The 44,054-nt window shown below is 36.0% G+C and carries 31 protein-coding genes; 17 read left to right on the top strand and 14 right to left on the bottom strand.

Annotation, left to right across the window (positions count from 1 at the left end; translation table 11 throughout):
• Positions 1 to 593: 593 nt before the first annotated feature.
• The 3 genes from CQA44_RS07470 to ffh form a co-directional block, all read right to left on the bottom strand.
• Entirely contained in the window at positions 594 to 2,597 is a 2,004-nt protein-coding gene (locus CQA44_RS07470) for a secretin N-terminal domain-containing protein (RefSeq protein WP_181881822.1), read from the bottom strand.
• A 1,065-nt stretch (positions 2,598 to 3,662) separates the two neighbouring features.
• Positions 3,663 to 4,385, bottom strand: coding sequence for a tetratricopeptide repeat protein (locus CQA44_RS07465; RefSeq protein WP_147289765.1), 723 nt, complete (start codon positions 4,383 to 4,385; stop codon positions 3,663 to 3,665).
• Positions 4,386 to 4,439: 54 nt separating this feature from the next.
• Positions 4,440 to 5,771 carry a signal recognition particle protein gene (gene ffh, locus CQA44_RS07460; protein WP_115546645.1) on the bottom strand — a complete coding sequence of 444 codons (1,332 nt, stop codon included), beginning with the start codon at positions 5,769 to 5,771 and terminating at the stop codon, positions 4,440 to 4,442.
• Positions 5,772 to 6,366: 595 nt separating this feature from the next.
• On the opposite strand from ffh, the gene CQA44_RS07455 reads away from it, so the two are divergent.
• Together CQA44_RS07455 and alaS are read left to right on the top strand one after the other, a co-directional pair.
• Complete coding sequence (locus CQA44_RS07455; protein ID WP_258864936.1) at positions 6,367 to 8,235, top strand: AAA family ATPase; 1,869 nt, start codon at positions 6,367 to 6,369, stop codon at positions 8,233 to 8,235.
• 42 nt (positions 8,236 to 8,277) lie between these two features.
• A complete protein-coding gene (gene alaS / locus CQA44_RS07450; protein ID WP_115546644.1) occupies positions 8,278 to 10,965 on the top strand; it encodes an alanine--tRNA ligase in 2,688 nt (895 codons plus the stop codon).
• A gap of 2,536 nt (positions 10,966 to 13,501) precedes the next feature.
• Here alaS and tig read toward each other — a convergent pair.
• Positions 13,502 to 14,794, bottom strand: a complete 1,293-nt coding sequence (tig, locus tag CQA44_RS07445) for a trigger factor (RefSeq protein WP_115546643.1) — start codon at positions 14,792 to 14,794, stop codon at positions 13,502 to 13,504.
• A gap of 81 nt (positions 14,795 to 14,875) precedes the next feature.
• Between tig and fliI the strand changes: the two genes are divergently transcribed.
• Positions 14,876 to 16,276 (top strand): flagellar protein export ATPase FliI, encoded by a 1,401-nt coding sequence (gene fliI, locus CQA44_RS07440; RefSeq protein WP_115546642.1) that lies wholly within the window; start codon positions 14,876 to 14,878, stop codon positions 16,274 to 16,276.
• Positions 16,277 to 16,436: 160 nt separating this feature from the next.
• Positions 16,437 to 16,652 (top strand): hypothetical protein, encoded by a 216-nt coding sequence (locus CQA44_RS12410; protein WP_147289764.1) that lies wholly within the window; start codon positions 16,437 to 16,439, stop codon positions 16,650 to 16,652.
• A 124-nt stretch (positions 16,653 to 16,776) separates the two neighbouring features.
• Here CQA44_RS12410 and pyrE read toward each other — a convergent pair whose 3' ends face one another.
• From pyrE to CQA44_RS07420, 4 genes are all read right to left on the bottom strand, one after another.
• Positions 16,777 to 17,427 carry an orotate phosphoribosyltransferase gene (gene pyrE, locus CQA44_RS07435; RefSeq protein WP_181881821.1) on the bottom strand — a complete coding sequence of 217 codons (651 nt, stop codon included), beginning with the start codon at positions 17,425 to 17,427 and terminating at the stop codon, positions 16,777 to 16,779.
• Positions 17,428 to 18,944: 1,517 nt separating this feature from the next.
• Positions 18,945 to 19,502 carry a ribosome recycling factor gene (gene frr, locus CQA44_RS07430; protein ID WP_115546641.1) on the bottom strand — a complete coding sequence of 186 codons (558 nt, stop codon included), beginning with the start codon at positions 19,500 to 19,502 and terminating at the stop codon, positions 18,945 to 18,947.
• A gap of 57 nt (positions 19,503 to 19,559) precedes the next feature.
• Positions 19,560 to 20,042, bottom strand: a complete 483-nt coding sequence (secG, locus tag CQA44_RS07425) for a preprotein translocase subunit SecG (RefSeq protein ID WP_181881820.1) — start codon at positions 20,040 to 20,042, stop codon at positions 19,560 to 19,562.
• 212 nt (positions 20,043 to 20,254) lie between these two features.
• Entirely contained in the window at positions 20,255 to 21,121 is an 867-nt protein-coding gene (locus tag CQA44_RS07420; protein ID WP_258864935.1) for a plasminogen-binding N-terminal domain-containing protein, read from the bottom strand.
• Between the two features lie 276 nt (positions 21,122 to 21,397).
• Here CQA44_RS07420 and CQA44_RS07415 point away from each other — a divergent pair, with 276 nt between their 5' ends.
• The 9 genes from CQA44_RS07415 to CQA44_RS07375 all read left to right on the top strand — a co-directional run bounded on the left by CQA44_RS07415 (position 21,398) and on the right by CQA44_RS07375 (position 31,868).
• Complete coding sequence (locus tag CQA44_RS07415) at positions 21,398 to 22,294, top strand: GTPase (RefSeq protein WP_181881819.1); 897 nt, start codon at positions 21,398 to 21,400, stop codon at positions 22,292 to 22,294.
• 26 nt (positions 22,295 to 22,320) lie between these two features.
• Positions 22,321 to 22,719, top strand: coding sequence for a hypothetical protein (locus CQA44_RS07410; RefSeq protein WP_115546639.1), 399 nt, complete (start codon positions 22,321 to 22,323; stop codon positions 22,717 to 22,719).
• A 375-nt stretch (positions 22,720 to 23,094) separates the two neighbouring features.
• Positions 23,095 to 24,777 (top strand): GTP-binding protein, encoded by a 1,683-nt coding sequence (locus CQA44_RS07405; RefSeq protein ID WP_115546638.1) that lies wholly within the window; start codon positions 23,095 to 23,097, stop codon positions 24,775 to 24,777.
• Between the two features lie 9 nt (positions 24,778 to 24,786).
• Positions 24,787 to 26,334, top strand: coding sequence for a GTPase (locus CQA44_RS07400; protein ID WP_115546637.1), 1,548 nt, complete (start codon positions 24,787 to 24,789; stop codon positions 26,332 to 26,334).
• A gap of 431 nt (positions 26,335 to 26,765) precedes the next feature.
• On the top strand, positions 26,766 to 27,434 hold the full coding sequence (locus CQA44_RS07395; RefSeq protein ID WP_258864934.1) for a tetratricopeptide repeat protein: 669 nt from the start codon (positions 26,766 to 26,768) through the stop codon (positions 27,432 to 27,434).
• A gap of 356 nt (positions 27,435 to 27,790) precedes the next feature.
• Positions 27,791 to 28,249 (top strand): flagellar basal body rod protein FlgB, encoded by a 459-nt coding sequence (gene flgB / locus CQA44_RS07390; RefSeq protein ID WP_115546636.1) that lies wholly within the window; start codon positions 27,791 to 27,793, stop codon positions 28,247 to 28,249.
• Between the two features lie 44 nt (positions 28,250 to 28,293).
• A complete protein-coding gene (gene flgC, locus CQA44_RS07385) occupies positions 28,294 to 28,785 on the top strand; it encodes a flagellar basal body rod protein FlgC (RefSeq protein ID WP_115546635.1) in 492 nt (163 codons plus the stop codon).
• Between the two features lie 87 nt (positions 28,786 to 28,872).
• On the top strand, positions 28,873 to 29,175 hold the full coding sequence (gene fliE / locus CQA44_RS07380; RefSeq protein ID WP_115546634.1) for a flagellar hook-basal body complex protein FliE: 303 nt from the start codon (positions 28,873 to 28,875) through the stop codon (positions 29,173 to 29,175).
• Positions 29,176 to 29,207: 32 nt separating this feature from the next.
• Complete coding sequence (locus CQA44_RS07375; RefSeq protein ID WP_258864933.1) at positions 29,208 to 31,868, top strand: penicillin-binding protein 2; 2,661 nt, start codon at positions 29,208 to 29,210, stop codon at positions 31,866 to 31,868.
• Between the two features lie 751 nt (positions 31,869 to 32,619).
• Here the strand turns inward: CQA44_RS07375 and CQA44_RS07370 are convergent.
• Positions 32,620 to 33,123, bottom strand: coding sequence for a hypothetical protein (locus CQA44_RS07370; RefSeq protein ID WP_115546633.1), 504 nt, complete (start codon positions 33,121 to 33,123; stop codon positions 32,620 to 32,622).
• Positions 33,124 to 33,654: 531 nt separating this feature from the next.
• Between CQA44_RS07370 and CQA44_RS07365 the strand changes: the two genes are divergently transcribed.
• On the top strand, positions 33,655 to 34,272 hold the full coding sequence (locus tag CQA44_RS07365; RefSeq protein ID WP_115546632.1) for a hypothetical protein: 618 nt from the start codon (positions 33,655 to 33,657) through the stop codon (positions 34,270 to 34,272).
• Between the two features lie 540 nt (positions 34,273 to 34,812).
• On the opposite strand, the gene CQA44_RS07360 is transcribed toward CQA44_RS07365, so the two are convergent.
• Complete coding sequence (locus tag CQA44_RS07360; RefSeq protein WP_115546631.1) at positions 34,813 to 36,162, bottom strand: BspA family leucine-rich repeat surface protein; 1,350 nt, start codon at positions 36,160 to 36,162, stop codon at positions 34,813 to 34,815.
• Between the two features lie 118 nt (positions 36,163 to 36,280).
• On the opposite strand from CQA44_RS07360, the gene galU reads away from it, so the two are divergent.
• Complete coding sequence (galU, locus tag CQA44_RS07355; RefSeq protein ID WP_115546630.1) at positions 36,281 to 37,102, top strand: UTP--glucose-1-phosphate uridylyltransferase GalU; 822 nt, start codon at positions 36,281 to 36,283, stop codon at positions 37,100 to 37,102.
• A 326-nt stretch (positions 37,103 to 37,428) separates the two neighbouring features.
• Here the strand turns inward: galU and CQA44_RS07350 are convergent, their stop codons facing one another.
• From CQA44_RS07350 to ribH, 4 genes are all read right to left on the bottom strand, one after another.
• Complete coding sequence (locus CQA44_RS07350) at positions 37,429 to 37,626, bottom strand: hypothetical protein (protein ID WP_147289763.1); 198 nt, start codon at positions 37,624 to 37,626, stop codon at positions 37,429 to 37,431.
• A gap of 557 nt (positions 37,627 to 38,183) precedes the next feature.
• Positions 38,184 to 38,900, bottom strand: a complete 717-nt coding sequence (gene pyrF / locus CQA44_RS07345) for an orotidine-5'-phosphate decarboxylase (RefSeq protein WP_115546628.1) — start codon at positions 38,898 to 38,900, stop codon at positions 38,184 to 38,186.
• A gap of 387 nt (positions 38,901 to 39,287) precedes the next feature.
• Positions 39,288 to 39,956: a transcription antitermination factor NusB gene (gene nusB / locus CQA44_RS07340; RefSeq protein WP_115546627.1), complete on the bottom strand. Its 669-nt coding sequence runs from the start codon at positions 39,954 to 39,956 to the stop codon at positions 39,288 to 39,290.
• Between the two features lie 26 nt (positions 39,957 to 39,982).
• On the bottom strand, positions 39,983 to 40,450 hold the full coding sequence (ribH, locus tag CQA44_RS07335) for a 6,7-dimethyl-8-ribityllumazine synthase (RefSeq protein ID WP_115546626.1): 468 nt from the start codon (positions 40,448 to 40,450) through the stop codon (positions 39,983 to 39,985).
• A 157-nt stretch (positions 40,451 to 40,607) separates the two neighbouring features.
• On the opposite strand from ribH, the gene CQA44_RS07330 reads away from it, so the two are divergent.
• Together CQA44_RS07330 and CQA44_RS07325 are read left to right on the top strand one after the other, a co-directional pair.
• Positions 40,608 to 42,227, top strand: a complete 1,620-nt coding sequence (locus tag CQA44_RS07330; protein ID WP_115546625.1) for a CTP synthase — start codon at positions 40,608 to 40,610, stop codon at positions 42,225 to 42,227.
• A 12-nt stretch (positions 42,228 to 42,239) separates the two neighbouring features.
• Positions 42,240 to 44,054, top strand: a 1,815-nt coding sequence (locus CQA44_RS07325) for a DHH family phosphoesterase (protein WP_115546624.1), incomplete at its 3' end; no start/stop codon positions are given.

The following is a 44,054-nucleotide window of genomic DNA, read 5'->3' as shown; positions in this document are numbered from 1 at the left end:
GCTGGTTAAGGGACTTGAACCCCCGGCCTGCTGCTTACAAGGCAGCTGCTCTACCAACTGAGCTAAACCAGCAAAATTTATTAAATTCATCATAATTAAAGTTGCGATAGTCAAAAAATAAATAAAGCTAGAATTATACACTAAAAAAGTCAATAAGTCAAGAAAATCACTGAAACCACTTTGTATTTCTTTGGGCAATTATCAAATCTAAAAAACTTAAAAACGAGTCAGCGCTAACACCGACTTCATTGATTGTAAGCAGCAATAAAGAATTGCGCATTTAGAATCCTAACATAGTTCAGAGCTGTAAATCGATGTTCATTCTCTATTGCAAGCATTCTTTATGCAAGAACTTGTAACTCAATTTATAACAGATGTTGATAACAAACATTAAAGAAGCAGATTGCTTGAGAGTGATGTGTGTTTTATGTTCAGTTGGACAAAATGGTATTTGTTTGTGTGATTACAGGAAAGCATATTGCATAACCTCAAGTATTGGTTTTAAAAAATGCAATCCATTAAGCAAACATTACCTTAAACTTCCAATAAAGCTGTATTGACACTTGCTTCTTAACAGGCAATATCACATTGTATTACCTCACAATTTTTGGTGTGATAATAATGATAAGCTCTTCACTTCTGTGTGCCTTTGTCTCTTTACCAAACACTCTTTTTAATCCTTTCATTTCACCAAGTTTTGGAATGCCCTGTGTTGTATTTTGATTGACATTACTAAGAAGTCCGCCGATAATAATCCTTTGCCCGTCCTTTAGCTTGACTATTGAAGAAAGCTGATTAGTGCTTAAATTTGGCGGAGAAGAAAGAGCTTGTGCGGCGTTCTCTAATTCAGGATCTTTTGTTTTGGTAATAGCAGGATTAATACGTAAAATAATATCATCTTGACTAATTGAGGGTGTAATGTCAAGCAAAATTCCTGCAAAAACACTAGGATATTGTGTGCTTGTGTTTTGTATCGTGTTGTTTGCATTGTTAGATTGATAAACAAGCTCCTGCGAATAGCGGAGTACAGAACCTACACTAATAATTGCTGGCTGATTATTTAGTGCCATAATTTTAGGATTACTGAGACTTCTTAGATTGCCATAAGTTCTAAGAAAATTAAAAAGCACGTTAAGATTGTTGTTAGTGTTTTGTAGGGTAAAAATCGCACTGCCTCTACCTGCAATAAGATTATAGCTAGATTGTGTTGGATTAAGGATTCTAAAAATTTCTTGCCAATCAATACCAACACTGCTAGAATTAAAATGTGTAAGACTAAGAATCTCGACATCAATGGCTACTTGCAAATTCATTTTGGATTTTATATAGGCAAGAAATAAAAAGACTTCCTGCATTCTCTTTTTATTAGTCCAAACAGAAATGAGTCCTGTTGCTTTATCTATTATAAATTTATCACCAAGCTTTGTATCAAGCAAGACATTGAGACGTGATTCTATATCTGTCCAAAAATTTGTCTCATCAAGAGAATAAATCTTTGTGCCACTTTTGCCAAATTCTGTAATATTATTATTCATCTGACTGCGGAGTTGTTGTTTTAAAAGATTACCTTCTATAATTCCCTGTATAAATGAAGAATTAAAAGCATTCAGATTTGGATTGGCATTGGGCATATAATAATTACCCGTATTATAGCCACCCATATAGTTATTTCCATAAAGACTGTTGTAACCCTGATAGGGAGTACCATAGGATGAATAATTACTGTTTTGTTCTTGAGAGAACAAAACATCTGTATTGCTCTGTGCCATTCTTGTGCTGGAAACATAATTTAATTCAAATATACGCATATCCGTTTCTTTTAATACAAGGCGATTGGGATAAACTTCATAGAACATATCCTTAAGGAGAAGATCTAGAATAGACTGCAGAGTTTGCTGCTTAACATTAATAACACTTGTATCACTGATTTGTTTAATGCTTGGACTATATTGTATAGAAAAGCTACATTCTTTAGCAAGTTGGCTAAGAATCATTTTAGAATCTAGCGTTTCAGTTTTAGAGAGGTTAAATGTTTTGTCTTTACAGGTAGGCGAAAGCAAGGCTATATCTAAAGGAGGTTCTATGGCTGTAGGAATAATCTTAAGAAAAGGTGTGTCAGCGGTATTTGCTTGATTGTGTTGCACAGAATCTTGAGTTATAGGGTTTATTGCTTGCATAAGAGATTCTGTATGTATATTTGGGTTATGGTTGATAAACTTGCTTTGATTATGCGATAAATCAAAGCTATTGATAGAAAATCTTGCATCTAAATAACTATGATTAAAGAGAGTGGCGTTTGTGGGGTATTCAAAAGAATTGATGAAAGGAGATTCTGTGTCATTCCTCAGAGAATCCTGATTGATTGCTGTCTTGTTTCTTACTTTATTGATTGCAGGATTATGTAGTGTTGAATACACAGAAAAGGCATTTCTTAAATCTTGAATGATAGAGTAATGTTGTATGATTGCAGATTCCGACACATGAGATTCTATAGCTTCAGAATCCATGTCGTTCGCCAAAGAAAAATGGACACATAAAACTAGCAATAAAACACACATTATGCGAAATAAATCCGCACTTATTGTTAATACTGTCATTGCGTTTCCCCCCATTGAAACTATCTGATGTCATTACCCATAAACAAAATCAAATAGGCTTTAACAACTAAGCCTGTTTTATTTTCATCAAATGTTTTATATTTCTTGTGCATAGCCTTTCTTCACAATTATACACAAAAGAATAATGTAAAAATCAAAATTCTTTACCCCCGCTCGCTCTCCACTCCTCTACATACTAAAAACAATATTTTCTCTTTTATGGGGCGTAGGAGAGTTTGATTTATATCTCTTATGTATCAGTTTTTGCCTATCTTATAAAGTAAGGTTTGGTTTGTGGAGAGCTATAAGAATAAAGTGAGTTTCTTAATATATCAAGTGATATATTCTTTAGTTTCTTAATGAGGTGTCATAATACGCTGCTTATGGAATCTTGAATCTATCGCTCTTTACTATGCGGTTAAGTCGGCGGTTAAGTCGTTTGTAGAGCTACAAAGTCTTTGATATTCTACTTAATTGTGTTTTTCCTAAAGAGAAAGAATAAATTGAATAACGAAGAAAGAGAGAGACCACATCGCAGTAAAGAGAAATACTCTCACTTTCTTGACGGGCGAATAGAATCTTTTTGTATGCAAGGCATTCTCAAATTCATGCTGTGTAAGACATAAGACTTGGCTCAAACTGCAAATCTCAAATTCATTCTCCAATTGACACGTCTCGCCTGATAACATGAGTGCGCGCTTTATTTCCGAATGCAAGCATCAACCTTGCACCTTTTATTTTTTTGCTCCTTTAAGCTCTAATCCTCGATTCTTTGGCTAAGCAAACCGTTGTAATACATTAACTATAAATTGACATTGTTGTTGATGAAATTTGAATGTTTTGTTTTGGATTTATAAGAAGGCTTGATATTTTGTACGCGCGTCAATTTTGGGTGGTTTTACCCTACACACATTTTAGCTTTTAAGGTCTCACAATAAAGAAGCATGGTAACACTTAAGAGAAACACACGAAGACACATTGCAGTCCTCATTAAAATCTTAACACTTAAGCCTTGTCTCACATTGAAGATGCTATCTCTAAGATTCAAAATACAATAATCCCTTATTATTTGTTATTGAGCGTCTTAGAATCTTTGGCTAACCTATTCTTCCATTCGCAAGCGTCCTCATGCCCCATAGAGCATGCTTTTTCAAAATAGACTTTTGCTTGTGCAATATTATTATCCATAATGCCTTGTGTGTTTGTTGCTCTTTTCTCGCCTTTGGCATTAAATGACGCATTTACCTGCCCATTAAAATACAAAATTGCAATGTTATAGCACGCAGTATCAATACGATGCTCACAAGAAGTCTCATAGAAACTAAGAGCCCTAGCATAGTCTCTTTTCACACCTAGCGCATTTTCATAAAGCACACCTAGGTTGAAACAGCTTTGCATATAGAGCTTCTCACAACCTAATTCAAACTGTCGCTTCGCATTTGCATAATCCTTATTTTGTTTATAAAAAATTCCTAATTGATTATAGTTTTCCAAATTGCTTATTTCATGAATCTTCTTAAAATAAGGTAATGCCTCTTTATCTCTACCTGCATGATGATAAATCACACCCAAAATCCCGCACTCCTTTTCTACATCACATTCATACACGTTTGATAAGCCATCTGATATAAGCTTTGTGCAAGCTTTTTTATCATTATCAATAATGCAGGCAATTTTAGCTTGTCTGCTTTGAGTATTTGTTGGAATTTTATCCTTTGTTTGATTTGCATTCGCATAAAGCCCCACTAAACAATATAAAAAGAGACAAAATAAAATAAAAAATCGCAAAAGCAACTCCCTTATTTGAGAATCTTAGAATAAATTTTTTGCTTCTTAGAGTATTTATCGCGGAATTTGTTGTTGAGAAAGCATGCCTAAGAAATTCTGCACACCACCTTTTTGGCTAAGTTTTTTGGCAATTTTGCTTGCTTGGTCAAATTGTTTAAGCGTGCGATTTATATCACTTACATGCAATCCGCTACCTAATGCTATACGTTTGCGCCTTGAACCATTAAGAAGGCTTGGATCTTCCCTCTCTTTTGGGGTCATAGAATTCACCATAGCTCGAATAATCTTTACCTCTTCGGAATTATCCAAATCCACATCTTTAAGTGATTTTGCCATATTTCCCATGCCCGGAATCATAGACATAATCGAGCTTACAGAACCCAACTTTTTAACATTCTCAATCTGATTCAGAAAATCCGTGAAAGTAAAATTGCCTTTTTTAATTTTCTTATGTATATCTTTTGCTTCTTTTGCATCAATCACTGTGGCAGTTTTCTCTACTAAAGTTGCAATGTCTCCTGCACCCATAAGTCTTGAGACAATCCTGTCTGGCAGGAACAAATCAATGTCGGCAATTTTTTCGCCTGTACCTATAAAGCGCAGTGGAATCCCTAATTGATAAGCAATAGATAGGGCAATTCCACCTTTTGAATCGCTATCAAATTTACTTAAAATCACCCCACTTAAACCAATCTTTTCGTGGAAACCAGCTGCACTTCGCACACCATCTTGCCCGCTTAATGAATCTGCAACATAAAAAATATCATGAGGATTAATAACTGCTTTAATGTCATGCAATTCCTGCATAAGAGATTCACTAATCGCTAGCCTTCCTGCAGTGTCATAAATAACAACATCAAATTGCGAATCAAGTGCGTGCTGTTTTGCTTCTTTGGCAACTTCTATGGGATTTTGACTATGAGATTCAAAAACTTCTACTTCAATTTGCATGCCCAATGTCTTTAGTTGCGTTACAGCTGCCAATCTTTGCAAATCGCAAGGTACAAGTAAGACTTTTTTATTGCGTAATTTGAGATAATTAGCTAGCTTCGCACTTGTAGTCGTTTTTCCGCTACCCTGTAATCCCGCCATGAGAATATTTGTAGGGGGCTTTTGGGCATAAGTAAAGCCATAATTGCCGCTAACGGCTAGAATCTCAAGCAAGGCATTGCTTAATGCTTGTAAAAAGTTATCCCTGCCTATCCCTTTTTCTTTAGCTTTAATCTTTGTCTTTTGGAGTATTTCTTTTGTCGCTTTATGATAGACATCACTTTTTAGCAAAACTTTCTTCAGCTCATCTAATGCCCTATCCAAAGACCTTTCATCATCACTAAAGCGCATTTTATTTATTGTGCTGCGAAATCCATTGCTTAAATTTTCAAACATTAATTGTCCCTTATAAAATAATAAATGTTAAAAGATATTTATAGAATCTTATTCAAATTTCATTGTTTTAATACTGCATGATTATAACAAAACTTACCTAATACTCATGATGCGTTTAAGCTATCACAGGAAAATGATTAACTCTCAATACATAAATAAGAAATTTTGAATGAAAGTTAATATTGAATACTAAGAAAATTTATGTAATTGTAATGGCAGAGATAGCACAAATGTTGTCTGCATTGACGAATCTTGGTGTTATTGCCCTTTTCAAAACTTTGTAAATAGGCACAAATAGCTACATGATTAAGCTCAATTAACCCAAAATTTGTGGAACGCATTAATTACTTCTCCTAATTGTTCAAACATACTTGCTTCGTTGCGCAAGGTTTGCAAGATTTGGTCGCCCCAACAATTGGTGTCTTGACAATTTGAGAAGTAATCCTCTACATTAAGCTATTAAGGTGGTGCATAGTTGATATTGACCTTTAAGCATTCAACCAAGCGACAAATAGCTTTTTCATTTTTTGGATTATGCTTTTAGGGTATAATGACGTCTTATAAATTTAAGAACTACTCCCTGTTTGGAAATGCGATGACTATTAAAAGGCTAATTTTTTCGTTAGCATTTGCTTGGATTATTCTGATTATGCTTGTGTCTTTGGTTGTTCTACAAGATAAAAGTATTGAGATTTCTAAGGCACAAATGCAAGAGATTCTTAAGACACAAAAGATACAAGACATCTTTCTAGATTCTAAGTCCCTGTATTTTCATGCAATCAATGGTAGTATTTATGCAATTCCCTTACGTTCATTCCTAGAGGAAAACCTTGAATCTGTGCTTATTCCTCAAGCAATGATTTTATCACACAGCACAGAATCTTTGCAGACAGATTCTGAAAGCAAAATATGCAAGCAATTAGATTCCAATAGAGCGGTTTGTGTTAATACGCAATCTCAACTTGCCCCTTTAATTGCGCATCTTAATCTCTCTATTCTTCAAGAAAAAATGAGTTTTAACGAGAAGATTTTTTATTGTGTGCTTGCCCTCTTATTAGGCTTAATCCCCTTTATTATCTGGTATATTTATCTTATCGTTAGACAGAGAAACCTTACAGAGCAATGGGAAATGCAGCAGCATAGAAGAGGATTATGGACACAGCACTCTAGCGGAGAATCTACCTACAAATCCACAAATGAATATAATGATATGTCCCTTACTATTATCCCAATGACGAGTAATGTACGTTTTAAGGATATAGCAGGCATTGGGGAAGCAAAAGATGAATTATTAGAAATCATTGATTATCTGAAAAATCCTAAAAAATACCAAGATTTAGGAATCTATCTCCCCAAAGGTGTTTTGCTTGCAGGTCCCCCGGGAGTTGGTAAAACCATGATAGCTAAAGCAGTTGCTGGGGAATCAGGAGTACCCTTTTTTTATCAAAGTGGCTCTTCGTTTGTGCAAATGTATGTGGGCATTGGCGCACAAAGAGTGCGTGAGCTTTTTGCAAAAGCAAGAGCTAATGCTCCTGCCATTATTTTTATTGATGAAATTGATGCTATAGGTAAAATGCGCGGTATTGATAATCATCAGGAGTGGGAATCTACTCTCAATGAACTTCTAACACAAATGGACGGATTTAGTGAGCAAAGCGGTATTATTGTTATTGGTGCTACCAATCAAGCAGAGAATATTGACAGTGCGCTATTGAGAAGCGGGCGATTTGATAGAAGAATATTTGTGGATTTACCCGATATGAAAGAACGTGAAGAAATCTTAAGAGTCTATCTCAAACAACGTAACCATACCGTGAATATCCCAGAAATTGCAAGATTATGTGTAGGCTTTAGCGGAGCAAATATTGCCTCTTTAATCAATGAAGCAGCCATTAATGCTTTACGTCATAAGAGAGATTTTGTTACCACAGAAGATATTTTAGCAACAAGCGATAAAGTTATTTTCGGTACAAAGAAGCAAAGTACTCTCTCAAGAGAACAAAAACGAATGATTGCGATTTATAATGCAGGTAAAGCAATATCACAATACTGGTTATTGCCAGACTTTGATAAAATCTCTTTGGTTGCTTATAACAATATGCAACAAGAGAGATTTCAAAATTTATCAGAGTGTATTCTTAAAAGTGAGCTTATAACACAGATAAAAATCGCATTAAGCGGGAATATTGCCCTAGAGATAGAGGGGCTAGAATCTGCTAGTCTCGCCAAGAATGATTTAGCATTAGCAAAGAAAATCGCAGCAACCATGTGTAAGGACTATGGTATGGGTTCAACGCTTATTGGCACACAAGAAGATGTAGCAGAAATTTTAGCGCAAGCGCAGAGCGAACATAGAGATTTTATCCAATCACATAAGCAATATATATTTATAATTGCTAACGCACTGCTTGAAAAAGAAAAGCTAGACAAAGAAGATATGCGACAGATTCTTGCGCTTGAATAAGCTATAATCGATGAAGTTGTAATTAATCATGAAAGGAAAATAATGAATATAAGAGAACAATATCTCAATTTCTTCCAAACCCAATCGCACAAGGTTTATGATTCAATGCCTCTTGTGCCTGATGACGCAAGTCTACTTTTCACCAATGCGGGAATGGTGCAGTTTAAGGATATTTTCACGGGTAAAATCCCTCTCCCCACTTCTTCGCGCGCCACTTCTTCGCAGCTATGTATCCGCGCAGGGGGCAAGCATAATGACCTAGAGAATGTCGGCTATACTGCGCGCCACCACACGCTCTTTGAAATGCTAGGTAATTTTAGCTTTGGGGATTATTTCAAAAAGGACGCTATTGCCTATGCGTGGGAGTTTGTAACGCGCATACTTGGCTTTGATAAGTCCCTGTTGTATGTAACGATTCATCAAAGTGATGATGAAGCTTATGCGCTGTGGTGTGAGCATATCGAGCCTAGTCGCATTAAGCGAATGGGCGATAAGGATAATTTCTGGCAAATGGGCGATAGCGGACCCTGCGGACCTTGCAGTGAAATCTATGTTGATCAAGGAGAGAAATATTTTCACTCTGATGAAGATTATTTCGGTGGCGAGGGGGATAGATTCCTAGAAATCTGGAATCTCGTCTTTATGCAGTTTGAACAAAAAGAGGGAATCCGCACGCCCCTACCCAAGCCAAGTATCGACACGGGTATGGGGCTAGAGCGCGTAGTAGCCCTCTTAGAGAAAAAGATAAACAACTTTGATACCTCGCTCTTTGCGCCTCTAATGCGCAAGATTGAGGAAATCACGCACAAGAAATACTACCACGATGATACGGTGCTGGATAATCCAATGGGCTTTAGTGCGCTACAAATCGCAGAGATAAGGAAGATTCAAGCAAGCTTTCGCGTCATAGCCGACCACGCGCGAAGTGTAGCATTCCTCCTCGCACAAGGCGTGCATTTTGACAAAGAAGGGCGCGGCTATGTGTTGCGTAGAATCTTGCGGCGAGCCGTGCGACACGGGTATTTGCTAGGGCTTAAGCAGGCATTTTTGTATCAGGTAGTCGGGGCAGTTTGTGAATCTATGGGCGGACACTATGGCTATTTGCTTGAGCGCAAAGACACGATATTGCAGCAGTGTCAAGAGGAAGAGAGACGGTTTTTTGAAACGATTGAAAGCGGCATGAGTCTTTTCAGCAAAGAATTAGATTCTACAAAGCAAGGTAGGAAGCAGATTTTTGATGGGGCGGTTGCCTTTAAGCTCTATGATACCTATGGCTTTCCGCTTGATTTGACCCAAGATATGCTGCGCGAAGATGGCATTGAGATTGATTTGGCGACATTTGAATCTTATATGAATGCTCAAAGAGATAGAGGAAAAGCTAGCTGGAAAGGGAGTGGTGATAAAATCAAGAGTGGCGATATGGGTTATCTGCTCAAGAACTTTGATAAGAATGAGTTTGTTGGATATGAGCGCGAGTATGAATGGAGCAACATTCAAGCCTTGTTTGATTCTCACCTGAATCAAGTAGAGAGGCTAGAGCAGGGGCAGGAAGGTTGGATAATGCTAGATAAGACACCATTTTATCCTGAATCTGGCGGACCTGTGGGGGATAAGGGTGTCTTATTCGCTCCCCATAAGCACAACATAGCCCTCGATAGGACATCTAGCCCACCAACCAAATTAGCAGAGGTGCTTGATACGCAGAAATTTTTTGATTTCAATCTCTCCAAAGTAAAGTCTTTAGCGGCATTAAGCAGGCACCAAGAGGTGTATGCAAAAGTAGATGCCGCGCGCTTTGAGATTGCTAAACACCATTCGGCTACGCATTTACTGCATTTTGCATTGCGTAAGATTCTAGGCAGTCATATCGCCCAAGCAGGCAGCCTTGTAGAATCTCATCGTTTGCGCTTTGATTTTTCTCACCCCAAAGCCCTATCGCTTGAGGAATTAGAATCTATTGAGAGCGATGTGAATGCGCAGATTCTCGCCGCAAGCCCCCAAGTGTGTGAGACGATGAGTAGAGAATCTGCTAAGGAAAAGGGAGCAATGGCACTCTTTGGTGAGAAATATGGAGAAACGGTGCGCGTGATTACTTTTGGAGATTCTATCGAGTTGTGCGGAGGGATTCATATCCCTAATACAGCGCAGATTGGGAGCTTCTATATCACTAAAGAAAGCGGTGTCTCTAGCGGGGTGCGGCGAATCGAAGCCGTGTGTGGTGCAGCAGCCTATCACTATGGCAAGGCAGCCTTGAGGGAGCTTAACAGCGCGAAAGAAAGTCTTAAGGCGCAGAATCTGATACAGGGTATTGATAAACTCAAAGCCCAACTTAGCGAACTAAAAGACAAAGCCACGCGGGCGCGATTGAGCGTGAAAAACCTTGATTACGAGGAGATTGCGGGGGTGAAACTTATCGTTGTGAAGCTAGATTCTCTCTCATCAAGCGAGGTGAAAGCTATCATTGACAGGGCAAAGAACGAAAATGAGCGCGTGGCGATTTTGCTACTCACAGAGGACAAGGGCAAGATAAACATTGTCGCAGGTGTAAAAAATGCGCCCCTTAAGGCAGGGGAGTGGGTGAAGCAAGTCGCACTTGTGCTAGGGGGCAATGGCGGGGGCAGAGATGATTTTGCCACAGCTGGAGGTAGGGATTTGGATAAAATTGATGAGGCATTAATCAAAGCAAGGGAAATGGCTAGAGAAGTTGTAAGAAACAGTGAGAATAGATAAAGACTTTGAGACTTATGTAGGTTACAGAAGATGGGAACAAAGGTTTTAAGGATAAATAATACCCTGTAAGCTACCTAAAGAAAACAAGGCAGAGAATCTTTTAGCAGATTAATCGCGAATTTATGATAAATGCACTTGCTTTAGAATCTAGATTCTATACACTGTCTTGCTGAAGTTATAGATGACGGCATAAATATATGACTGAATCATGATAAGGTTAAGTAAATGATATATTTTATTGCTTTAGATAATGTCTGTAAATGAGAAATCTGAAATCTTTTAGCATACAAAAATCTCGAGGGAATCAAGTTAGGGATTCAAGCTATAAAATTAAAATGGATTGGTAGGTGGATTCTAAGCTCAATTTATATTACAGAGGATTTCACTCCTATTAGTCGCTCTCAATGATAGAGATTGCGCTTTGTACAAAACTAGCAATTTGTCATTTGCAAGTAGTGAAGTAGCACAACAACAAGCATAGACTGTAGGGTGAGACATTCATTGCTATGAATTGCCGCTCTAAAGTTTCTGTAATGACAGAGTGAAAAATGTCTTTTGTTTCTTTCTTGACATTTGCTTTAATTTTCATAATTCTTACCTAAAGCTGAAGTTTAATACGTCAAATCTTAAAACCTATCTTTTAGAAACTATCTTACTCAATATGTTTGTGATTCAGAATTCAATCAAAGCAAGAACACCTTGCCCTCGCTATAAATCCCTATATCATGATAAATTTTTAAGCAAATCAATTATGTGTATCGCTAAATCTTAGGGTTGAGATTCCTAATCTTTTGAAAGATTGTTGAATAATCACTCTCTATGCTTGGCATGCTCTCTTATGATAAAGAGTATTCTGCCTTAATCTCTTATAGACTTAAACCTTGCTTGCTGCAGTGTTGTGAATCTTTTGCATGTTTTATGCTTTTTCATCTCTCATAAGAGACATGGAGCGTTGCTATAATTTTAAGCAAAGGATTAGAAAATAAGTCTGTTTCCATAAATCTGGGATAAAAAATGTATAAGTTCTGCAAGGATTCAAACAAAATGAGATGAAGCGACAATCTCTCAACAAAGAAAATCTCAATAGAGTGTTAGAGAATTTTAAATTCCAGATTTAAAGATTATTAAAGCAAAATATCAAGTAGAAGATTCAAGAGAGGGTAAAACAAGAGGTAAGCACGCTGCTCTATCATGCTCAATCCGATTTATCAAACACTATCCCCCAAGCAATAGAGAGATACTGCTTATTCAAGATTCAATACAACAAAAGTAATACACAGAGCATTGCCTATTGCTCTTTTGATACACATTAGATATTTTAGCCAAAAAATAAAAGGATTTTAGGTTATCACGGGACGCGAATGCGCAACACTTTTTTACTTCAGAATCTATTACGCAAGATGATTATGGTGTCCTTTTCACTTCAGGTTTTCTCGTTATTATGCACATTCCTAAGATAAAATAGGTCGAATAAGCAAAGTGGCTAACTTGATACCAATTCTTATGTATGTAGAAAGTCATAAGATTCTAAATGATAAAGTATGGAACAGATTCTAAGCTTTATCTCTACTCATTTCTACAAGTTAAGCTATCGCAATAAATGACGCATAGCTAATTGGCTTCTCATAGTTGATTATGAGCCAGAGCCATAAAGTTAAAAGTTAGAATCTATCGGGCAAAAACCTGCCAACTTACATCTCATACAACAAATCCTACAAGATTCTAACATTTACCTAGATTTGAGAAAGCGCAGATACAAAATCTTATCTTGACTATCAAAATCTTACTGTCAAACATCGCTTTATAACAATAAATCCCTATCCCTTGCGTTATTCTCAATAAGCATTGACAACAAATGAACCTAAGGATTCAAAACTTCGTATGCCTAAAATAGCTAAATAATAGGCATAAAGCTCAATAAATACTTGTCCTTTTAGCTTGTTTAACCGTAAAACTTCAAAAGCGTAAAAAATATCTGCTTATTCCCAATAGTCATTGAAGTATTCATGCTTACTATTATTGCAACATTGTCGGCTATAAAATTAACAAGAAATAGTTAAGTTATTGCAATGCCTTACTTGTAGCAAGAGAGTGAGAACACCTAGTCGATATATCAGCAAAGCAGCATGCACCTGCGCAAAGGATTCATTCATTTGATTGGATAACGTTTATCAAGTATGAAGTAAAGGCTTTTGGTTGTTGAGGTGAGTATGACTAACTAAATGATAAGCGTATGATGAAAGTCATCACCGCATAACGTTATCCACAGTAAAATTAAAAGATACGAGAGAAAATCTACAAATTAACTATTGATACATTATGTCTAGCTTTCTGTCTTGTACCCTCTTATATTTTCTCACAAAACTTGATTTTCTCTAACGCTTGATAATGTTATTTGCCATTTATGCGTCTATACAAGGGTAAGCACTCTTGCTCTCATTAAAGAGAAAAAGTGTAAGGAATAATCAATCATTAATGATATATTTCATACCATATATCATGACATTGATTCAGAATCCTGACTGCATGAATGTAATTACTTTAAGCCTTTGCTTTTATCAAGCAAATGCGCAATCACTCTATCTTCAATTATTGCCATTTTCACTGCAGGCAAGAGGTTATTCTTACGATAATTTTCAATGACTTCTTGTGGGTTGTATCCGCTCATCATAGACTCATAATACAAAGTCTGAAAAACCTCATTATCATTGACGTTAATCTTTTCTTGCTTAGCAAGCTTATCAATAATAAAAGTTACCTTTACGCTTGTTCTCGCCTTTTCCCTCTGTGCTTCATAGAGAGCTTTGCTTTTCTCCTGATTATTTTTCAGTTCTTCTATTTCCTCTGGTTTTAACATAGAAATTTCATTATTGAATAGAACATTCATTTCTTGTTCTAAAATATTCTCGGGTAAATCAAAATGAAATGCTTTAGAAATATTATTCAGTGCCTCTTCTTTCAACTTCTCGTTATAAAGCTTCATTTTAGATTCTTGTTCTAAATCTTTTTTAATTTGCTCTTTGAGTTTTTCTAAAGTATTTTCTTCTGAATCACCCAAAATTGCTTTTGCAAAAGAATCATCAATTGAGATTTCACCTCTCTGCTTAATGCTATTGAGCTTTACCTTGAATTCTACTGCCTGACCTGCTAGATTGGATGATTGATAATTCTTGGGAAAGGTTACATTAATCATTTTTTCTTCCCCTACATTCATACCAATGATAGAATCTTCAAAACCCGGAATAAATTGTTTGGAGCCAATGCTTAGATTAAAGCCTTCTGCTTTTCCGCCATCAAATGGTTTATTGTCTAAAAATCCCTCAAAGTCGATATTAGCAACATATCCACTTTTGAGTGTTGTCTCACTAGAATCTACAATCGGAGCGCGACTTTTTGCAAGTTCTGCAAGACGCTCTTCAACTTGCTTGCTAGTAATTTCTTCTAAGTCGAAGTTTGGCATACAAGAGAGGGCGTTATCCACAGTAAAATTAGGGGTGATTCCAATTTTTAATTCAAGTTCAATGCCGTTATCGTTTTCTTCAAATTTTACTATTAAAGGTTGTCCTATAACATCTTTTTGTTCTAATCCTAATTCCTTGATTGCATTAGCATAAAATGTGTCAATACTTTTTTGTCGGGATTCTTCTATGAGATTTTGTTTATAGCGAGATTTTATAACACTTATAGGCACTTTACCCCTCCTAAAACCGTCAATTTTAGCGGTTTTAGCATACTTATTTGCAAGCAAATCAAGCTGTTTATTAATTTCATCAGTAGAAATTCTACCGCTTGCTTTAGCATTTGCGTCATTTACTCTTTGTGCATTCATGGCAGTCCTTAAGGATTTTTAAGTTATAATTCGCGTATTGTAACCAAAATTTCATTGTTTGTAAATCTTTAAGGAGTAAAAATGTCAGATTCCAATACTCTTACCCCAAGAGAGGATTCTCTAAGTAATTCTCCAATTTCTATACCTCATATTCCTCAGCCACGTATCACTTCTATAGCAAACCTTAAGCAAAAATTAAATGCTACAAAGAATCTTTCTCCAAATTTTGGTGAGATTATTTCAGTAGAAACCAACATTATCAAAGCTACAGGTTTATCCCCAAGTGTAGGCGATGTGGTTTGGCTCATACGCAGTAATGAAACGCGCACAGAAGGCATTGTAATTGCAACACATAAAGAAATTTTTAGTGTCAGCCCCTTTAGCTTCACAGAGGGCTTTAAAAGCGGCGATAAAGTTACTATTGCTAAAGAAGGGTTAAATATTCCTGTTGGAGAGGGGTTGCTAGGTAGGGTGATTAATCCGCTTGGCATTCCTCTTGATAATAAGGGAAATCTTAATGCAAGTGCCTGCACGCCTATTATTAGCACGCCCATATCAGCACTCAAACGCGGGTTAATTAATGAAGTTTTTAGCGTGGGAGTAAAAAGCATAGATTCTTTGCTTACTTGTGGGAAAGGGCAGAAAATGGGAATTTTTGCAGGCTCTGGTGTGGGCAAATCCACGCTTATGGGTATGATTGTTAAGGGCAGTATAGCGCAAATTAAAGTCGTAGCGTTAATCGGCGAAAGGGGCAGAGAAGTTCCAGAATTTATCGAAAAAAATCTTGGTGGGAATCTTGAAAACACAGTGCTTGTCGTAGCAACAAGCGATGATTCCCCTCTTATGCGAAAATACGGAGCTTTTTCTGCTATGGCAATAGCAGAGTTTTTCAAAGAACAGGGGCATGACGTTTTGTTTATCATGGATTCTGTAACAAGATTTGCAATGGCGCAAAGAGAAATCGGTTTGGCACTTGGAGAACCTCCCACAAGCAAGGGTTATCCACCGTCTGTGCTAAGTATCTTGCCGCAATTAATAGAGCGCGCAGGTAAAGAAGAGGGGAAAGGAAGTATCACCGCATTTTTTACGGTGCTTGTTGAGGGCGATGATTTGAATGACCCCATAGCCGACCAGAGTCGAAGTATATTAGATGGACATATCATGCTAGATAGAAACCTTACAGACTTTGGAATTTATCCGCCAATTAATATTCTCCATTCATCTTCAAGGGTTATGCACGATATTATTTCACAAGAACACAAAATTGCAGCAAGAAAATTCCGTCGCATGCAAGCTTTGTTAAAGGAAAATGAGGTATTAATACGCATTGGTAGTTATCACAAAGGCAATGACGCTGAACTTGATGAAGCCATTGATAAAAAGTCTCTTATGGAGGAATTTCTTGGACAAGAAGAAAATGTCCAATCAAATTTTAATGATGCACTAGAACAATTAATGACTATCACTCACTCCACCGCGTAATGTTTGAATCTCTGAATGATTGCTACTACATAATTATGATTTGTCATCAAGGCGCAATAAATTGAGATTCTAAGCGAGAATAGACCTAAGGACACAACCAAAATAAGATACCTTTATAATAAGATACCTTTGGCTGCCTCCTTATTAAACAGGATAAGATATGGCAGAATCATGCTTTCATGTCGCAAATGGAGCAATGTTATATTCCAACCTAAACTGCAAGTCTTTATTTGAGAAAATAATTTTCTATGACACAAAACAGCAAAGAATCTTATCTCCTCACTTTCATATACAGAGTAAGTTAAAGCAGGCACAAAATCTTATCAAACTACTTCATAGAAGTGTTTGTCTTGAATGCAAAAATCCCATTGATTAAGGAAGCTTGTTTTTATAAGTTTCAAAGAGAAATTATAGCGATATGTGTAAGACCAAGATTCAAAACATTCTATTCTGTTAAGCATAATGAACTTCATTTATTTTAGAATCAAACATGCGATGTATTAATTACGGCTACCCGGTTTATAGGCAATAGAATCCTTACACAATGGACAAGAATCAGCGGGATAAATATCAAAAGAGAAGTTAGCAAGAGCAAATAGAGGAAGGCTTAACGGAAGCTTACAAATAGGAGATTGTGCTTGTATCTTGCTTCCCTCATTGCCTTTTTGATTATTTGGTAGAATTGCCTTACAGAATCCACGATTTGCAAGCCCAGCAAAAGCTACAATTTTAGCCTCTTGTTGGGCTACACATTGAGCACTCTCAAGCGCGCTTCCTCCTGTGGTAATAATATCCTCACAGATTAAAACTTTCTCTCCTTTTGTTACTTGGAATCCTCGTCTTAACATCATCTCACTATTGACTCTCTCTGTAAAAATAAATCGCACACCCAATGCCCTAGCAAGTTCATATCCCGCTAAGATTCCACCAAGCGCAGGGGAACAAACACACTCTACCTCAATGGAATGCTCTTTGATTAACGCGGCTAGGCTTAGAGCTAATTTCTGCGCTATCTGAGGATACTCCAGAACTTTTGCTGATTGTAAATAAAATTTTGTATGATTACCGCTACTTAAGAGAAAGTGTCCTTCCAATAAGGCATTGTATTTCTTATAAATATTTTCTATGTTTATTGCAGTGTTGTCTGCCATACTATTCTCCAAATATATTGATTTAAAGCCATTGATAATTATCCAAATTCTCTAAAAGAACCTTAAATCTTAAAATCCTTATACCCAGATATTAAGCGTTAATAAGATTATCAAATGTATTCCTTGCACTTAAGCATAGAATTTTGCGCACTTACTTCATACAATACCTTAACACTCTTTCAGATAGAGAAACAAGGTTGTCTGATGTTTATGTGTATAGTTTTGTCAAGTAACAGATAAAACTCAACAAAAGCTCTTAAAACTCCATAATGAATGATAACAAATTTTAGTAACCAACTCTTTATTGCTTTACTTGTTTGCTCTCACTGCTTATAAGTTCTTTATCCAAACTTTTACCTCTGTTAGTCTAAGACTAAGAATCTCCCTTATCATTCCTGCGTATAATTACCCACATTCTCTTTAAGATTTACTCAATACTTCACGCCTTTAGATAAGGTGCTTTCATTTCTGATTGCTTTCAAATTCTATGATTACTATGACCCAAGATTAAAAAAGATAGGTGCATAAAGAACATAAAAAACAAGATAAATGCTCTCTTAGAATAAGATTCTGTGTTGTTTTTATGATAGATAATACAAAACAGATTTTTGAGATACATGACAAACAAGAGGGGTGAGAGTTCTTAAACATGTATAACGCACAATACTTCATGAGGGATTGCAGATAATAACACTATAATCCCCCAATAATCTTGACATTTTCCATTAAGAATCACCCCACCTTAATTACCACACATTAGGTAGGAATACAAGCTTGAGCCTGATTGAAAGATTATATCACCCTTTAGCAAGATTCAATCAATAGCTACATGCTCTCTATCTCTGCATGGCTCTCTTAAAGAGAGATTTGCCTTATCTCTTGCATGTGTGAATCCTTGCTGCAGTGTTGTGAATCTTTTGCATGTTTTATGCTTGTATTCTTAATGCTGAAAGTTCTTTTGTAACTCTCAAGCTTCTTTGTGTAGTTTATTTTACTATGACTCACTCCAATACTTCGTTAGACGCTCTCTCATGCTTAGATATTGTTTTATGAATTTTCTTTATCTCTCTCATTAAATGCTTCAACTCTTTTTGTTCTTTGAGTGAGATAATGCTAGGCTTTTTATCTTTATTTCTTGTATGCTTTAATCCCTTAATGCTCTTGAGACTCTTTAAATGTTCTTATTCTCTTGTTTATGACTCTCCTCTTTTATCCTTAATTGCGAATCTCCATAAGAAACATAGTTGTGTATTGTTTAAAACAAAAAAAGGGGGGGGTTCTACTTTTCTCTATTCTTGGGCATAGTTTAACGCCGCTTCTAATTGCGTGTAAGAAAGTGTGTGAAAGTCAGTAAGCTTGTACTTAAGGATTAATCTATCATTAGAGAAAATAAGATTATTATCAATTAATTCCTTGCTCTTTATAAAAATTTATGAATATATCCAAATTGATAGTCAATACACGCACTATCAAGAGACGTCTTAATTATGAGTGTCTCAAATAATGTTGTATAACATCTATATCTTAATAACTTCTTCTTCCTTTGCCTTTACCATAGATTCTATCTTTTTGCTATGCTCATCAGTAATTTTCTGAATCTCATCTGCACCCTTCTTGCTTTCATCTATGGTTATTGTCTTATCTTTTTCTAGCTTTTTAATATTATTGTTGGAATCTTGACGAATATTGCGAATGGCTATCTTTGCTTTTTCCCCCATTGCACGTGCTTGCTTGGCGGTTTCTTTACGTTGCTCCGAAGTCATAGGCGGAAAGAATAATTTAATAGAATCAGCACTTGTATTGGGATTAACACCAATGTTTGCTTCTTGTATTGCCTTTTCAATATCTTTAACCAAGGGTTTCTCCCATGGGGTAATAATAATGGTATTGGCATCTTGGGCGAGTACTGTTGCTACCTGAGACAGAGGCATAAGAGTGCCATAATAACTTATGCGAATATTATCAAGTATGCCGACATTTACTCTACCGCTTCGCAAAGTAGCAAAATCTCTTTGCAAGGCATTGAGGCTTTTTTGCATGGAATCTTTTGTATCTTTATAGATATCTTGTAACATAACATCTCCTTGACTCTAAAGGGCTTACTTAAATTCGCAAATTCCTGTCTCATCTTCTTATTTTTTATCTTGTGTCTTTGCAGGCACACTAGAATCTATGCTAGGATTAGCATTTGTTGTAGGAGTAGGCGCACCAAAAACACTTGCTGGAATGTCGGTATTACCTTCCATATTTGGTGTGAGTTGGGGTTGAGTGGCATGGAGTTTAGGATTACTAAGAGGCGTGGTATTGCTTGTATTAAAGCCATCAAATGGCACAGAAATAGGCAGAGTCTCTTTAGGTATATCAACGCCATCTACAATGCTTTTGTTCGCTTTTACATTATAGAGATAGCCTAATGCAATAGTATTTGCTATAAAGATAAATCCTAAAAGCATAGTAATCTTCGCCATAAAATTCGCAGGTCCTTTTGCGCCAAAGAGACTTTCATTACTCCCGCTATAAGCACCTAAACCAATGCTTGAGCTTTTCTGCAATAAAACGACAACCACTATTATGACAGATAAAATAGCTTGTAAGACAATCAAAAAGCTAGTCATAAACACTCCTAATACCTCGATTTTGCAAATCTCTATAAGCAAAGAAAACTTTAATGCACAACACAAAACACAACATTTCAAAAATTTGAAAATAAGGATTCTATCAAAATAAGATTAATAGCAATCAATAAAAGATTAACTTTGATAGCTTAGAGAATATCAGAATATCAATAGTATGCCTTTCAGGCTCATAATTTTAGAAGCTCTAAAAGCTACTGCTTTTTCTCTGATAGTGTATTCTCTGATTGTCTGCCTGCGTGAATAAGAGAATCATAATAGCCAAAGTAATCCTTACTTTTCTTGGAGGCAAAGACATAGGTGAGCGAACCACCTCCATCAAAATGTATGCGCGTGTAAAAAGGGGATTGTGCCGTGATAGAATCAGGGAGAACAATATCATACTGATAAATTGTGCTTAGATTCTGACAATTCAGCACAGCAAGTGTTTTACTACCTACAATAAACACAAGTCCTGCCGCGTACTCATTGCAAGCTTTAGGGAGATTCTTGGGTGTAGGGTCATGCTTTCCTTGTGAATTAAGAAATCCCATAAGCAAATCTGAATTAATAAAATCTATAAAAGAATATTGCGATGAAATGGTATCGTAGCTATATTTATCTGGAGCGATTAAAAAGGCTTTATTGTTGTAGATTCTAAAAATGACTTTATCGCCCTCTTGCGGCGTGAGTCTAGGGGTAGGTAAATAAGGTTGCTTTAACTGATTAAAGGGAATAACCTTAGCAATAGCATTGACTCCTTCAATATGAATAATCTCAACATTTGCCACGATTGCTTGATAGGATTCTAAATCGCGCGTGATAATGCCTACTTCTCCTATCCTAAGGCTCATATTGGGCAGTGTAATAAGTGTTTTGTCTTTATGAGATTCTATATGGCTAATTTGTGTGATTTCAACTTGAGTAAGGTTTCTTACCTCTGTGAGTGTGCTATCTGAAATTGCAAGTGTTTGTGGTGTTTTAGGTGGATTATCTTGCATGTAGCTTTCATGGATATTGCTTTGAGCATGCAAACCAAGACAAAAGAGAACAAACACACCAACAAAGAAATATCGCAACATATCATCTCCATTTCAAAATACATGCGGCATTATAACTCAAGTATCTTAACAAGGATTCAATGCGTGAAAGTGGATTGGTTGCAATACTGCACAATACTGCATGTTGCATTGCTAAAAGAGATAAAACGATGACCTAACCCGACGACCCAACTAATGAAAGACAACTAACAATGCTTAGTGAAAATAATCTGAATCTGTCTTGATTTGTTTTTTTTTTTTTGTATCATGAGTTTGTCATAAATGAAAGATTCTACAATCCTAAGAGGGGGAGCATTAATGTGCAAATTAACACCTAAAAAATATAACGAATATAAAGAAGATATGGAGGAGCTATATAGCTTGTTTGAAAAGCATAATAGCAATAGTTCCTTTAGGGTAACTTGCTTAGGGATTTATAATAGTGGGAAAAGCTCTCTGCTAAATGCCTTAAGCGAATCTTATGATAATTCATATTTTAAAGTAGCAGATATAAGAGAAACAAAAGAGATTAAAGCCATAGATATAGACGGATTTTGTTATGTGGATACCCCCGGGCTTAACGCGACAGAATCTGATGATAAAACAACGTATGAGGCTGCTAAAGAATCAGACATCAATCTCTTTGTGCATAATATTAACACAGGCGATTTCAACCAACCAGAACGCGAATTTTTAGAACCTTGCGCACTAAATTGGGGCGATAATGAGAGATTCTTGCAAAGCACCATATTTGTGCTTTCGCGTCAAGACGAAGTCGATGATGAAGAGAGGCAAATACAAATAGTCAAAGAGAAAATCCAAGAACAAATCAAATCTATTTTTGGTGCAACAACACAGCCTTATATCATCAGTGTTTCAGCAAAAACCTATTGCAGAGGCAAGGAAAAGGGCAGTAGCCAGCTTATAGAAAAAAGTAATATCCCAGAATTACAGGAGCTTATCCTCTCAATGAAAGAGGAGATTGCAAAAATACGCGGACAAAGGATTGAGAAAAAACACAGGACAATTTGCGAAAAAATAGAGCGTAGAATCCAAGCATTGCAAAAAGAACGACAAAAAATCATCAAAGAAAAAGAAACCATGCAACGAAAAATGGATGAACACATACGTTTAATAAACGAAACCTTGCAGACGTTTAATGAACGCAACTTTGCAGACGTTTATCAGATGTATAACTGGATTTTTCGTAATTGAGAATTTATTTTAATTAAGGAGTAACTATGCCATTACCGTTTTTAGCATGGGCAGTAGCAACAGCAACAACTATCGCAATTGGAAAAACTATCTATGATGCTTTCTCAGACGATAGCTCATCAAGTACATCGAGCAATAGCAGCGATGCACAAAGAAGATATCGGGAAGAACAAGAGCGCGAAAGAAAAAGAAGAAAGGAAGATTTTATACGAGAGTCTCATCAAGAAATGCGGGAGAAATATGGGGCAGAGACTGTTATAGAAGATTCGCATTTCAAGCTTATCCAATCTCATAAGCTTGATAAGTTAGAAGAAAAGGCAAACAAAATAGAAAATGACATACAAGAACTACAAGAGTTATTAAAAGTGCTTGATATTCTTGGAATAAACAGCAAAAAACACTTCGGATTTCACACTGAATGCTAGCTTGGTGATGATAGGCGTTTGCTTCTGACTTTCGCTAGGGATTAAAGAATCTCAAAGAATCGCAACAGAGGTTTTTGCAGGTTAATCAACAAGATGAGTTGTTATTGCTCTGAGCGCGCTGAAGAATCACCTGTAAATCCTATCAAAGCCATAGAGATAATTCCCCTCCAAAGCTCAAGAACGTGAGTTTATCATTCTGCAAGTATGCGAGCGAAACCATGCTAGAGAATAGCTAAAGATTGATAATCTTTGCAAACCCTACAAACATATCATGATGAACTTTGCGGGCAAGATAGGAAATCAAGATGGACACAACAAGTCAAAGATATTGTGAAATTTTCAAAATATCAAACCACACCATTATTAAGGATTAAGATGCAAACATCATTAGAATCATTTTATCACGCATTGGAAACTCTTGAAGTCAGAGGTATCAATGTCGCAGAAAAGCGCAAGGAGATTCAAGAAGAAGTAGAAAGATTTAAGAAAGAAGTGGAAAGTGTCAAGCGGCATGATATAGAGGATAAAAAGATGAGCGACCTTATCAATGAGCATCTAACAAGCATGAAGTCTAAGATTGGGCAATGGGAACAATATTTTCAAGAGCAAGCAAAACGAGAGAAATTTCGTGAATCCTTGGAAAATAATTTCATCATCATCATCTATGGCAAAGTAAAGGCAGGTAAAAGCACCTTAGGTAATTTTGTCGCACAACACTGCCTAGGAACACAAAAACCCGAATTCCGTAAATATGACAAAGCAGGCGAACATAAGACAAAGGAGCTTGAAGTACAGGAAGATGGTTTTGCAGTCAAGATAACAGAATGTACAAGTGAGATTCAGCTTTTTAAGCTTGGTGGTATGGTTTGGGTAGATACGCCCGGACTTTCATCGATGACAAAAGAGAATGGTGAGCTAGCAAGCCAATATATAGGGGCTGCTGATTACATTATCTTCCCCACAAGCTCAGATGCCCCGCTGCAAAATGATGAGATTACCCAAATACAAGAACTTATAAGGCTAAGTAAGCAGGATCATATCAGGCTGATTATTACTAAATCTGATAGGACAGAAGAGGATGAAATCAATAATGAAATCGTCAAAATCCTACACAATAAAACCGCTGAAAATAGAAAACTACAAGAAGAGGATATAACCAATCGATTACAAGACAACTTAAAAGACAAAACTAATCAAACATATCCTAATTTCACAGCCGATAAAGTTTTTTCTATCTCTGTCATAACGGCTAAAAAGGGATTAGAGGAAAATGACCAAGAGCTTTTCGAGGGAAGCAATATCACAAGATTCTATGAATCCATGCGAGAAACCCTAGAGAAAGCACCCAAGCTCAAACAACAATCCCCCTATAAGACACTTATTGCCTTGATAGATAGCATACTGCAAAAAGACAGCAAGCAGGATTTAAAGGGAGTGCGAAATGATTTGGAAGAAGTGCGAAAACTCATTAAATTAAAAAGAAAAGAGTGCGAAAATCTTGTTGCCAATCTTCGGACAGAAATTGGACTAAAAATTAATCACAAGATCGCTACCCAAACACGAGGGATAAACAGGCATAACTTTGAGAGTATTTTTATCGCCTTGCAAGAAGAGATTAAAACAGAAACGGAACAAAGTATTCAATCAGAATTTGCAGAACTTATCGAGGATTTTAGCATACGTTTTAATGTGCTTATGCCCAAACTTGATACGGAAGTAAAAGATGAATATGTAAAGGTAGAGAGGGTGAAAGAAAGATCATTGTTGGAGCGCACAATTAACTTTCTTACATTGGACTTATTTTGCAGCGAAGAAACTAGCACAATAAAAAAAGTGATAGGTAATAATATTGATGAATTGAAAGAGCATAATCGCAAGATGCTTCAAGACACCTATCAAAAGAAGTACTTGGAAAAATGTAAGAATCAGATAGAGAGGCAATTATTCGCGCCTTGTGATTCTCTTGCAGGGGAATTAAACGCATGTATAACAAGGTTTGAAGCTGCGTTATCAAGGCTTAGAGACAAAATCTCATCAGAAGATTCAAAGATAAATTAGGAGGATAATATGCTACGAGACGCACAAGTGTATAGAGAGATTAAGGAAGAAATACAGCGGCTCAAAATTCCGCTAGTTAATTTAATTCTAAAAATATGCGAGGAAAGAGACATAGCAGAGAAAGAGAAAATAGAAAGAGACATAGCACAAGTCATTGAGATATTGGAATCTAAGCTTACAGATTTCCACCCTAAGCTTATGCTTTATGGCTGCTATAACGCAGGTAAAAGCACGGTGATTAACGCGCTCATTGGTAAGGAGGTAGCCAAAGTAGGCGACAAGCCCGAAACAAGCGAAATAACTTCCTATCAATATGGAGATTACGAACTCTTTGATACACCCGGACTCAATGCGCTCATAGAACACGAGAAAATCACTAAAGAGCATTATGCGCGATGTGAGCTAGTTCTCTTTGTCTTAAGCAATGACAATGTAGAATCTGATTTTGTCTATAAAGAGATAAAGACCATCATAGATGACAATAAGCCCATCATTATTGTGCTGAATAAAAAGCAAGATTGCAGTGAAGAGGAATTGTGGCTTTTACAAGAAAAGATTTATGACAACCTTGTAAAACTTGGCTTAACCAAAGAAGACACACAAAAACAGGTTTCCGTCTATACAGTCAATGCGCTGAGTGCATATAAGGGCAGAGTGGGGAATAAAGATGGACTTTTTAAAAGCAGCGGTTTTTCACCTTTAGAATCTCGCATGCAAGAGCTGCTCACACAGAGCGGAGACAAAGAAATAATGAACACCTGCAATCTCAGTATCGAAACATTCGTTAAAAACACACTAGAATTCATTGATAAACAAATCAAAAGCGACCCGTTAAAACTGCTAGAAGCATGTATTACACGTCTGCACAAGCAAAAGAAAGCGGAGCGTGACCGTCTTGAGTACCTCATTAACGCTGAATTAAACACCTTAGCTACAAGGTTGAAAGCCATACCGCTCTCTGAAAGCTCAAGCGCAGAGACAATGGCACAGAGTGGCACGGAAAAAATACAGCACAAGCTTAATGAAGAATTGAGAATAATTGTTCAAGACATTAACGAAGATATTCACAATGTACAAGCAGCTTGTGAAAAAATACAGATAAATTATACGGTCAGAAAGGAAAGGTATCATTCTGATGAAGACGCCACGGAGAAAGAGAAGATATCAGCTATCCTCTCAGCATTACAGGCGGCAATAACGGCACTAGCAACCAAGTTTCCCGTTATTGCCATAGTCGTACCCATAATTGAATCTATTAAACGCTTTATTGAAACTGCACAAGAAAAGAATGCAAGAATGAGGGCACTAGAGTTAGAATACCAACAAAAAATCCATGACATCATTAATTCCTTGCAAGAGGAGTTCAACAAGGGAAAAGAAGATGCTCTAAATACTATATTTGACCCTGTGATTCAAGAACTCACGCAAGAATCAGAGAATAAGAAGAGAAATAAGAGAGAATTGCGCGAGATGAAAGAAAAAATAAATGCTATACTGGATAAACTGCCCGCCCGTGATGATAAAACCTTAACACTAAGTTGTGCTACCCTTGCATAATAAAAGCTTTTGGCTTTTTACTTAATGCTAGTGTTGTTACAAACAACCTTATTGCTGCGAGTTATGCCGACTTTTGCAATGATAACAAGACATGACTCAGCAAGAAAAAATAGCATGTCTTTGCCGTGTTTCAAAGCTTGTGGTTAGGATATTGACGCTGCTTGTGTTGTTTGATAACCATGAATAAATAGAAATATTCTTAATTTGGTCTCAATCATTAAAGCAAGGGTTAGTTTGTAACTTCACATTCTTGTCTCGCGACGCGCTGTAATGTCTCTATGGAGAAGAAGACTTTTTGCTCAATAAAGGACAGTTATTAATGAATCTTGGGGTTTAAGACTTTCTTAAGTTGTTTTGTTGTTATTAATTCTAAAAGACAATCATCATGATATGCTATAATTGAAACCCCATTTTGTTCTAAAGGGACTATTTTGCAAAAACTAAGAACATTTGTCATGGTTTATATGTTTTGTTTGGGTGTCATGTTTTCAACCTCTCTAACTTTGATTCGGGCAGAGATGTTTGGACAATTAAGTGAAGAAGAATGGCAATACACTTATCAATTTTGTATGCAGGAAAATGTTAATGCCTGCAACTATCTTATTGGTAATGGCTTAGTGAGTGTTGAACATTGCTATACGACACAATGTGATACGGTAGCAATGATTTATATCATAGCAGGACGATTTGTTGAAGCCCTGCCCTATTTACACAAATCCTGCGAAGCAGGCAATATGAAAAGTTGCTCAAGCTTAGCTGATACTTATTATTTCTATTTAAATGATTATTTTAACGCAAAAAAATATTATGAATTTTCCTGCAATAACAAATATAGCACAGGTTGTTATGGTCTAGGTCTTCTCTATGGTAAGGGGCAAGGTGTACGCCAAAGCTTTGAAAAAGAAGATGATTTTTATAAAAAAGCGTGCAGCGGTAAAGAATCTCTGGGCTGCTATAACTTGGGTGTGAGGTTTCAAAGTAGCACAGAAACAAAAAATTATCAGTCTATTGCCAAGGAATATTATGGTAAAGCCTGTGATTATGGCTACCAAGAGGGTTGTGATAGATACCGAGAATTTAATGAAGCAGGCATTAAGTAAGCACGTGTTTTAGCCACTTAAAAGCGCGACTCATCTGCTAAATGCTAGCTTTATTCAACTCCTCAACTTAAGATCATTTCATCACTTAAGCTACATGCCTTTTATAATTTAAGAACTAGATTAGGAAATATTAATGCTATGATGATTTAATCATACTCTCTTTAAGTTGTATCTCTTTTAGAAGAAACTTGTTAATTGGCAAAAAGAAAGCAAGGATATATAGAGCTAAACAATATTTTGTAGTCGCATTTACAAAATTAGTGTAGAATCTTTAGTCATGAATAGGTTTAAAGCATTAATTTGGAATTAATTTTGCTTTATTGAAACAATATGACATGGTAATTAGGGAGAATACTATGGATAATTTTTCAAAGGCTTTTGGCACTTCATTTGAAACATCTAAAGCTTACAATCTTGTATATAGTGCATTAGATTATCGTTCTTTAAGACAAGATTTAATTGCAGGTAATATGGCAAATGTTAATACACCTTATTACAGACCCAAAGATGTGCATTTTGAGGACATGTTAGCAGAAAAAGCGTCTCAAATTTTTGACAACAAGTCTCTTTCACAGAATTTGGAACTTGTAAGAGTTTTGCCTCAACATGTGCGGGGGCTACATCCAGATCGTCTAACAGGATCTATATTTTTTAGGGATGGGCATTTAGCAAGAAACGATGGAAATAGTGTGGATTTAGATGTTGAGACGAGTGAATTGGGCAAGAACTCCACAATGTATCAAGCTCTTACTTCAGCATTGAAAAAGCATAAGGGGATTTTTGCCTATGCTTTAGAATCTGGCAAGAATTTATAGTGGATTAACAAAAGATAGTGTATAATTAGTAAAAGGATTATAAAATGTTTTTAAGTACATTTGACATTAGCGGTTATGGTTTATCAGCTCAGAGAGTTCGTGTGAATATTATTTCTTCCAATATTGCAAATGCAAATACCACACGGACAGATGAAGGTGGACCATATAGAAGACAGGAAGTTGTATTTCGCTCCTTTGATTTCAATAAAGAACTCAATAAGAGATTAGCTAAAGATAATAATCTTCTTGAGTATAAAGACCCATTACAAGAGGGAGAATACGGTAGAAAGCCTGTTCCACCAATTAGCGGCGTATATGTTGATAAGATTGTGCGAGATGATAATAAACCGCTTATGAAATATGATCCTACTCACCCCGATGCGAATGCACAGGGCTATGTTGCTTATCCAAATGTCAATCCTGTTGTGGAAATGGCTGATTTGGTAGAAGCGACAAGGGCTTATCAAGCAAATGTTGCGGCATTTCAAAGTGCTAAGAATATGGCAAATAACGCAATTACTATGTTTCAGGCTTAATGCTGATAGAATTTTAATTTAAGATAATATTAAAATAGACGATATTATAATAAGTATTTGTATATTTATATATTTAAGGAGAAATAAATGGCACAGATTACACCAATTCAACCCTCTGGATTTAATAATATTTCTCTAACAGATGTTAATAATGAAGTTAATGGGAGACAAGGAGATTTCTCTTCACTACTTAAAAAATCCCTAGATGAGTTAAACGCATCTCAAGAGAAATCAGATAGAGCATTGGCAGACATGGCAAGCGGACGGGTAAAAGACTTACATCAAGCTGCCATTACCATTGGTAAGGCTGAAACAAGCATGAAGCTTATGTTAGAAGTTAGGAACAAAGCAATCAGTGCTTACAAAGAGATTCTAAGAACACAAGTATGAATTCTTAACCCTTTAATATTAATATCTAATATATGCAAGGACGCAATATCTCCAATAAAGATTCTACTAATCAGCCTATTCAAAGGGGGGATACTACCAAAAGCCCCTCTCAAAACAATCAACCTAAAACTTTCTCAAGTGATTCTGCTCTACATCATAGCCATTCATTAAGACAACCTCATCTGCAAGCAAACAAACAATCTAGCCTTGAGAGCAGCTCTGATTTAGAATCTAAAATCCAAAAAAACTTGGCTTTTATGGCAAACTCCATACAAAAGGATGCCACTCATACTCGTAAGCCAAAGTTTGCTATGGATGACAATACAATTAACAACCATCAGGAAGGCAAGAAAGGCAAAAAAAGTCAGGACATAGAGATTGACAAGGTCAATACTATCAATGCAAAACCCCTTGAAAACACTGCAAAACTATCAGCTTTTGAAAGAAACTCTTTTGATGATAAGGATAATAGCGAGGGTATTGATTCTATTATGCTGGACAATATCTCTGAAAACTACCAATTCCATAAAAAAGATAATCTTTTACACTCCTCAGATTTTTTTCCCCAACAAATCAATGCTATTAAACAAGAATCATCTACAAAAGAAACCATCAATGAACAGGCAGAGGTTTTTAAAGCAGGGAGGCTTTTTCTTGTCTTAAGTATCTTTACACTTTCGTTTAGTATCTTTCTCTTTGCTGTTTATGCAAAGATTATTTCTAAACCGCCCATTATGGATCCTTACAATAAGAAATCAAGAGACTATCCGTGGTCTGTTAAAACGAATACAGATATTGCATTACGTGGGCAAATTTCTAGCTTTGATGATTATATTCTGACTTCCAGTCATAAGTTTTATAAAATAGGTGTTTATGTGCCATCTATTTATGAAGAAAAGCGAGAGCTTTTAATAAGTCTTATGAATCTTTACGGGAATTTTAATAAAAATTCCGTTCGCTTCGCTCTATCAAGGGGGGGGAATGTTGCTATTACTGACAATGCTAGTGCTCTTGTCGCAGCAAATCTTAGAGTTCTCAATCAAAAATTAGCAGCATTAGGTGTCTATAAGAAATGTACTTTTAGCTATATCAATAAAACAAGCCTTAAAGATTCTGAATTACAAACCATGATAGTCCATGCACAGATTGTTCGTGAAAAGGGCAGGGAAACAGCCTTTGATTCTAGAATCTTGCGCACTTTAGAAAATCTAAAAAATGCTACAATTACAGAATCTGAAGCAATGCGAAATCTCAATATAGCTCTAGTTGAATATAAGAATAAAGATATTGATTTATCTAAAGAATGTTATACGCCGATTTTTACTTACAATGCTGACGTACGTGATGGTGCAATTACAAGAATTGAGCGCGGATTTGATATAGCAGTCAGTCAGATTGAGCGAGAATATCCCTTTAATGAGATGATGCAGCCTTTATTGGGATTCACAAACTACGCAAAGAAAAACGTAGATGGCAAGGTATTTGACGATAAAATGAAATTCATTGCGCAATCAGGCGTGGAAAAGTATCGCGATGGAATCCTCTCTGCAAAACGTGACGGTAAAATATCTGGCGTTGCCGATAGGAGTGGCAATATTATCTTTAATAAACGTTCGCAAATTTCAACTAGAGAAGATGGGTTTAATATTAAACTCACTATTCCTCTCTCTTTGCAAGTTAAGATTCAACGCATTTTAGAGGAATCGCATAAGCAATATAAAGCACAGCAAATTGTTTCTGGAATCATGGACCCACAAAATGGAGAAATACTAGCGTTAGCCTCATCGGTGAGCTTTAACCCTAATCGCGGCAAGAGAAGCAAAAATATTCCAACTGCAATGCGCGTAGCAGCTGCAGAACGTTCTTTTGAACCGGGCAGTACGATTAAACCACTTGTTTTCTCTTATCTTCTCAATCGTAAAAAAATTAATTTCCAAGAGAAAATTGATTTACATGATGGCATTTATCAATTACGGACTTTTACAATACGAGATTCTGTGCCACTTAAAAGTGCTACTCCAGAACAGATTCTTATCAAATCAAGCAATATTGGCATGACAAAACTTACGAAGAATCTTAGCGGAACAGAGATGCGCACTCTCTTTGAGACCTTTGGAATAGGTGAAGCCACAGGCATTGATATTGCCAATGAAGCCACAGGCTTATTGCCAAAGGCTAGTATTTTAGGACGAGAAGTTGAAAAGGGCGCAGCTAGCTATGGCTATGGTCTGCGTATGAGTTTTATTCAGCTTTTACGAAGTTATGCAGTATTTAATAATGGGGGATTCTTAGTTGTACCTCATGTTACCAAGCATTTTATTTCTCCAGATTCTAAGATTTTTTATCCGACACTCGAGAAACCAAGGAGAATTATCAGCAAAGAGAGTGCCGATTTCATGCAAGGGCTTTTGCATCGTGTTGTTGTAGAGGGGACGGCAAAGAGGGCAGATGTACCCGGTCTAATCATAGGAGGAAAAACCGGCACAGCCAGAGAAAAAGAAAAAGGTGCAATAATTTATAATGGTTCATTCTTTGGCTATGCAAGTGATGGGGCAAAAACTTACACTATTGGCGTGGTTATTTATGGTTCTCAAGCAAGCGAAGACTATTATGCGGGGCAAACCACTGCTCCCATATTTGCAAAAATCGCACAGTTACTTGTTCAAGAAGGTTACTTAAAAAAGAATAAATGAGATTACTCTATATGATAGGTAACGGATAAGCTGCTTCAATATTCTTAAGCAAAGCTTTAACTAGGTACAGAATCTTTAAAACATTTCTACAAAGCCGCCTTAATCCATACCATCGAAAATGCTAGAAACGCAGTTCCTTGACAGATGAATACTCTAAAAGGCTATGTCAGCAAAAACATTTTTCAATATTTTTTTTCAGAATGGACACAACACTCTCTACAAAATAACCATCAAAAGATTATCAAAGACTTTAGCAAATCATAAAATGAAGAAAACCAAATTAAGCTGACCAAGCAATTACAACATGAAAAGCGGAGCAACATTTTTTGAGCGAAGCGAAAAAATCAATGAGGGCGAAACGTAGCGAAGTAATCCTATTATTGATTAAAAATGAGAAAAAAGCATTTTTTGGCAGATTTATTTCGCCCGCCCGTCCTTTTTAAAGGTTTTTTCAAACCTTGTAAGCTTCTTAAAAATAAGTGATATTCTAAGTTGGCATATTGAGACAATAGAGTATTTACAGGGTTTAGGATGGCATAAGATGACACATATAAAACTAAAAGATATTTCATCATGCTAATTTTATATGAGTTTATGCCTAATTGAAACAAGTCTTTTTAACAAAATGCAATATAACTAAGTTGCTCACAAAGACTATCATCATAGAATATAAATATCCTTAAAACGTAGTTTAAAATGCCAAATAAGATTCAAAGAAGTCAGAAAACAATATGACAAACATAGATTCCACTCACCATTTCTCATTAATCCCTATGAGGATGCAACTCGTTACATAAGGGGCAGCACAATAAGAAAATATTTTCTTGCCTTTACCTAGCTCGTGCAACGTAGAATAATATCTTTGAGCAAATTTAAAATATCTTATTTGCGCTTTTTTCTCACCTGCATCATTTGCTAAGATTCCCCCCACAGTAACACCATCTAGCTGGTTGTGCCTGCTTACTGAATCAATATAGAATTCCGAAAGGATAATATAACTGCGATATTTGTGCATTTCACGATAAGAGATTTTTGCGTATTCTGTATGTGAGATGACTTTTTTACCATTGAATCTTATAAAATTTCTTTCGCGTGATTGCTTATCAACTTGTTTATAATAGGTTTCAAGTTTCTTAGTATTGCGTTCTAGAATCTTGGAAACTTCAGGATTTTTCCAAGTTTTATTACGGTTATAGAGCGCATTCTCGTTAGCGTGAAGTATGACACAAAGGGACAAAAGCATTATCGTTCGCATACAAATCCTTTAAGCCAATATTTGCGCTTTCATCATGGCAGTATAGCCAAATTCTATTGCATTGAAATTTGCAGTAAAGACAGGTACATCACATTTACATTAATTGCAAGGTAATTATCAGCCTAGAGCATATTTTACCCCAAAGAGCATTAAACACGAGTTATTTTATAAGCTTATTCTATGGATTATCATAATCTGACGTTACTTGAGGATAAAAATCCCATTATGTTGATGAGGAAACTGCACAAGTGTTACGAAATCACTAACGCTCATTCTCGCATACATCACGAAGCATACGAACCAAGATTCTTATTCTGCCTTTGTTTGCAGTATATGAGACATGGTTGAGGAAAATTCCGAGAAACAAGGAGATTTTCATAAGCCTCGATACGATAAGTTACGATTTCTCACAAAAATTACTGCAAGATTTTGAATCTTAAATGCAACAACTTTGTGTTTTGACTTTATTGCTTTTTTATGTTAATATCATAAGCCAAAACATAGAAATTTTATAAGTTTAAAGGATCAATTATGAAGAAAAAAGCAATAACTTCAACCGTTTTGGGATTGGCTTTAGCATGCAGTGCTGCTAATGCCCAAGAAGGTGGCGCGTTTGTTGGACTTTTTGGTGGTGTGGGGCTAAATACTACTCACAGTGCGGCAAGTGTAAGCAATAATGCGGGGTCATCAAGTGGATTTAGCACAGAAACTGTATTTAATCTAATCTACGGGGCGAAGCTTGGCTACATACTTGCCATGAATCAAAACAATGCTTTTAGAATCTATGGTGATTTTACGGCAGGAGATTTTCGCTCAAATGATAGGTCATACTATCTGATGACAGCTGGGGGAGGCATTGATTATCTCTTAAGTTTTTCAAAGTTTGGTATTTTTTTGGGTGCGGGATATGGTTATGCTTTTGGGCAATTTATCAACGCATTGGAAGATGCTCGCCCTCATCAAGTTTATGCAAATGTAGGTTTTGCATGGAATATTTCTAAATTGCAATTAGAGCTTGGAGCAAAAATCCCTTTCTTTAAATACGCAGAACAAAACATGACATTAAATGCAGGAGGAACTAATATAAGCGGGACATTTTATGTGAGAACTACAGCACAAATTTATTTTGGTGCAAATGTTGTATTTTAGATTTTAGGTAGAATCTTATTGTTATGACACTTATTCAATTATGAATAAGTGTTACTATGTGCATCAAAAATTACTGTCTCTAATCAAAACAACGAATCTAAATTTTGAAATCAGCATAGTTCTTGTATGCGTCCATTTCTCGCCCATTTATTTTATTAAACTACTCTCTTTACTTGGTTGTGCAGATTGATAAAAGCTATTCCAAAGACCCAGCGAAATTACCTGTGATTTGTTATAGCCTAAGTAAATGGAATGTTTCTTATTTCTCTATCATGTTGTGCGTAGAGTTTTCAGTCAAGCTCTCTATCAAGTTACCTCTCTTATGGAATATATGTGTTGCTTAGATATTCTTTTACCTAAACGTTAAGTCTCCTATAAATATAAGTCTTGTGTCCTACTAGGTTATGTTTCTTAAAGAGTAGAGACATAAAGAGAAGAATGAGTAAAAATAAGCAATTCGCATGAGTAAGAGAACAAGGTTGCATTTATCAAATTGAGAAACAAGTGAGTATATGGATTTTTGTTTCTATTTATATTTGATTACTTATCCATAAACCAGCTAGGAAGCTCACGCATTCCAGAATCTTTAAACGCTTCTTTCATGCTTTTTGCATTCACGGGCGTCCAATATTCTAGGTTTTGGTTAAAGCTTTTTGCTCCTGAAAACATAAGATCCATATAACGCGCCTCACTGACACGCCAAAAACGTAAAGATTGATTAAAGTGAGTAGCATTCCTAAACATTTCACTTAGATTCCACACATTGCAAATATTCCAATTATCCAAAGGCTGATTGAAACTGCTTGCATTTTTAAACATAGCCCTCATATTAGTTACGCGCTGAACATTCCATGTATTTAGTGGTTGATTAAAACTGCTTGCTCCAGCAAACATCTCATTCATATCATGTACTTTAGAAACACTCCAACCATTTAAAGGCTGATTGAAATTGCTTGCATTTTTAAACATGGCTATCATGTTCTCTACGCGACTGACATTCCATTTGATAAGAGGTTGATTAAAGCTTATGGCATCTGCGAACATGCCCTGCATATTTTTTACAAGCCCTACATTCCATGTATTTAGCGGTTGATTAAAGTTCTTTGCATTTCTGAACATCTCGCTCATATTACGAACATTGCTAACGTTCCAATCATTGAGAGGCTGATTAAAGCTTATGGCATCTGCGAACATTCCTCGCATGCTCTCTACATTATGCGTATCCCACGCATTGAGAGGCTGATTAAAGCTGCTTGCTCCAGCAAACATTTCATTCATATATTTTACATGTTGAACGTTCCAATCATTGAGAGGCTGATTAAAGCTTATGGCATCTGCGAACATACCCTGCATGCTCTCTACATTACGCGTATCCCACGCATTGAGAGGCTGATTAAAGCTTATGGCATCTGCGAACATAAATTCCATATTATTTACATTAGAAACATTCCACTTGTTGATGGGCGCATTAAAATATTTTGCTTTATCAAACATGCCATACATATTTTCTACTTGACCAACATCCCAATCTTCTATACCACTAAAATCTTGTCTATTAGAGTTTTTAAAAAGCGCGCTCATGTCTGTGATAAGACTCGTATCAATGTCCTTAAGTGAATTCTTAGGATTATCTACTATTTGTTTCAATTCTTTTTTTGTACTGGGTTTATAGAACTTGGTAACGCTTGAAGTTGTGCTATATTCAATAACGCTTTCTTGATTGCCAAGAGAATCTTGTGAGGGAGCATTATGTGTTGTAGTTTTTGTTGTGGAATCTTCTTTTTTTCTATTGTCAAACTCTGCGTCATGTTTTATTGTGTCTTTAGATACACAGCCCATATAGCAAAAAACAATACACATTGTTACTATTCCTAAACACATTAGGCGCATATATTCTCCTTAAAGCAAAATTATAACATAAACCTAAAATAATGCGTTAAACGCCTAATTATTGCAATTTAATTTGTTGTTGTATAATTCTTTGTCCATTCAAACAATAGGAGTTATAATGGTAGAAACATGTTTATTTCCAGCCGCTGGTTATGGCACGAGATTTTTGCCAGCAACAAAAGCAATGCCCAAGGAGATGTTGCCTATTCTTACTAAACCCCTTATTCAATACGGAGTAGAAGAAGCACTTAATGCGGGGTGTAGAACAATGGCTATTGTAACAGGTCGGGGCAAAAGGAGTATAGAAGATCACTTTGATATAAGCTATGAGTTGGAACATCAGATAAAAGACACTTCTAAAGAGAAATTTCTTACAGAAATTCGTAACATTATGGAAACTGCCACTTTTAGTTACACAAGGCAAAAAGAGATGAGAGGATTAGGACATGCAATTTTGACAGGCGAAACACTTGTGGGGAGGAATCCTTTTGCGGTTATCTTAGCCGATGACTTATGCTTTAGTGAGGGTGAGGGTGTTTTAACACAGATGATGAGAATTTATGAAAAGTATCGCTGTTGTGTTGTGGCAATTGAGGAAGTGGATTCTCATGAAGCACATAAATACGGAATCATTGCTGCAGATGTCATAGAAGAGAAAATCTTTAGGGTAAAAGATATGATAGAAAAACCTCAAAAAGAGAAAGCACCCTCCAATCTTGCCATTATCGGCAGATATATTCTTACGCCAGATATTTTTAATATCTTACGCACTACAAAGCCGGGCATTAACGGTGAATTACAAATTACAGATGCTCTTTTGGAATTAGCTAAATTGGGCAGGGTGATTGGTTATAAATTCGAGGGGATTCGTTATGACTGCGGTAGCATTGATGGCTTTGTGCGCGCAACAAATGATTTTTACCAAAGAATGCAGAAATAGTTTTCTATCACACTTCAGAACAAAAATATCAAGATGAATAAGCCAGAGTTTTATTTAAATCCTCTCCCCTACACTCTTCCACAAGAGGAACACAACAGGCAATGTCTCTTCCTTGTGCCTTATTGCTTTTTTATTTTTTATTCTTCTCTTTGTTTCTTTGAGATATTAGAATTCCTTTAATTTTCTTTTTTATTCATTGAGTACTTTATCTGAACTTATAATTAACGCTTGGGATTCACTTTTTACCCTATGTGCTATATTCCTCAAGTCTCTTTTTAACTTTATCATGCAGTAATCTTTTATAAAGTTTTCTCTTTTTAAGCTTTTTAACCTTTAGATTCGCCTTTATTCTTTGGTCTATTGGCGTTTTTTAGGTTTTTTAACTCTCTAGTGAATTTCTTATTTTCTTGCAGATTCTCTCGCTTCCCTATCAGCCTTCTTCTAATGAATCTATAAGGGTGATTTACTCTTAGGGATTTCACACAAAGAGAATCTATAAATAGAGATTTCTTAAACTTATACAATGACTTGATTCCTTTTAAGTCTATTGTAAAGTTAATCATGTTACACAGAGAATCTCTTCTCTTTGAGATTCCTTATAGATTCTCTCTTGTGTTTGATAATGTTCCCTTTTTAATCATTGAGCAATTGAGATTCTCCAAGCTTTTTAACCTTTAGATTCTCTCTTATGCTTAAATTACTTTCATACTTGAAATTCTTATTCTCCCTTATGCTTGAGATTCCTCAATCTTTTAGCTCTTGAGATTCTTTTTATTCTTTTGCATGTTCCTTATCATCTTATTTCCTAGTTATTTTCTCTTTTATTCTCAAATTATTGAATCTTTCTTAAGAGAGATACCTTAGGTGGGAGAGTTATATTGAGTGTTCGGTAAGGATTAGAGAGGCAGCGTATCTTTACCCATTACATGCGTTATAGGTAAAGATGGCAATTTAAATATATAATAAGGAATCTTGTTGATTTTTACTAAGAACAATAAACCAAGTCTTATTGAGCAAAAAATGTTAAGATTTAGATACTCATTAATAAATAGCAAATTAAGAATATTTCTATGTTTGTAATTCATGATTCAATCTCTCGCAAGATATTTTCTATTACTTCGATTCTATTATCTGCTGTATAGATTGGTCTGCCAATGACAATAAAATCGCTCCTAGCTTTTTTTGCTTCTTGTAAAGTTGTTGCGCGTTTTTGGTCGTCTTTTAAAGACTCTTCTGACACACTTAATCGAATGCCCGGAGTAATAGCCAATAATGAAGTGGAAATACCTTTAATAATCTCTACTTCATTAATCGAACACACAAGCCCAGATATTCCTGCCCTATACGTAATCTCTGCTAGTCTCTTAACACCCTCTTTAACACTCATTCCATAAACTTCATAAAATCCTGCCTCATTAAAGCTTGTAAGTGCTGAAACGGCTATGACCAACATATTTGACTGATTTTGATTTAAGTGTTGTGAAATAGCACTCATTGCCTCAAAGCCACAACTCGCATGAATAGTTAACATGTTAATATGAAGTTTTTCGCATTCAGAGATAGAATCTAGCATAGTATTGGGAATGTCATAAAGCTTTAAATCTAAAAAAATTTTGTAACCCCTATCTTGTAGCATTCTTATAAAGCTTGCTCCATCGCGGATATAACTTCTTAAACCGACTTTTAGCCATACTTTGTCTGCACAAAGATTTATATTCTTGCATGCCCTACTTATTTCTGTAACAAGGGTTAAATTTTGTTCTTTGCTTGGCATATCAAGAGCAACACAGAGTCTCATTATGCTCCTTTCTGTTTGAGAGTGTTCGCGAACCTAAAGGCGATTTATATTCATGTAAGACTACATTCGCGAAAGCTTGCATTATCCCACCTAAAACAAGATTGACGCATGATTTGCTCAAGATACAAGATAGATTTTTAACCATAACCGCACTTTAGTGTGTATTTTACATTCAACTCACATGACTTGCAAATGAGCAGAGAACGCAAGAGTTTATTGATATTTTGGATATGATATATAATGACAAAAAGCTTACTTGTTTTTCACTATGCAAAGATTGTCTTTTGCAAAGCAAAGATAAAGTGTAAGATTTTAAACAACAATAAGAAATTAAGTTGTGCATGTCCTCATAAATCATTACAGATAATTTTCTAGAATCTAAATCTGTTAAGAATCTCTCTTCTTGGATTCTCTAATTTTTCTCTTTGTAAAATCTTGTGTTACAGAATCCCTCTTTCTATGGGTAGTTTTCGATGTAGAACCTTGTTTAGCTTTAGAATGCTCACTCATTTTACAATCTGGTTTTAGTGGCAAATGCCTTTTATTACGGCGACAAGGAGACGTTTTGGAATCTGCCAAATGCGACTTTGCGAGAACAGGCTCTGCAATGGATTCTTTATGTTTGGCATTCTCTTCAATAAGTCTAGCAATGTCATCAACACTTGCTTTGGCTATACTATCAAGCACGCCATTAACTAATCTAAAAGCATCTTCAATATTAAAGACCTTAGTAAGTTCGATAGCCTCGTTAATGACTATTGCCTCTTGCGTAGTAGTTTCTAAGAGTTCAAAAATCCCGATTTTTAAGATATTTTTCTCCACAATACCCAATCTCTTAATATCCCATTCTTTCACAAATGCCTGCATAACCTGCATGATAATAGTTTCATACTTGCAAATTCCATACAATAAAGAAAGCGCAAATTCCTGTTGTTTATGACGTATTTTTCTATCATCAAGGAAGACTGCAGCATGATCTATCGCACTATCATTACCTAGTTCTTTAGCATATAAAAGTTGCACGACTGCCACTCTCGCCTGCATTCTAGTTGCCATAAACACCCTTTAGATTCTTGGTTAGATTAATCTAACTGCCGATAAACGCTTAATAATTCAATGAGACTAGACATTGATTCAAAGCCTTTATTGCCTACTTTTATGCCCGCTCTATCAAGGGCTTGCTCTATACTGTCAGTGGTTAAGATTCCAAAGCTTACTGCACCTCCATATTTCAGCGTTACATTTGCCACACCTTTCGTAGATTCTGCGGCAACATAATCAAAATGTGGCGTACCTCCGCGAATAATTGCTCCTAACACACATACCCCATCATAATCACTGCTAGAAAGCACTTTCTCAAGAACAAAAGGAATCTCAAAAGCTCCGGGAACTTTGATTAAAGTAAGCTTCTCTACATCCCCCCCATGTCGCACATAACAATCCGTAGCACCCTCAATTAATCTGTCTGTTATCATGCTATTAAAACGAGAGCAAATAATGGCGATTCTTTCATGTCCCAATAATGACATTTTGCCTTCAATGATTTTCATGCTAGACCTTAATTTATGTACAATAGTTGCGATATTATAGCGCATATTTATGAATCTTACCCTAGAAAATCAGACATAAATAATATTGATATTAGGAGTCTAAAAGACAAAATTTAGTCTATAATTATATTTGAAAAATAAAGGTGTAGGTGTATGTATGGTCAAGAATACTAAGTATATTTTTGTAACAGGAGGTGTTTTAAGCTCGCTGGGCAAAGGGATTTCCTGTTCATCCATTGGCACACTCTTGCAACACTCTGGATTCAATGTCTCTATTCTTAAGATTGACCCCTACATTAATGTTGATCCAGGAACAATGAGCCCACTAGAACACGGTGAAGTATTTGTAACTGCCGATGGCGCAGAAACAGACTTAGATATTGGACATTATGAGAGATTCCTCAATGTCAATTTTTCGCGCAATAACAATTTTACCACAGGGCAAATTTATCTCTCTGTCATTGATAGAGAACGCAAGGGTGAATATTTAGGTAAAACCATACAAATCATCCCGCATATTACTGATGAAATCAAGCAGCGCATTAAAAAAGTAGGACACAACGCGGAAGTGCTGATTGTAGAATTAGGAGGAACTGTCGGTGATATTGAAGGCATGCCATATTTAGAAGCAATGCGACAATTAAAGCATGAACTAGGCGCAAATAATGTCCTTAGTATTCATGTAACACTTGTGCCTTATATCCGCGTAGCAGATGAATTAAAAACAAAACCAACGCAGCACAGTGTGCAAGAATTACGTCGTATTGGTATCAGCCCACAAATCATTATCACACGTTCTGAAGTTCCTCTCTCTAAGGACACAAAAGAAAAAATTGCACTAGCCTGTGATGTAGATTCTCACAGCGTTATCAGCGCAGAAGATGCTAGCACAATTTATAAATGCCCTATCAATTTTATTAGCGAGGGAATCTTAGAACCTATTGCTAGGGGATTACACCTACAAGAATTACAACCCGATATGCAGCAATGGGATTTATTGGTAAAAAAGATTCTCTCTCCCACTAAAAGCGTGCAAATAGGCTTTGTGGGTAAATATCTTACTCTTAAGGAATCTTACAAGTCGCTCTTAGAGGCTCTTATTCACGCAGGGGCTAATTTAGATACCAAAGTAGATGTCATCTTTATTGACTCTGAACACATTGAAAACACCAAGCTTGCTAATCTGCATGGCATACTAGTTCCTGGTGGATTTGGGGAACGCGGCATAGAAGGCAAGATAAAAGCCATACAATACGCGAGGGAACATTCCTTACCCTATCTTGGAATTTGCCTTGGCATGCAATTAGCATTAATTGAATTTGCATGCAATGTATTAAAATTACCCGATTGTAATTCAACAGAATTTAATAAAGAATGTCAAAATCCCATCATCTATATGATAGAAGATTTCATCGATACAGAAGGCAATAAGCAAATACGCACGCACACTTCTCCATTGGGTGGAACCATGCGGCTAGGAGAATATGAATGCTATGTGAAAGCAGATTCTAAACTTGCGAGGGCATATAATTATCAAAAAGTAATCAAAGAAAGGCACAGGCATCGTTACGAAGCAAATCCTAAGTACCGCCATAACTTTGAAGAAAAGGGCTTAGTTGTGAGTGGAGAATGCAATGGTTTAATAGAAGCAATAGAATTAGCTTCGCACCCATTCTTTATTGGTGTGCAGTTTCACCCAGAATTTACTTCAAGATTACAGAATCCAAATCCTATTATTATTGAGTTTGTCAAACAAGCCCAAAGACATAAACGATAATTAAGGCGAACTATGCAGATTCACAATGATAATAGGGCTAATCTTTCTTTTTCGCATGAACAAAAAGATTTTACGAAAGCAAACAAACATTATGAATCACACAAGCACAAGGCAGACAATGTTTCTTATCAGTCCAAAAATCAAGTCAATGAAAAAAAGTCAAGCAAGAAACAACCAAATTTTCACTCCCTTTACAACAGTGCTGAAGCAAAAAAAATCAAAGAAACACTCAAACACTTTCAAGAATCAGAAGAAATTAGAAGCATTCTTAACAAGAGATTTAAAAATTATTCCTTTGTACGTAAGTTAAGTCAGATTCCTCATCCACAGGAATTGCTCAATAATATAGAAGCAGCACAACTTGTATGTCAGAGCATTGCAAAAAACGAAAGGATTATTATTGTAGGCGATTATGATGCAGATGGAATCTGTGCAACTTGTATTATGTTAGATTTTTTTGAAGCAATGGGGTATGAAAACATTGACTTTGCAATGCCCAATCGTTTCAAACATGGTTATGGATTCTCTCGTGCGCTCTTTGAAGAAATTACTAGTAAGTATAATGATATAGCCCTCATTATCACAGTAGATAACGGAGTAAGCAGCTTTGAAGCGGCTAATTTATGCAGGCAAAAAGGCATAAAGTTTATTATCACCGATCATCATACATTAGAAGTTGATCATGATGGTAAAATCAAGATTCCAGATTCTCATTTTATGATTAACCCACAACAAAAAGATTGCTTATTTCCTTTTAAAGATATTTGCGGTGCGCTTGTAGCATGGTATTTTTGTTGTGCAATAAAGATTCTTATCCAAGATAATATTTTAGAATCACTCAATCCCCATAATCCATTAATGCAGTCTTACAAAAACAATCTCTCTAATACCTGCATGAAGTCTTTTTTACTGCTTGTAAGCATTGCCATTATTTCTGATGTTATGCCGCTTAATGCAATTAATTATACTGTCTGTGATTATGGATTATATCATTTGATAGAGGATAACCGCCCTGCATTTCATGTTGTTAAAGAATATTTTAAGTGTCCTGTAGATTCTCAAATGCTAGGATTTAAATTTATTCCACTCTTGAATGCGGCAGGCAGAATTGATGATGGCACTATCGCTCTAAATTTCTTAAGGTCTAGCAATATTACGGAAGCAAGAATACATTTTAATCGGCTCAAAGAACTCAACGCCCATCGCAAAAACCTTCAAGAACAAGTATCACATAAAGCTTTTCAATCCTTGAAGTACATTACGCAAAATCCACATATCTGCTTTGCTGTAGGAAATGATTGGCATGAAGGTGTATTGGGAATTGTTGCAGGTAAAATGGCTGATGAATTTTGCAAGCCTAGCTTCGTGCTGACAAATATTAATGGAATTTGCAAGGGCAGCGGAAGAAGTTACGGTAATATAGATTTAATTACTAGTATGCAAAAAGTCGGACATTTACTCAATCGCTATGGCGGGCATATAGGGGCTGTAGGTTTAGAGATTAAGGAATCGCATATTGAAGAGTTTTTAGAATGTTTTAGCCCTGTTTATGTGGAAACACAAAAGCAGCATGACATTTTGGGCATGCTTTCGCTCAAGCTTGTAAATAGGCAAACTTTTTTGCATATAGAATCTTATGAGCCTTATGGCAATGGAAATACCATGCCAAAATTCTTCTTCGAATTGGAAATTGTTAAGTGTAAAAAAACCAATCAAGGCTTTCTTGAATTTCAACTTCTTGATTCTAGTTCTAACATTCCTATCAAAGCAATGTTTTTCAGCACGAAATACGTACAAATGGAGTTTAAAAAAGAAGATAGATTACAA

The organism is Helicobacter sp. MIT 14-3879, from assembly GCF_003364125.1.
The sequence above is the reverse complement of the archived record's forward strand: the minus strand, read 5'-3'. Positions and strand labels throughout refer to the sequence as shown.

Coding starts and splice junctions, on each gene's coding strand:
- CQA44_RS07415 (WP_181881819.1), top strand. CDS start 21,398: ATGTGCAAATTAACACCTAAAAAATATAACGAATATAAAGAAGATATG.
- pyrE (WP_181881821.1), bottom strand. CDS start 17,427: ATGGCAGACAACACTGCAATAAACATAGAAAATATTTATAAGAAATAC.
- CQA44_RS07455 (WP_258864936.1), top strand. CDS start 6,367: ATGACTATTAAAAGGCTAATTTTTTCGTTAGCATTTGCTTGGATTATT.
- flgC (WP_115546635.1), top strand. CDS start 28,294: ATGTTTTTAAGTACATTTGACATTAGCGGTTATGGTTTATCAGCTCAG.
- CQA44_RS07420 (WP_258864935.1), bottom strand. CDS start 21,121: ATGTTGCGATATTTCTTTGTTGGTGTGTTTGTTCTCTTTTGTCTTGGT.
- galU (WP_115546630.1), top strand. CDS start 36,281: ATGGTAGAAACATGTTTATTTCCAGCCGCTGGTTATGGCACGAGATTT.
- fliI (WP_115546642.1), top strand. CDS start 14,876: ATGTCAGATTCCAATACTCTTACCCCAAGAGAGGATTCTCTAAGTAAT.
- flgB (WP_115546636.1), top strand. CDS start 27,791: ATGGATAATTTTTCAAAGGCTTTTGGCACTTCATTTGAAACATCTAAA.
- CQA44_RS07330 (WP_115546625.1), top strand. CDS start 40,608: ATGGTCAAGAATACTAAGTATATTTTTGTAACAGGAGGTGTTTTAAGC.
- ffh (WP_115546645.1), bottom strand. CDS start 5,771: ATGTTTGAAAATTTAAGCAATGGATTTCGCAGCACAATAAATAAAATG.
- CQA44_RS07375 (WP_258864933.1), top strand. CDS start 29,208: ATGCAAGGACGCAATATCTCCAATAAAGATTCTACTAATCAGCCTATT.
- CQA44_RS07470 (WP_181881822.1), bottom strand. CDS start 2,597: ATGACAGTATTAACAATAAGTGCGGATTTATTTCGCATAATGTGTGTT.
- CQA44_RS07360 (WP_115546631.1), bottom strand. CDS start 36,162: ATGCGCCTAATGTGTTTAGGAATAGTAACAATGTGTATTGTTTTTTGC.
- nusB (WP_115546627.1), bottom strand. CDS start 39,956: ATGGCAACTAGAATGCAGGCGAGAGTGGCAGTCGTGCAACTTTTATAT.
- CQA44_RS07410 (WP_115546639.1), top strand. CDS start 22,321: ATGCCATTACCGTTTTTAGCATGGGCAGTAGCAACAGCAACAACTATC.
- alaS (WP_115546644.1), top strand. CDS start 8,278: ATGAATATAAGAGAACAATATCTCAATTTCTTCCAAACCCAATCGCAC.
- CQA44_RS07400 (WP_115546637.1), top strand. CDS start 24,787: ATGCTACGAGACGCACAAGTGTATAGAGAGATTAAGGAAGAAATACAG.
- secG (WP_181881820.1), bottom strand. CDS start 20,042: ATGACTAGCTTTTTGATTGTCTTACAAGCTATTTTATCTGTCATAATA.
- frr (WP_115546641.1), bottom strand. CDS start 19,502: ATGTTACAAGATATCTATAAAGATACAAAAGATTCCATGCAAAAAAGC.
- fliE (WP_115546634.1), top strand. CDS start 28,873: ATGGCACAGATTACACCAATTCAACCCTCTGGATTTAATAATATTTCT.
- CQA44_RS12410 (WP_147289764.1), top strand. CDS start 16,437: ATGGCAGAATCATGCTTTCATGTCGCAAATGGAGCAATGTTATATTCC.
- CQA44_RS07365 (WP_115546632.1), top strand. CDS start 33,655: ATGAAGAAAAAAGCAATAACTTCAACCGTTTTGGGATTGGCTTTAGCA.
- CQA44_RS07370 (WP_115546633.1), bottom strand. CDS start 33,123: ATGCGAACGATAATGCTTTTGTCCCTTTGTGTCATACTTCACGCTAAC.
- ribH (WP_115546626.1), bottom strand. CDS start 40,450: ATGAAAATCATTGAAGGCAAAATGTCATTATTGGGACATGAAAGAATC.
- CQA44_RS07405 (WP_115546638.1), top strand. CDS start 23,095: ATGCAAACATCATTAGAATCATTTTATCACGCATTGGAAACTCTTGAA.
- tig (WP_115546643.1), bottom strand. CDS start 14,794: ATGAATGCACAAAGAGTAAATGACGCAAATGCTAAAGCAAGCGGTAGA.
- pyrF (WP_115546628.1), bottom strand. CDS start 38,900: ATGAGACTCTGTGTTGCTCTTGATATGCCAAGCAAAGAACAAAATTTA.